Annotated in this window: 46 protein-coding genes and 7 pseudogenes (2 of these 53 cut by a window edge); 20 read left to right on the top strand and 33 right to left on the bottom strand. The window is 59.1% G+C overall.

Annotated elements, in window-relative coordinates; genetic code table 11:
- On the bottom strand, window positions 1-1,518 hold the 5' end (the start) of the coding sequence (locus KW848_RS02985; RefSeq protein WP_218535623.1) for an NEL-type E3 ubiquitin ligase domain-containing protein. The gene continues 3,411 nt to the left of window position 1, outside the view; the window shows 1,518 of its 4,929 coding nt (coding positions 1-1,518); the start codon lies at window positions 1,516-1,518; the stop codon falls past the left edge of the window.
- A 393-nt stretch (window positions 1,519-1,911) separates the two neighbouring features.
- On the opposite strand from KW848_RS02985, the gene KW848_RS02980 reads away from it, so the two are divergent.
- Entirely contained in the window at window positions 1,912-2,352 is a 441-nt protein-coding gene (locus KW848_RS02980; protein ID WP_008148332.1) for a CBS domain-containing protein, read from the top strand.
- Window position 2,353: 1 nt separating this feature from the next.
- Here the strand turns inward: KW848_RS02980 and KW848_RS02975 are convergent, their stop codons facing one another.
- Window positions 2,354-2,977 (bottom strand): glutathione S-transferase family protein, encoded by a 624-nt coding sequence (locus tag KW848_RS02975; RefSeq protein ID WP_218535621.1) that lies wholly within the window; start codon window positions 2,975-2,977, stop codon window positions 2,354-2,356.
- Between the two features lie 331 nt (window positions 2,978-3,308).
- Between KW848_RS02975 and KW848_RS02970 the strand changes: the two genes are divergently transcribed.
- A complete protein-coding gene (locus KW848_RS02970) occupies window positions 3,309-3,710 on the top strand; it encodes a hypothetical protein (protein WP_218535619.1) in 402 nt (133 codons plus the stop codon).
- A gap of 78 nt (window positions 3,711-3,788) precedes the next feature.
- Here KW848_RS02970 and KW848_RS02965 read toward each other — a convergent pair whose 3' ends face one another.
- Complete coding sequence (locus tag KW848_RS02965; protein WP_218535617.1) at window positions 3,789-4,883, bottom strand: DUF1615 domain-containing protein; 1,095 nt, start codon at window positions 4,881-4,883, stop codon at window positions 3,789-3,791.
- Window positions 4,884-5,077: 194 nt separating this feature from the next.
- Between KW848_RS02965 and KW848_RS02960 the strand changes: the two genes are divergently transcribed.
- A complete protein-coding gene (locus KW848_RS02960) occupies window positions 5,078-6,613 on the top strand; it encodes an FAD-dependent oxidoreductase (RefSeq protein ID WP_218535615.1) in 1,536 nt (511 codons plus the stop codon).
- A gap of 124 nt (window positions 6,614-6,737) precedes the next feature.
- Here KW848_RS02960 and hemB read toward each other — a convergent pair whose 3' ends face one another.
- The 3 genes from hemB to KW848_RS02945 all read right to left on the bottom strand — a co-directional run bounded on the left by hemB (window position 6,738) and on the right by KW848_RS02945 (window position 9,441).
- On the bottom strand, window positions 6,738-7,712 hold the full coding sequence (gene hemB / locus KW848_RS02955) for a porphobilinogen synthase (protein WP_046047616.1): 975 nt from the start codon (window positions 7,710-7,712) through the stop codon (window positions 6,738-6,740).
- 152 nt (window positions 7,713-7,864) lie between these two features.
- Window positions 7,865-8,707 carry a PhzF family phenazine biosynthesis protein gene (locus KW848_RS02950; protein WP_218535613.1) on the bottom strand — a complete coding sequence of 281 codons (843 nt, stop codon included), beginning with the start codon at window positions 8,705-8,707 and terminating at the stop codon, window positions 7,865-7,867.
- A gap of 20 nt (window positions 8,708-8,727) precedes the next feature.
- Complete coding sequence (locus KW848_RS02945; RefSeq protein ID WP_111452427.1) at window positions 8,728-9,441, bottom strand: glutathione binding-like protein; 714 nt, start codon at window positions 9,439-9,441, stop codon at window positions 8,728-8,730.
- A gap of 370 nt (window positions 9,442-9,811) precedes the next feature.
- Here KW848_RS02945 and KW848_RS02940 point away from each other — a divergent pair, with 370 nt between their 5' ends.
- Window positions 9,812-10,486 (top strand): histidine phosphatase family protein, encoded by a 675-nt coding sequence (locus tag KW848_RS02940; RefSeq protein ID WP_218535610.1) that lies wholly within the window; start codon window positions 9,812-9,814, stop codon window positions 10,484-10,486.
- Between the two features lie 155 nt (window positions 10,487-10,641).
- Here KW848_RS02940 and mnmH read toward each other — a convergent pair whose 3' ends face one another.
- Entirely contained in the window at window positions 10,642-11,745 is a 1,104-nt protein-coding gene (mnmH, locus tag KW848_RS02935; protein ID WP_218535608.1) for a tRNA 2-selenouridine(34) synthase MnmH, read from the bottom strand.
- A complete protein-coding gene (gene selD, locus KW848_RS02930) occupies window positions 11,745-12,779 on the bottom strand; it encodes a selenide, water dikinase SelD (RefSeq protein WP_218535606.1) in 1,035 nt (344 codons plus the stop codon). The genes mnmH and selD overlap by 1 nt, the downstream gene beginning before the upstream one ends.
- A 265-nt stretch (window positions 12,780-13,044) precedes the next feature.
- Here selD and KW848_RS02925 point away from each other — a divergent pair, with 265 nt between their 5' ends.
- Both KW848_RS02925 and KW848_RS02920 read left to right on the top strand, forming a co-directional pair.
- Complete coding sequence (locus KW848_RS02925) at window positions 13,045-14,001, top strand: nucleoside-specific channel-forming protein Tsx (RefSeq protein ID WP_218535585.1); 957 nt, start codon at window positions 13,045-13,047, stop codon at window positions 13,999-14,001.
- 24 nt (window positions 14,002-14,025) lie between these two features.
- Complete coding sequence (locus KW848_RS02920) at window positions 14,026-15,048, top strand: purine nucleoside permease (RefSeq protein ID WP_218535583.1); 1,023 nt, start codon at window positions 14,026-14,028, stop codon at window positions 15,046-15,048.
- A gap of 134 nt (window positions 15,049-15,182) precedes the next feature.
- Here KW848_RS02920 and KW848_RS02915 read toward each other — a convergent pair whose 3' ends face one another.
- From KW848_RS02915 to KW848_RS02905, 3 genes are all read right to left on the bottom strand, one after another.
- Window positions 15,183-16,139 carry a zinc-binding alcohol dehydrogenase family protein gene (locus KW848_RS02915; protein WP_218535580.1) on the bottom strand — a complete coding sequence of 319 codons (957 nt, stop codon included), beginning with the start codon at window positions 16,137-16,139 and terminating at the stop codon, window positions 15,183-15,185.
- A 29-nt stretch (window positions 16,140-16,168) separates the two neighbouring features.
- Window positions 16,169-16,342 (bottom strand): DUF1427 family protein, encoded by a 174-nt coding sequence (locus KW848_RS02910; protein ID WP_111452434.1) that lies wholly within the window; start codon window positions 16,340-16,342, stop codon window positions 16,169-16,171.
- Window positions 16,343-16,437: 95 nt separating this feature from the next.
- A complete protein-coding gene (locus tag KW848_RS02905) occupies window positions 16,438-17,217 on the bottom strand; it encodes a helix-turn-helix domain-containing protein (protein WP_218535577.1) in 780 nt (259 codons plus the stop codon).
- 145 nt (window positions 17,218-17,362) lie between these two features.
- Between KW848_RS02905 and KW848_RS02900 the strand changes: the two genes are divergently transcribed.
- Window positions 17,363-17,590 carry a DUF6555 family protein gene (locus KW848_RS02900; protein WP_008152143.1) on the top strand — a complete coding sequence of 76 codons (228 nt, stop codon included), beginning with the start codon at window positions 17,363-17,365 and terminating at the stop codon, window positions 17,588-17,590.
- 47 nt (window positions 17,591-17,637) lie between these two features.
- On the opposite strand, the gene KW848_RS02895 is transcribed toward KW848_RS02900, so the two are convergent.
- Window positions 17,638-17,802 carry a metallothionein gene (locus KW848_RS02895; protein ID WP_192410428.1) on the bottom strand — a complete coding sequence of 55 codons (165 nt, stop codon included), beginning with the start codon at window positions 17,800-17,802 and terminating at the stop codon, window positions 17,638-17,640.
- 83 nt (window positions 17,803-17,885) lie between these two features.
- Between KW848_RS02895 and KW848_RS02890 the strand changes: the two are divergent.
- Window positions 17,886-18,152: pseudogene (locus KW848_RS02890) on the top strand (LysR substrate-binding domain-containing protein); the annotation flags it as partial.
- A 32-nt stretch (window positions 18,153-18,184) separates the two neighbouring features.
- On the opposite strand, the pseudogene KW848_RS32390 reads toward KW848_RS02890, so the two are convergent.
- From KW848_RS32390 to KW848_RS02880, 3 genes and pseudogenes are all read right to left on the bottom strand, one after another.
- Window positions 18,185-18,772 (bottom strand): annotated as a pseudogene (locus KW848_RS32390) (methyl-accepting chemotaxis protein); the annotation flags it as partial.
- A 318-nt stretch (window positions 18,773-19,090) separates the two neighbouring features.
- Window positions 19,091-19,861, bottom strand: a pseudogene (locus KW848_RS32385) (cache domain-containing protein); the annotation flags it as partial.
- Window positions 19,862-20,046: 185 nt separating this feature from the next.
- Window positions 20,047-21,363, bottom strand: a complete 1,317-nt coding sequence (locus KW848_RS02880; RefSeq protein WP_218536258.1) for a Na+/H+ antiporter family protein — start codon at window positions 21,361-21,363, stop codon at window positions 20,047-20,049.
- A 426-nt stretch (window positions 21,364-21,789) separates the two neighbouring features.
- Here KW848_RS02880 and KW848_RS32380 point away from each other — a divergent pair.
- Window positions 21,790-23,079, top strand: a pseudogene (locus KW848_RS32380) (HAMP domain-containing protein); the annotation flags it as partial.
- A gap of 102 nt (window positions 23,080-23,181) precedes the next feature.
- Window positions 23,182-23,937 (top strand): methyl-accepting chemotaxis protein, encoded by a 756-nt coding sequence (locus KW848_RS32375; protein ID WP_375154705.1) that lies wholly within the window; start codon window positions 23,182-23,184, stop codon window positions 23,935-23,937.
- A 163-nt stretch (window positions 23,938-24,100) separates the two neighbouring features.
- Here KW848_RS32375 and KW848_RS02870 read toward each other — a convergent pair whose 3' ends face one another.
- From KW848_RS02870 to KW848_RS02855, 4 genes are read right to left on the bottom strand one after another with little or no spacing between them, the layout of a single operon-like run.
- The gene (locus tag KW848_RS02870) at window positions 24,101-25,420 is read right to left on the bottom strand and encodes a sensor histidine kinase (protein WP_218535566.1); all 1,320 of its coding nucleotides are present in this window, start codon (window positions 25,418-25,420) and stop codon (window positions 24,101-24,103) included.
- A complete protein-coding gene (locus KW848_RS02865) occupies window positions 25,417-26,085 on the bottom strand; it encodes a response regulator transcription factor (RefSeq protein ID WP_008152159.1) in 669 nt (222 codons plus the stop codon). The genes KW848_RS02870 and KW848_RS02865 overlap by 4 nt, the downstream gene beginning before the upstream one ends.
- A 3-nt stretch (window positions 26,086-26,088) precedes the next feature.
- On the bottom strand, window positions 26,089-26,412 hold the full coding sequence (locus KW848_RS02860; RefSeq protein WP_218535564.1) for a PepSY domain-containing protein: 324 nt from the start codon (window positions 26,410-26,412) through the stop codon (window positions 26,089-26,091).
- The gene (locus KW848_RS02855; protein ID WP_008152162.1) at window positions 26,412-26,720 is read right to left on the bottom strand and encodes a PepSY domain-containing protein; all 309 of its coding nucleotides are present in this window, start codon (window positions 26,718-26,720) and stop codon (window positions 26,412-26,414) included. The genes KW848_RS02860 and KW848_RS02855 overlap by 1 nt, the downstream gene beginning before the upstream one ends.
- Before the next feature lie 260 nt (window positions 26,721-26,980).
- On the opposite strand from KW848_RS02855, the gene KW848_RS02850 reads away from it, so the two are divergent.
- From KW848_RS02850 to codA, 5 genes are all read left to right on the top strand, one after another.
- Entirely contained in the window at window positions 26,981-28,060 is a 1,080-nt protein-coding gene (locus tag KW848_RS02850) for a patatin-like phospholipase family protein (RefSeq protein WP_218535562.1), read from the top strand.
- 94 nt (window positions 28,061-28,154) lie between these two features.
- Window positions 28,155-28,511, top strand: a complete 357-nt coding sequence (gene queD, locus KW848_RS02845; RefSeq protein WP_008152165.1) for a 6-carboxytetrahydropterin synthase QueD — start codon at window positions 28,155-28,157, stop codon at window positions 28,509-28,511.
- Window positions 28,512-28,743: 232 nt separating this feature from the next.
- Window positions 28,744-29,574 (top strand): alpha/beta fold hydrolase, encoded by an 831-nt coding sequence (locus KW848_RS02840; RefSeq protein ID WP_111452447.1) that lies wholly within the window; start codon window positions 28,744-28,746, stop codon window positions 29,572-29,574.
- A gap of 250 nt (window positions 29,575-29,824) precedes the next feature.
- The gene (gene codB, locus KW848_RS02835) at window positions 29,825-31,096 is read left to right on the top strand and encodes a cytosine permease (protein WP_218535561.1); all 1,272 of its coding nucleotides are present in this window, start codon (window positions 29,825-29,827) and stop codon (window positions 31,094-31,096) included.
- A gap of 13 nt (window positions 31,097-31,109) precedes the next feature.
- Window positions 31,110-32,357 carry a cytosine deaminase gene (codA, locus tag KW848_RS02830; protein WP_123368400.1) on the top strand — a complete coding sequence of 416 codons (1,248 nt, stop codon included), beginning with the start codon at window positions 31,110-31,112 and terminating at the stop codon, window positions 32,355-32,357.
- Between the two features lie 131 nt (window positions 32,358-32,488).
- On the opposite strand, the gene KW848_RS02825 is transcribed toward codA, so the two are convergent.
- Window positions 32,489-33,481 (bottom strand): diaminopimelate epimerase, encoded by a 993-nt coding sequence (locus KW848_RS02825; protein ID WP_218535559.1) that lies wholly within the window; start codon window positions 33,479-33,481, stop codon window positions 32,489-32,491.
- Window positions 33,482-33,706: 225 nt separating this feature from the next.
- Between KW848_RS02825 and KW848_RS02820 the strand changes: the two genes are divergently transcribed.
- A complete protein-coding gene (locus tag KW848_RS02820; RefSeq protein ID WP_218535557.1) occupies window positions 33,707-34,363 on the top strand; it encodes a carboxymuconolactone decarboxylase family protein in 657 nt (218 codons plus the stop codon).
- 44 nt (window positions 34,364-34,407) lie between these two features.
- Here the strand turns inward: KW848_RS02820 and KW848_RS02815 are convergent, their stop codons facing one another.
- A complete protein-coding gene (locus KW848_RS02815; protein ID WP_218535546.1) occupies window positions 34,408-35,565 on the bottom strand; it encodes an SRPBCC family protein in 1,158 nt (385 codons plus the stop codon).
- Between the two features lie 271 nt (window positions 35,566-35,836).
- Here KW848_RS02815 and KW848_RS02810 point away from each other — a divergent pair, with 271 nt between their 5' ends.
- Entirely contained in the window at window positions 35,837-36,988 is a 1,152-nt protein-coding gene (locus tag KW848_RS02810) for an MFS transporter (RefSeq protein ID WP_218535535.1), read from the top strand.
- A 227-nt stretch (window positions 36,989-37,215) separates the two neighbouring features.
- On the opposite strand, the gene KW848_RS02805 is transcribed toward KW848_RS02810, so the two are convergent.
- The 9 genes and pseudogenes from KW848_RS02805 to KW848_RS02765 all read right to left on the bottom strand — a co-directional run.
- Window positions 37,216-39,639 (bottom strand): TonB-dependent receptor, encoded by a 2,424-nt coding sequence (locus KW848_RS02805; protein WP_218535534.1) that lies wholly within the window; start codon window positions 39,637-39,639, stop codon window positions 37,216-37,218.
- A 97-nt stretch (window positions 39,640-39,736) separates the two neighbouring features.
- A complete protein-coding gene (locus tag KW848_RS02800; protein WP_218535533.1) occupies window positions 39,737-40,720 on the bottom strand; it encodes a FecR family protein in 984 nt (327 codons plus the stop codon).
- 40 nt (window positions 40,721-40,760) lie between these two features.
- Window positions 40,761-41,261, bottom strand: coding sequence for a sigma-70 family RNA polymerase sigma factor (locus KW848_RS02795; protein ID WP_218535530.1), 501 nt, complete (start codon window positions 41,259-41,261; stop codon window positions 40,761-40,763).
- Window positions 41,262-41,513: 252 nt separating this feature from the next.
- On the bottom strand, window positions 41,514-47,549 hold the full coding sequence (locus KW848_RS02790; RefSeq protein WP_256365014.1) for a S8 family serine peptidase: 6,036 nt from the start codon (window positions 47,547-47,549) through the stop codon (window positions 41,514-41,516).
- Window positions 47,550-48,180: 631 nt separating this feature from the next.
- On the bottom strand, window positions 48,181-48,783 hold the full coding sequence (locus KW848_RS02785) for a hypothetical protein (protein WP_218535528.1): 603 nt from the start codon (window positions 48,781-48,783) through the stop codon (window positions 48,181-48,183).
- A gap of 134 nt (window positions 48,784-48,917) precedes the next feature.
- Window positions 48,918-50,333, bottom strand: a complete 1,416-nt coding sequence (locus KW848_RS02780) for an HlyD family type I secretion periplasmic adaptor subunit (RefSeq protein ID WP_218535526.1) — start codon at window positions 50,331-50,333, stop codon at window positions 48,918-48,920.
- Between the two features lie 96 nt (window positions 50,334-50,429).
- Window positions 50,430-52,568, bottom strand: coding sequence for a type I secretion system permease/ATPase (locus tag KW848_RS02775; RefSeq protein WP_218535523.1), 2,139 nt, complete (start codon window positions 52,566-52,568; stop codon window positions 50,430-50,432).
- Between the two features lie 132 nt (window positions 52,569-52,700).
- Entirely contained in the window at window positions 52,701-54,065 is a 1,365-nt protein-coding gene (locus KW848_RS02770; RefSeq protein WP_256365031.1) for a TolC family outer membrane protein, read from the bottom strand.
- Between the two features lie 216 nt (window positions 54,066-54,281).
- Window positions 54,282-54,374, bottom strand: a pseudogene (locus tag KW848_RS02765) (aldehyde dehydrogenase family protein); the annotation flags it as partial.
- Between KW848_RS02765 and KW848_RS02760 the strand changes: the two are divergent.
- Window positions 54,363-54,820 (top strand): annotated as a pseudogene (locus KW848_RS02760) (methyl-accepting chemotaxis protein); the annotation flags it as partial. The pseudogenes KW848_RS02765 and KW848_RS02760 sit on opposite strands and share 12 nt — an antisense overlap.
- A 7-nt stretch (window positions 54,821-54,827) precedes the next feature.
- Here the strand turns inward: KW848_RS02760 and KW848_RS32370 are convergent.
- From KW848_RS32370 to KW848_RS02750, 3 genes and pseudogenes are all read right to left on the bottom strand, one after another.
- A pseudogene (locus KW848_RS32370) lies at window positions 54,828-54,953 on the bottom strand (RNA polymerase subunit sigma-24); the annotation flags it as partial.
- 186 nt (window positions 54,954-55,139) lie between these two features.
- The gene (locus KW848_RS02755) at window positions 55,140-55,394 is read right to left on the bottom strand and encodes a hypothetical protein (protein WP_033061103.1); all 255 of its coding nucleotides are present in this window, start codon (window positions 55,392-55,394) and stop codon (window positions 55,140-55,142) included.
- Between the two features lie 33 nt (window positions 55,395-55,427).
- The gene (locus tag KW848_RS02750; RefSeq protein ID WP_218535513.1) at window positions 55,428-55,814 is read right to left on the bottom strand and encodes a DUF6124 family protein; all 387 of its coding nucleotides are present in this window, start codon (window positions 55,812-55,814) and stop codon (window positions 55,428-55,430) included.
- 459 nt (window positions 55,815-56,273) lie between these two features.
- Here KW848_RS02750 and KW848_RS02745 point away from each other — a divergent pair, with 459 nt between their 5' ends.
- Both KW848_RS02745 and KW848_RS02740 read left to right on the top strand, forming a co-directional pair.
- The gene (locus KW848_RS02745) at window positions 56,274-56,870 is read left to right on the top strand and encodes a helix-turn-helix transcriptional regulator (protein WP_218535511.1); all 597 of its coding nucleotides are present in this window, start codon (window positions 56,274-56,276) and stop codon (window positions 56,868-56,870) included.
- Window positions 56,863-57,671, top strand: partial view of a queuosine precursor transporter gene (locus tag KW848_RS02740; RefSeq protein ID WP_218535509.1) — the 5' portion only. The gene runs 70 nt beyond the window's last position; the window shows 809 of its 879 coding nt (coding positions 1-809); the start codon lies at window positions 56,863-56,865; its stop codon lies off the right edge, out of view. Before KW848_RS02745 ends, KW848_RS02740 begins: the two co-directional genes overlap by 8 nt.

Raw genomic sequence — 57,671 nt, 5'->3', positions numbered from 1 at the left:
TGCTGCGAATGTCCCCAACTGGATGAGGCTTTCAACCACGCCAATCAAATGCTCGGTGGCTTCGGTTCGCTGCCCTTCTGACCATTCGATAATTCCTTCGAATGTTTCATCGAGCAGTTGATAGGCGGTATAAGCCAGCATCAGCTCGCCAAGAAAAGGCACAAAGGGGGTGGCCACAAAAGCAACTACTTCAAGAACGGTTAACGCAATTTTCTGAAAGCTGTCCCATCGCGCCCAACGGGATTTTTCATCCTCATCGTCAGTGGGAACCGCCCTCGCCCTCGCGTCATTGAGAATCTTATTCAGCTTCTGGTGGAAATCATGGGTCCAGAAGTCACCACGGACTCGCTCATATGTCATCCCCAAACGTGGATTCTGAACGGGCTCGGCCCGCCATGGCGGGGTTTGTTCAAACGGAATCGGTTTGTGCCATCGAACCTTCGACAGTTTGTCATTGAGCTGGAAAAAGAAAGTTCCCCGCTGTTGGTGCGGGACAAACCGGCTGAAAAACCTTTGATACTCAGGTGCACGAAGTTGCGCGGTTAGCTCGGCGGCGAAACGGGAGATGGACGAATACTGTTTGACCGGGTGCAGGGGATCGTGGGGCACATAAGCGATGATGGGCTCGGTCGTACCACTCCGGTCAATGTCCGCAGCAAACAGGACGATGTCCGAAAGCCCAACATCCATCATCGTCAACCCGAAGCAATGCATCTGTTTACCGCGAAACATCAGCGCACGACGCCCCTCTGCCAACTTGAGAAGCATATGGTGAGACTCGCGATCGATATCCTGCTTCATGAGAGCCATCACACTGGCGGCACGCAACGCGTCCTTGTGGCTGGTCTGGACTTTGATTTTTAACACTGCCCTCGCCACCGGGTTGTCGAATCCCATAAATGTCTTCAGGTAAGCCTGATATCGAGCGCCAATATCCAGCTCACGACACAGCGCTGCGAAGGCCTCGACAGACAGTTTGGATTTAATCGGCACGACCTCAAATTGCCCGGTGTCAGAAGGTTTGCTAATGAAGTCGCTCGCCCTGTCGAAATACCCCGTTCGGGTTTCTTTAACTTCGAAGTTATGCAGCGAGGCCTCAAGCAGCGACAGTGTCCGCACATCAAACCCTGTAACAATACCTTTTGGACAATACAGCCGCAGGTAGGTCGCTTTGACATCCAGAGCAATGTTGTACCTTTCTTTCAATGCGGTGGTTAATAGTGCTTCCGCGAACGTTTCGACTCCTTGAAGTCTTTTCAGGGTTTTATCCAGTTCATTGTGGGAAACCCAACTGTCTTCAAACACCCTGTTCATTTCACCACGCAGTGGCGCCGACGCCCTGTCATACCAAGGCATCGCAGGCCCAACAGCCTGTTTTAAAGCCGCGCGGTTTTCTGAGCTAGTGTTTGCAAGCCAGTCAGGGGTCGCCTTGACAATGAAGTTTACGTGCCGACTCTGATTAACAGGATCGGCAAATGAACGCTGTTTATATTGAGCGAACGCTAGCGCATTAAACATTATGATTCGTCATCCATGAACGATAGAAAACACGAGCCTATTCGAATTACCGGTTTTCATTTTCCTCTATCTGTTTCAAGTTATTAACTAACAAAGCTATAACCGTCCGCCGTCCAACATTAGTTAACCCACGGGTCCAGGGCTGCATCGGTGAGTTTTCTATCGCCAAAGAGATCGTCAGAGCGAGGCAGTTGATTAGGGGGCCGCAAAAAAACTGGGCGCTGACCTACCCCGGACTCGCGGTTACGGGCGTTTATCGACCGGACACGAGAGGTTTACCAAAGAAAAACCGCTGAATGGCGTTTTTTGCGCGTTATCTGCCGCTTTCTGCCTTGCCCTCAGCGCCCGTGTCTACGATTCTTCAAGGACAACGACAACACCTGAGAAACTGCCATGAAAACCGTCGCCCAACTGCTGAAGTTAAAGGCTGAACAGAATCATGAGGTCCACACCATTGCACCGCATCAAATGGTGCTGGAAGCGCTGATGGTCATGGCCGCCAAAAACGTCGGCGCCTTGCCGGTCTTGAGGAATGGCGAGGTCGTCGGCATCATCAGCGAGCGTGACTATGCGCGCAAACTCGTGCTCAAGGGACGCTCCTCCGTCGGTACACCGGTCGAAGACATCATGGTGTCGCCGGTGATCACCGTGGACACCCATCAAACCGTCGAAACCTGCATGGGCATCATGTCCGACAAACGCCTGCGCCACTTGCCGGTGGTGGAAAACGGCCAGTTGATCGGTTTGCTGTCGATCGGCGACCTGGTCAAGGAAGCCATCGCCGAACAGGCTGAATTGATTCGCCAGTTGGAGCAGTACATCCGCGGCGAATAGATCAATCCGGCCAATGCCGCGCGAAGACCGGTGCCAATGTCGGGTGCCGGTCAATGCGCGTAAGCCAGGCGAAAAACCCGGGCCTTGCACTGCGTAAATACTCGCGGCTACCCGCCCATCTGGAAACCACCGCCGCCAGCACATCCAGCGCCCCCGGCGTCTCGTCACCCAGATACAAATCGCCCGAAAACTGATCGGCAAACACCTCCCAACTCCTGTGCAGTCGCGCGCGGGCGCCGGCCATGAGGTTTTGCCTGGACGATTCATCCGCCTCGGCCAACCAGCGCTCGGGGTAGTCGATGATGCCAATCGCCGAATAGCAATTGCTGACGATGTACACCAGGCCGCGAATGGCCTGATCCCGCGCGGCGGCGTTTTTCGGCAACAGGTTTGATTGGGGGAACGTGAGCCCCAGGTGAATCAGAATCGCCGCGCTCTCGGTGAGAACGCTGCCATCGGGCAATTGCAGGGTCGGGACCTGCTTGAGCGGATTGAGTTTCTCCAGCCCGTGGGTCGCCTCGGGAGAGGCTTCAACATCGATGAAGCGGTAAGGAATTTCGCAAAGTTCCAGTGCCGCTTCTATCGCGGCAGCGCCGGAGTTCTGGTGTCCGTATAGCTGGTACATATCGCGCGCTCCTGGCGAAACGAAAATAGCGTCAGCCGACGAGCGAACACTCGTCAACGGCCAGTCTAGCCGGTGAACGCCTGGATGAATTGGCGACCCGCAAAGACATCAGCCTTCGCGCTGTTCATGCTGTGGGTCGGGTTGTGGCGCAAGTTTGTTCGCCGTCGCACCTGAGTAGTTGAACGCAACCATCATGCTCGCGTGGGGGGGGGGCATTGTCCTTCCTATCATTGCCGTCGATGTTCACCATCATGGCAATGAAGTTCTCATAAAAAATCCGCGGCGTAACATCAGCTCCAGACCCAACAACTACACCCCGGAGCACACCATCATGAAACGCCAAATCTTCCTCAGCATCGCTTTCTCGGTTTTTGCAGTTAACGCTTTCGCCGCTACCTCTGTTCACCCGGTTGTCGCTGAAGGCGGCTCGGATCGACTGATTGAAAGTCGTGTGGCGGAAGGTGGTTCCGACCGTCTGATCGAGAATCGCGTCGCTGAAGGTGGCTCCGATCGTCTGATCGAAAACCGCGTCGCTGAAGGTGGCTCCGATCGTCTGATCGAAAACCGCGTCGCTGAAGGTGGCTCCGATCGTCTGATCGAAAATCGCGTCGCTGAAGGTGGCTCCGATCGTCTGATCGAGAATCGCGTCGCTGAAGGTGGCTCCGATCGTCTGATCGAAAACCGGGTCGCTGAAGGTGGCTCGGACCGTCTGATCGAAAGCCGCGCCGTATAAATGAATGGTTTTACCGCAGTACTCAATGAAAACCCGGCCTTATCAGCCGGGTTTTTTACGCCTGTTTTTTGCGTTCGGTCACTTGCCGGCCCGCGCCATGCAACGCTGATAACGCTCATCGACCCGTTTGGCAAACCACGCCGTGGTGAGTTTGCGGGTGATTTTCGGGCTTTGTAGCTCAATCCCCGGCAACACCGCACGCGGTAATGGCCGACCTTCCGCCTGTTCGGCCAGGGCAAAAACCCGTGCATAGAGCTGGGTGTCCTCGAATTCGAAGTTTTTGCCTTCCTCCAATTGGTCCCGAATGGTCGGATTGCGCATGCCCAGTTGCTTGCCGAGCGTTCGCACCGCCAATTCCGTGGTGCCAGGCATGATCGAATCGTAGCGGACCAGGTCACCATCCAGCGCCAGCGGTATGCCCGACGCGCGACTCACCGCGTTCTGAAACGCGGCATTGCGACTGGCGTACCAACCGGCATTGAAATCGGCAAAGCGATACAGCGGTTGTTTGTAGCTCACCGGATAACCGAGCAAGTGGGCGATACCGAAGTACATCCCGCCGCGACGACTGAACACTTCATGACGGATCGAGCCGGCCACCGGGTACGGATACGCCTTCGCCTGTTGCTCGGCGAAATCGATGCTGACCTGCATCGGCCCACCGGTATGCACCGGGTTGAACCCACCGAACAGCGTCCGGCCCATGGGCACCATGCCGATGAAATCATCGAAGATCGCGCTGAGCTCTTTCTCGCTGCGCGCCGCATTGAGTCGGTCGCTGTAGCTTTTGCCGTTGGATGAACTCACCTGCAGCGCACCGCTCACCAGCAGGCCGGGAATGTGGGCTTTGTCGGCGCGGCGGTCGATCTCCTCGCGGGCGATTTTGCCCAGGCCCGGTACCGGTGGGTCCGCCTGAAAGGTCGATTCCTGCTCGGTGACCGCCAGTACCGAGCACAGGTTTTGGGTGGAGGGATAAATGTTCTGGGCAGCCAATGCTGCGTAAATATCGGTAGCCCAGCCCTGGCGATCGGCGGTTTGGGCCGGCAGCAGGCGCACGATCTCGGCCTTGACCTCGGCAGGCTTGCGCGCAGGGAGCTCTTGCGTGCGCTGAGTGCCGCAACCCGCCAGCACCAGCAGCGCGGCGACGCTCATCATCAATCGATTGGCTTGCATGTTGCTCCATCAAATCCGTTGAGCCGGGGTAACCATACGATCAATGGCATGGCGCAGGCTATGACTCTCGCCGCCGCGCCCTGTTCCGCGTTTTGGCTTAACTGGTCGCGGGGGCCTTTTTCCGTTTGGCAGACAACCTGCCCGTCCGTCGCGGCTGAACCATACTTGAGCCACACACCGAGGAGGACAGTCTCATGAACCGTAGCGACGTTCTGATCATCGGCGCCGGCCCGACCGGACTGGTGTTGGCGCTGTGGCTGAGCAAGCTTGGCGTGCAAGTGCGCATCATCGACAAGACGTCGGCACCCGGAACCACCTCGCGGGCGCTGGCCGTCCAGGCGCGGACGCTGGAGCTGTATCGCCAGCTCGACCTCAGCAATGCGGTGGTGCAGAACGGTCATCGAGTGGCCGCCGCCAATTTCTGGGTCAAGGGCGAACCCGTGGCGCGCATGCCGCTGAGCCGCATTGGCGAAGGTCTGACGCCTTATGCGTTCCTCGAAATCTTTCCTCAGGACGAACACGAACGGCTGCTGATAGACCGCCTTGAAGCCTTTGGCATCAAGGTGGAGCGCAACACAGAACTTGAGAGTTTCGTGGAAACCGGTGACGGCATCACCGCCTATTTGCGCTTGGCCGATGGTCAGGAGGAAACCTGCCAGGCCTGCTATCTTGCGGGTTGCGACGGTGCCCGGTCGATCGTGCGCAAGACCCTGGACACCGGATTTCCCGGTGGCACGTACCAGCAGATTTTCTACGTCGCCGACGTGCAAGCCAGCGGGCCGACGTTCAACGGCGAACTGCATGTGGATCTTGATGAAGCGGATTTTCTCGCGGTGTTCCCCTTGGGCGGAACGGGCCGCGCCCGTCTGATCGGGACCGTACGCGACGAGCGCGCCGAGCAAGCCGAAACCCTGCAATTTGAAGACGTCAGCAGTCGGGCCATCGAGCATATGAAAGTAAAGATCGAGCAACTGAACTGGTTCTCGACCTACCGGGTGCATCATCGGGTGGCGGATCATTTTAGTACCGGGCGCGCGTTTCTATTGGGCGACGCCGCGCACGTCCACAGCCCTGCCGGTGGCCAGGGCATGAACACCGGCATTGGCGACGCCATCAACCTTGCCTGGAAACTCGCGGCGGTGTTGAGCGGCGGCGCTGAGGCCAAACTCCTCGACACGTACGAAACCGAGCGCATCGCGTTTGCCCGCAAACTGGTCGCCACCACGGACAGAGTGTTCACTTTCGTCACGGCCGAAGGGCGCATCGCCGATGTGCTGCGCACGCGTCTGGCGCCGTTCGTGATTCCGAAAATGGCATCGTTTGAGGCGTCCCGCGAGTTCCTGTTTCGCACGGTGTCGCAGATCACCCTGAACTATCGCGGGATGCCGTTGAGCACGGGTGTTGCCGGTCATGTTCACGGCGGCGACCGTCTGCCCTGGGCTCACGACGGTGAGGGGGACAATTTCGAATCGCTGAAGTGTCTGACCTGGCAGGTGCATGTGTATGGCGACACCAGCGATGAAATGATCGCCTGGTGCCACGAACATCATTTGCCGTTGCATGTGTTTGACTGGCGGCCGGCGTTTGAAGCGGCTGGCCTGGGGCGTAACGGGTTTTACCTGTTGCGGCCGGATACGTATGTGGCGATTGCCGACAATTCTGCCGATCCCAAGGTGATCGAGCGGTACTTCCGGGATCACGGGATCCGGCCGTTTTTCGGCGCCCGCTGATTCAACACCGTAGACATGTGGGAGCGGGCTTGCTCGCGAAGGCGGTGTGTCAGTTAATTCAAGTGTTGACTGACACACCGCCTTCGCGAGCAAGCCCGCTCCCACAGTGGTTTTGTGGTGGGGTTTAGATCCCGGCCAGCGCCAGGTCCATCGCGAAGTAAGTGAAGATCAGATCAGCGCCCGCCCGCTTGATTGCGCCAAGGCTCTCACGCACCACGCGATCCTCATCGATCGCCCCGGCCTGGGCGGCGAATTTGATCATCGCGTACTCGCCGCTCACCTGATACGCCGACAGCGGCAAACGCGAGGCTTCACGGATGTCGCGGATGATGTCCAGGTACGCGCCGGCCGGTTTGACCATCAGCGCGTCAGCGCCTTCCTGCTCGTCCATCAGTGATTCGCGCACGGCTTCGCGGCGGTTCATCGGGTTCATCTGATAGCTTTTGCGGTCGCCCTTGAGTGCGCTGCCGCCGGCTTCACGGAACGGACCGTAGAGCGCCGAGGCAAACTTGGTCGAATAGGCCATGATCGCGGTCTGGTTGAAACCCGCTTCATCGAGCGCCCGGCGAATGGCCTGCACCTGCCCGTCCATGGCGGCCGACGGGGCGATCACATCGGCGCCGGCACGGGCCGCGGCCACCGCTTGTTTGCCGAGATTGATCAGGGTCTGGTCGTTGTCGACCTCATGGTTGTGCAGCACGCCGCAATGACCATGGTCGGTGTACTCACAGAAGCAGGTGTCGGACATCACGATCATGTCCGGCACCGCATCCTTGGCGATGCGCGACATGCGCGACACCAGACCGTTGTCGCTCCAGGTGTCGCTGCCGTTGCCGTCCAAATGGTGCGACACGCCGAACGTCATCACCGACTTGATCCCGGCCCGGGCATAACGCTCGATTTCACCCGCCAGTTTCGACTCCGGAATACGCATCACGCCGGGCATGCTTTTGATCGGTACGAAGTCGTCGATCTCTTCCTCGACGAAAATCGGCAGCACCAGATCGTTCAAGCTGAACTCGGTTTCCTGGAACAGGCTGCGCAGGCTCGCATTGCGGCGCAGACGGCGTGGACGTGCTTCGGGGAACTGACTGGACATGTGGATTTCCTGAAAAACGAAGGACGAGACGAAAGTCGTAGGGGGCGAAGCTTATGCCTTGCAAGGCGCGGGGCACAAACCTCGATCACTCAAGACTGCGTTACCGCGACAGCAACAATCGCGCGCAATTAACGCAAGCCCGCTCCCACAGGTTACAGATTCAAGGTTCCGCTGATGCAGGTCACCACAGAACCGCCGATCCAGATCTCGTCGCCCACCTGCTCGACCTGAATGCGTCCGGCGCGGCCCATGGTCAGGCCCTGGCTGACCACATAGGACGCCGGCGCCAGTCCTTCGCTGAGCAACCATTGAGCAATTCCGGCGTTCAGGCTTCCGGTGGCGGGGTCTTCCGGCATGCCGTCGCCGGAGATGAACGCCCGCACTTCGAACTGTGCGTCATCACCCTCGCGCTCGGGATGCCATGGCGCGATGACACCGACGGCCAGGCCAAGCATTTGCGAATGATCCGGTTGCAGGTCCAGCACCTGCTGGCGATCCTCGACCATCACGGCCAGCCATCCGGCACCGTTGTCGACCCACTGAGTGCGCACAATCGCCCCCGATTCCAGCCCGAGCCCCCGCCGCACCCGTTCAACCACATCCGCCTCCACCGGCCCGGTCCTGAGCAATGGCGGTGCGAGAAAGGCCAGCTCTGCGCCTTGTCGACGAACCCGCACCAGCCCCACACCGCACTCCTGAATAATCTCTTCGCCCTTGGGCACGCCACCGGCCTCCAGCCACGCATGGCAGGTGCCCAGTGTCGGATGACCGGCGAACGGCAATTCGTTCAGGGTGGTGAAAATCCGCACGCGATAATCGGCGCGAGGATCGCGCGGTTCGAGTATGAATGTGGTTTCGCTGAGATTGGTCCAGCTGGCGAACGCCGCCATGCGCTCATCACTGAGCTCATCGGCGCCGAACACCACCGCCAACGGATTGCCCTTGAGCGCAACACGGCTGAAGACATCTACTTGCTTGAAATCGAATGAGTGCATGGCCTTCCTTGGTTTCTTGATCAAATCGAAGCGTTTTGCTTGGGAATTTCCAGCCCGCGCATCACCGCCGGCCGCGCCAGAAAGCGCTCCAGCACCCGCGTGACGTTGGTGAAGTCCTTTATGCCCACCAGCTCGCCGGCCTCATAGAAGCCGATCAGGTTGCGCACCCAGGGGAAGGTCGCGATGTCCGCGATGGTGTAGCGCTCGCCCATGATCCAGTCGCGCCCTTCCAGGCGGTTATTGAGCACATTAAGCAGGCGCTTGCTTTCATCGACGTAGCGGTCGCGGGGACGCTTGTCCTCATAGTCTTTGCCGGCAAATTTGTTGAAAAAGCCGAGCTGGCCAAACATCGGCCCGATACCGCCCATCTGAAACATCAGCCACTGAAGGGTCTCGTATCGCGCCGCCGATTCCTGGGCCAGCAATTGCCCGCTCTTGTCGGCCAGGTAAATCAGAATCGCCCCGGACTCGAACAGCGCCAGGGGTTGGTCCCCCGGACCGTGGGGGTCGAGGATGGCCGGGATCTTGTTGTTGGGGTTCAGTGAAAGAAATTCGGGGGACATCTGGTCATTGGTTTCGAAGCCCACACGATGCGGTTCGTAGGGCAGTCCGATCTCTTCGAGCATGATCGACACCTTGACGCCGTTGGGGGTCGGCAAGGAGTAAAGCTGGATCCACTCGGGGTATTGAGCCGGCCATTTTCGGGTAATCGGGAACGCGGACAGATCGGTCATGGGAAGCATCCACACGGAAAAAGTAGACGCTGATCATAATGTATGGGTTGCCGATGGCTGCGATCTTTTGGCGTTATCAATATTGCTGATGAGCATGATCAGAAGATTGCAGCCTGTGAATGGCGCCAACACGTGTACTGTGTCCATAAATCGGCAACATCCTGTCGATAACCTCTGCTCCACCCATCTCAGGTTGCCGCTACAGTGCTGCGCACTTGCTCGGATCGAACCAAATGGGCCTCAGAGGACTCTGAGCATCGCCCTTTCGGAAACGGGCCGGCCCAACGACATGGAAAACACCCGACGCAGGGAGCTCGCGGTGTAAAGGTTTGTCAGCCTTAACCGAATGCGCTGAAGATCACCTATTCAAATGATGAACCTTTTGAAATTCGCCAAACGCTTCAAGTATCGCGCGTACGTGGTCCTGCCCTCCCTGTTGGCGGTCTGCGCGCTGTTCCTGTTCCTTGAATCCAGCGAAAGTCGCGCCCAACCGATGGACGGCACCCAGACGCTGGTGTTCCTGCGCCACGCGGAAAAACCCGAAGGCGGCCTCGGCCAGCTCAACTGCCAGGGCCTGAACCGTGCCATCGACCTGGCCACCTTGCTGCCGGAAAAATTCGGCAAGGCCAACTATGTATTTGCCGCCAACCCGACGCGCAATGTCGAAGAAGGCGAACTGGACAATTCCTACAGTTACATCCGTCCCCTGATGACCATCAGCCCCAGCGCGATCAAGCTTGGTTTGCCGGTGAACATCAACTTCTCGGCCAACGACACCAGTGATCTGGCCGATGAATTGCTCCTCGACAAATATCACAACTCGGTCATCTACACCGCCTGGTCCCACGGCTACCTGCCGGAGCTGATCAACAAGGTCGCAGGGGAAGCCATCGGCAAGAAACAGAACATCATCGACGACTGGGAATCCAACGACTACGACTCGCTGTACGTGCTCACCCTGACCTGGCACAACGGCAAGGCCAGCGTGGTGAGCCACGCCTACAAGCAAGGTCTGAATAATGGGCAGGAGACCTGTCCGACATAAGGGGCGGCAGTGCTTTAAGTTTTATAGCGTCTGCAAGGGCCTCTTCGCGAGCAAGCCCGCTCCCACATTTGATCTTTGTCGTACACAAATATTGTGTTCACTGAGAATCTAATGTGGGAGCGGGCTTGCTCGCGAAGGGGCCGAAAAAAACACCATCAACTTCGTTGACTGACCCGCTCTCGCAGATACTCAAGGACGGCAGCCCGCTCTCCAGCGAATTCAATGCGCCCCCCTTTCTTCTCCCGCTGAAACGCATACATCGGGTCGTAATACTCACGAAGCAACCCTTCGATCCAGCCCCGGTGCAAGTCCACTGCCCCGCTGCTCGCCTGCTCCGCCAGCGCGTCTTCCATCAACATCAACAGCCGCCGATGGCGCTCACCGCCCAGACGTTTCTGCACATTGTTCAGGCTCTCCAGCAAACGCTCGGAAAACAGCGCGAAACCTTCATCGCCATGCACGCCGATGAACTCGGCACACAAGTCCACCACGTAATCGCGCAGGATCCGTTCGACCCGCCCTTCCAGGCTGTCTTCCAGCCAGACCATCGGAAACTGCTGCATGCCCTGGAACAGCGGCAACGGCAGCGCACAACTGCCGATCGCGCGGCTCTCGTCTTCCAGCACAAACTGCTCGATGCCGTGGGCGCGCTTCTTCAGCACGTCCACCGCCAGGCGGTTTTCAAAATCGATGTTGGAGGGTTGGCCGGTGGCGCGTTTACCGAAACTGGAGCCGCGATGATGGGCGTGACCTTCAAGGTCCAGGCCGTTGCGCAACTGCGTGAGCACTTCGGTTTTGCCGGTGCCGGTCATGCCGCCCAGCAACACGAAATCACACTGGGCAACCGCCTGATCGAGCGTGTCGAGCAAGAAGGTGCGCATCGCCTTGTAGCCACCACCCACTCGCGGATAGTCGATGCCGGCCTCGTCCTTGAGCCATTGCTGGACGATCTGCGAACGCAAACCGCCGCGAAAACAATACAAATACCCATCAGGATGAGCCCGGGCAAAATCGGCCCAGGCCTGGACGCGCTCGGCTTTTATCTCACCAGACACCAACTGGTGCCCCAACGTAATGGCCGCTTGCTGACCGTGTTGCTTGTAACAAGTGCCGACCCGTTGCCGCTCATGGTCATTCATCAGCGGCAGGTTGATCACGCCGGGGAATGAGCCTTTGAGAAATTCGACCGGCGCACGGGCATCCATCATCGGTCGGTCGTTGAGAAAAATGTCGCGGTAATCGGTGAATTCGATGGACATCAAAACACCTCAACCGCGTTCGTCTGTCGCTCGATCAGTTCACCGATCGGCTCAAGGATCAGGCCTAGTTCGGCGGCCACTTTGAGGAAGTGTTCGTTGCCTTCGGGGGTGACCGCAACCAGCAGGCCACCGCTGGTCTGCGGATCGCAGAGCACGCGTTTGTGCATTTCCTGAAGACGCCCAAGCTTGCTGGCGTAGCTGTCGAAGTTGCGCAGCGTCCCGCCGGGCACACAGCCTTGGTCGAGGTAATACTCGACACCTGGCAGACGCGGTACGCGGTCGTACTCGATGCGAGCGGTCACGTTGCTGCCGTCGGCCATTTCCACCAAATGCCCCAGCAGACCAAAACCGGTGACGTCGGTCATGGCGGTGACGCCTTCAAGTTTGCCGAAACGGCTGCCGGGTTTGTTCAGGGTGCACATCCAGTCGCGGGCCAGGCCAATGTCGGCATGGCGCAATTTGCCCTTCTTCTCGGCGGTGGTAAGGATGCCGATGCCCAGCGGTTTGGTGAGGTAAAGCAGGCAACCGACGGTGGCGGTATCGTTGCGCTTCATATGGCGCTTTTCCACCAGACCGGTCACAGCGAGGCCGAAGATCGGCTCCGGCGCGTCGATGGAATGCCCACCAGCCAGCGGGATCCCCGCTTCATCGCAGACCGAACGCCCGCCGCGAATCACTTCCCGGGCAATCTCCGGCGCCAGTACGTTGACCGGCCAGCCGAGGATCGCAATCGCCATCAACGGATCGCCGCCCATGGCGTAGATGTCACTGATGGCGTTGGTGGCGGCGATGCGGCCGAAGTCGAACGGGTCGTCGACGATCGGCATAAAGAAGTCGGTGGTCGAGACCACGCCGCGTTCTTCATCAATGGCGTACACCGCCGCGTCATCGCGCGAGGCATTGCCGACCCAGAGTTTCGGGTCAAGGTTCTGCGCCCCGCTGCCGGCCAGAATCACTTCCAGCACCTGGGGAGAAATCTTGCAGCCACATCCGGCACCGTGGCTGTATTGGGTCAGACGAATCGGTTCGCTCATGGGGGGCACATCTCGTGAAGTCAGTGCCGAGGAGTTTACATCAACCCTATTTCGTAGGAGCTGATCGTTCCCTCGATCCCGCGTGGCAACGCTCTTCTGACCGAAAGGACAGTTAAACCAGCAATTCCCTAGGCTTTTCCGTGCCTTGAGCAAAACTGGTATGCCTTGTGCAAACGTTTGCGAGTCGCTGATACAAGCGTTTTCGCTACACAACCGCGCAAGCCCGAAGAACCGGGCTTTCGATCCGCACGAAAAGGGACTTTTAATGCACCGCACGTTCAGCCGCGTGACTTGCTCGCGCACTTTTGCTGTTTCCTTGCTGCTGGCCAGCGTTACAGGACTACTCAGCAGCACCGTTTTGGCGCAGCCCGCTCCCGCCGAAGAATCCGCCCAAGGCGAAAGCCTCAGCCCCGAAGCCAGCCCACCGAAAAAAGGTGTGTACCTCTCGGACTGGTTCAATCAGGACCTGACCGTCATCGGCAGCAAAGACATCAGTTTCGGCCCGCAACCGGCCGACGATATCTACCTGGAATACGAGTACTTCGGGCGCAAGGGGCCGTTCGAATTGTACGGTTACATCGACATTCCGAAGATCTTCGACATCGGCAACAGCCATGACAAAGGCGTGTGGGACCACGGCTCGCCGGTGTTCATGGAGCACGAACCGCGGATCTCCATCGATTACCTCGCCGGCCGCAGCCTGGCCATCGGGCCGTTCAAGGAATGGTACGTGGCCTTTGACTGGATCTACGACCACGGCAGTAACAGCGCCAACCGCGCCAATACGCTGTACAGCGGTTTGGGCACCGACATCGACACCCATTCGCGGGTCAACCTGTCGGCCAACTTCTATGGGCGCTACCAGTGGGAAAACTACGGCGCCAGCAACGAATATTCGTGGGACGGCTATCGCGCCCAACTCAAATACATCGTGCCGATCAGCAGCTTCAGCAACGGCGCGTCACTGACCTACATCGGGTTCACCAACTTCGACTTCGGCTCGGACCTGCACAAGGACAACCCGGCTCGTACTGCCAACGCTACGGTGGCCACCAACGTCTTGCTGTACTCGTTCACCCATTTGCGGTTCACCCTGGTCGGCCGTTATTTCCACAACGGCGGCAACTGGGAGGATGGCAGCGAATTGAATTTTGGCGACGGTAACTTCCGCGCCCGTTCCGACGGTTGGGGTTACTACGCCGGCATCGGTTATCAGTTTTAAGACTTGTTTGAATCAGGAGGTTTTATGCATGCAATGACGCGTCTTTCCCTGGCCTGTGCCGCCCTGCTCTCCGCAACGGCATGGGCGACTGAAGCGCCGATCCAGCCGAAGGTGATGCTGATCACCATGTTCGCTCCCGAGGCGCAAAACTGGATTGATCGGTTGGAACTCAAGCGGCAAGTGCGGGTGCCGGGGCTGTCCGCCGAGTACCCGACCGTTCGCTGCAACAGTCAACAGGTATGCCTGATGGTCACCGGCATGGGCCAGACCAACGCCGCGGCGTCGACGCTGGCCCTGGCGCTGTCGTCGAAATTCGACCTGCGCAAAAGTTACTTCCTGGTCGCCGGGATTGCCGGCATCAGCCCAAAACACGGGACCATCGGCACCACGGCGTGGGCGCATTATCTGGTGGAGTTCGGCACCCAATGGGAGCTGGATTCCCGGGACGCGCCGTCAGACTGGCCGACCGGTTATATCGGCATCAATACCAAAGGCCCGAACGAGAAACCGCCGCTGGATTACAAGACCGAAGTCTTCGAACTCAACCCGAAGTTGCAGGCCAGGGCCTTTGCTCTCAGCCACAAAGTCCAATTGAGCGAGAGCAAGGAATCGGCCGCGTGGCGCATGAAGTATCCGTCGGCCCCGGCCAATCAGCCGCCGGTGGTGACGCAGTGCGACACGCTGGCGGGCAATACCTGGTTTTCCGGGACGCGGTTGAGTGAGCGGGCTGAGGTCTGGACCCGGCTGCTGACCGATAACAACGGTGAGTACTGCACGACGCAGCAGGAAGACAACTCCACCTATGAGGCGCTGCTGCGGGCCAGCCGTGAAGGGTTGGTGGATGTGCAGCGTTTGGCGGTGGTGCGTGCGGGTTCCGATTTTGATCGGCCGGCGCCGGGTCAGAGCGAGGTGGAAAATCTGCTCAAGTATGCGGATCAAGGTGGGTTTGTGCCGGCGCTGGAGAACCTGTACCGGACGGGAAATCCGCTGGTGCAGGAGATTTTGAAGAACTGGTCGGCGTGGGAGAACGGTGTTCCCGAGGCTTGATCTGACAATACAAAACCTTTGTGGGAGCGGGCTTGCTCGCGAAAGCGGTGTGTCAGGCACATCAATATTGACTGTGCCGCCGCCTTCGCGAGCAAGTCGGATCGCCGCACCGCCGCTCCCACATTTGATTAGGGTTACGGCAACAAAATCACTTTGTCGCCGGCACCTTGGCTCACCTCGGCATACCGCTCCAGCCCTTCTGCCAACGGCGATTCAAACAAACCCTCAGGCAACGGCAACAAGCCCTGATCGAAGAACGTGCCGAACTGATCAAGCATCGCCGCACACGCCTGGACGCCATACAGCAACGAGTTGATCCCCACCACCGAACCGCCCTTGCGATACAGCGCCAGGGCCGGCAATTGCACCATGCCGTCCACCGGTGCGGCGATGATCGCGATGCGACCGAACGCGGCCAGCGCCGGGACCGAGGCCGGGAGCCAGAAACCGGTGGTGTCGAAAATCACATCAGCGCCGCCGGCATACACGGCATTCACCTGAGCGCCGAGATCCTCGGGTTTATCCAGTTGCAGCGTCTGATACCCCTGGGCCTGCAAATCCTTGATCTGTTCCGGCCGCCGCGCCGCGGCCAGTACTTGAGCGCCACGCACCTTGCCCAGCGCCAGCGCCGCAGTGCCAACCGCCCCGCCACCGATCACCAGCAAGCGGGTTTCGGCCGTCACCCCACTGCGCTCCAACGCATCCCACGCCGTGGTGTACGGCACGCCGAGGCTGGCAGCCTGGGCAAAGCTCAGATGGGTCGGCTTTTTCGCTACACCATTGGCCGGCAGTTTGACGAATTGTGCGTGCGAGCCATCGGCGAAAAAGCCCAGTTCACGACCGGTGCCCCAGACTTCCTGACCGATCAGCGCCTGCGGGCCTTCAACGACTACACCGGCGAAATCACGACCGGGAATCCGCGGCAGTGTGGTGTAGGGAAAGCGCCCCAGCACGTTCTTCACATCGCTGGGGTTGAGGCCGGCCGCCTTGATCTGGACCAGCACTTCATCGGCGCCGGGGACGGGGGTGGGAAGTTCAACGTAGCGCAGGGCCGAGAGCTCACCGGTCTTGTCGAATTGCAGTGCTTTCATGAGTGTTTCCCTCGAATGAAATAAACGGTTCAGGCGATCCAGCCAGCCACCAACTGCCGGCCCATTGGCCACAACTTCTCACCGGCCAACATGCCGAGCAGCCCTACCAGCGCGATGGCCGGCGGTGCGGGGGAACGAAAATCCAGAGCGCCGTAGAGCAAACCGACGCCCAGACCGATGACCAATGAGATGAGGTAGCTCATGGCAGACTCCGTGGCTGATTAAGGTATGCCCGGAGTCTAAAGATCGGTAGCGACGAGCACCGGCCAAGTGCTTCTGAATATCGGCCAAAGCGCTTTCAATCCTGACGCTGGATTGCCGAAAACTGCGAAGGCGCGACACCCAGTTCCCGCCGAAACATGTCGCTGAAGCTGCTCGGTGAGTAACCCAACTCCCGGGCAATCGCACTGACCGGCACGCCCTGGATCAACTCCGCCACCGCCGTTGCCAATTGCACCTGGCGCCGCCATTCGGCGAAGCCCATGCCCAGACCGTCCTTGAACAGCCGCGCCAGGGTACGCACGCTGGCACCGGCGTTTTCGGCGTGTTGTTCGAAGGCAATGTCCAGCGATGGCGCGGCCATGACCGCCTGGCACAGGTTCATCAGCCGTCGGTCGGAATCATCCGGCAAGGGGATTTTCAGCAACGAGCGCCGGGCTCGCCTAAGCTCCAGCAGCGCCAGGCCGACCAGCGCTTCGTAATACTCGGGCGCGCCATCGTCGCCCTGCTCCACCAGCCCGACGATCAGCTCACGCAGCAGTCCGCCGACTTCGATCACCTGGACCGTGTCGTCCAGCGTCGCCGCCAATGAGGGCCGCAAGTAGATGTTGCGCATCTGTAAATCCGACACCACGCGAATCCCGTGGGGCACACCCGGCGGCAGCCACACCGCTCGTTGCGGCGGCACCACCAGCGCTTCATGGGGCGTCTCGACCCACATCACCCCGCTCATCGCATACAGCAACTGCCCCCAGACATGTTCATGCGGCTCGATGTACAGGCCGCGCGGATAGGTGCGCGCCAGCGGTTGCACGGGCACATCGGTGTCACTCAGGTCGGGAGGGGCGGCAAGGGCCATGGGCAGCAATCATTGGGGATTTCAGAGATTGCATGGTAACGAGCCACGGGGCTTGTCGCTACGGGCGGCCTCCATCTGACAATTCGACTGAATTTTCCGTAACCCCAACGATCCTTGTAATACCACAGGGAGGAATATGGGCTTTATGAACAACGCAAAACTTTTCGTCATTGAATACACCCTTCATGGCGCGCCCAAGTCTTTCATCATCCGCCTGGACAAGATGGATAACGCGGAAGCCTGGCATTGGGCAAGTTGCGACGCGGGGGTCGGAAGAATCCCCCGCTTCGGCCGAGAGAAGGTGCAAAAAACCAGCAAGCCGATGGCGGAGAAATTCGGCGTGGAAAACGTCAAGTGGCGGCCGGCGAATTGAAATGAAAGTGGAGCCCGATCAGGCTCCACCTTTTTTTGGATGAGTGGTCAGCGTTGGGCGCACTTGCAGCCCTTGCTGGCACATTCTTCACCATGTTCGTGGTGCTTGGCGCAGGCTTCACAGCAATAGTGCTTGCCGTGGCGCGCGATCGGATGTTCGCCCAGTTTGCAGGAGCATTTGGGGCAGTCGCATTTACTGTCACTGCTGATCATGTGTCTGACTCCATTGGTTGTGGTCGTCCGGGTCTGGCAAATGCGACCCGTACCACCAGTGTAGGAGCTTGTAGCAGCTGTCGATCACCGGTAACCACGCCGACACCCTGACCCAAGCCGCCGAACAAGGCTTGGGGCGGGTGATGTTTCCGTCGTGGCTGATTGGTGAAGCGGTGCGCAACGGCACGCTGGTGCCGGTGCTGGGGGCGTATCAGGTGTCCAACAGCCTTGAGCCGCAGCAGATTGCGGTGCTGTGGCCTGGGAGCCGACGGTTGTCGGTGAAAGTCAGGACGGTGATTGATTTTTTCGTGGAATGCTTTGGCGCGGTGCCCTACTGGGACAGACCGTAATATCTGCCAGCTCCCACAGGTTCTTCGGGATGTCAGATACGGAACTGGCCCACCAGTTTGCCCAGGCGCTGACCGAGGTCGGCCAGGCTGCGGGAGGTCTGGGCGCCGAGTTGGGTTTCGTCGGCGACACTGTCTACGGCCACAGCGATCTGGTGCACGCTGCGGTTGATCTCTTCGGCCACGGCGGTCTGCTCTTCGGCAGCGCTGGCGATCTGCGCGTTCATCGAGTTGATGGTGCCGATCAGTTGGGCCATGGTGTCCAGCGATGCACCCGCTTCGTTGGCCTGAGCCGACGTGCCGTCGCCGGCCTCGCTGGAACGGCGCATCGCTTCCACCGCAGACTGAGTGCCGGCCTGCAAGCGATCAATCATGCCCTGGATTTCCTGGGTGCTGATTTGCGTGCGGCTGGCCAGCGCTCGAACCTCGTCGGCCACCACCGCAAAACCACGACCGGCCTCACCGGCACGGGCGGCTTCGATGGCGGCGTTGAGCGCCAGCAGGTTGGTCTGCTCGGCAATCGAACGGATCACCCCAAGCACGCTGACAATCGATGACACGTCTTTTTGCAGGCTGTCCAGAGACACGCCGCTGCTGCGAATATCGTCCACCAACGCATGAATCTTCACGATGCTGCCGGCCACCACACGCTTGGCAGCCTGCCCTTCTTCGTCGGTCTGCTGGGCAGCCACCGCGGCGTTTTGTGCACTTTTCGCCACTTCCTGAGCGGCGGCGGACATTTGGTTGATCGCCGTGGCGACCTGATCGGTCTCGTGACGCTGACGCTCCATGGCCTGATCCGAGCGCTGCGCCTGATCGGAGACCTGATTCACCAGCCCGGTCAGTTGCGAGGTCATTTCGGTGATCTGACGCACCAGGCCGTGGATCTTGTCGACGAAGCGGTTGAACGAGCCGGCCAGCTCGCCGAGTTCGTCCTGGCTGGTGATGGTCAGGCGACGCGTCAGGTCGCCCTCACCCGCCGCGATGTCATCGAGGTTGGCTTTCATCAGGTTCAGCGGACGCAGGATGGTGTTGGCCAGCAGCATCCCGGCGGCGGCGATCACCAACAGCACCACGGCGGCAATTCCGACGATGCTCAGCACCACGCCTTGCATGCGCTCCTGGACCTTGATTTCGACCAGCGCCACTTGCGCTTCGATGCCGTCGAGGTTGACCGAGGTGCCGACCGCCATGTCCCACTTGGGCAAGTATTCGGTGTAGCCCAGTTTCGGCACCAGCACTTGGCTGTTGCCGGGCAGCGGCGAGCTGTATTGCAGGTAGTGGGTGCCGTCCTTGGCGACTTTCACCAGGTCGCGGTTGACGTAGACGCCGTTCGGATCGCGGTTGTCCTTGAAGCTCTGGCCCACGCCTTCAGGGCTGTTGGCCTTGAACAGGCGCACGGTATTGGAGTCGTAGCCGAAGAAGTAGCCGTCCTTGCCGTAGGTGATGCTCGACAGCAACTTGACCACCTGGGCCCGCGCCGCGTCATCACCGGGGGCAGCTGCGTCGTAGAGTGGTTTGATCGTGGTCATGGCCACGGCGACGTAGCTTTGCAGGGTTGCCTTGGCATCGCTGAGCAGGCGCTGGCGAGTTTCCTCGACTTCCTTGCGGGCCTGCTCCTGCAGAATGAACAACGTGGTCAGGCTGATGACCAGCGCAAAGAGCAACACCGGGAGGACGGCAAGGGACAGGACTTTAGCCTTCAGGCTCATGCGCATGACGGTTCACTCTTTTGATTTTATTGGCGCGGTTAAAGGCTTTAACGGCAGGCCAATTCAAAAGTTGAACGCGGTTAATGTGGGAGCGGGCTTGCTCGCGAAGACGGCGGCACATCCATCATTGACGTGACTGACCCACCGCCTTCGCGAGCAAGCCCGCTCCCACAGGGGGAATGTGTTTAGAGGACCATCGCCGCCACCCAGCCGAACGCCAGCAACGGGAGGTTGTAGTGCAGGAAGGTCGGGACCACGGTGTCCCAGATGTGGTGATGCTGGCCGTCGATGTTCAGGCCCGAGGTCGGGCCGAGGGTCGAGTCCGACGCTGGCGAACCGGCATCGCCCAGCGCACCGGCAGTGCCGACAATGCACACGATCGCGATCGGACTGAAGCCCAGTTGTACGCACAACGGCACAAAAATCGCGGCCAGGATCGGTACAGTGGAAAACGACGAACCGATGCCCATGGTCACCAACAGTCCGACCAACAACATCAGCAACGCGCCAATGCCTTTGCTGTGGCCGATCCACGAAGCCGAGGCTTCGACCAGTGTCTGCACCTCACCGGTGGCTTTCATCACCTCGGCAAAACCGGAGGCGGCGATCATGATGAAACCGATCATCGCCATCATTTTCATGCCTTCGGTGAACAGGTCGTCGGTTTCACGCCACTTCACGATCCCCGACACCGAAAAAATCAGAAAGCCTGCCAGCGCACCGATGATCATCGAGTCCAGCAACAGCTGAATAATGAACGCCACCGCGATGGCCAGACCGGCGACCATCAGGCTCAGCGGGTTGTACTGCACCGCGACCTGTTCGACTTGCTCGATCTTTTCCAGATCGTAGACGCGCTTCTTGCGATAGCTGACAAACGCTGCCGCGAGCCCGACGACCATGCCCAAGGCTGGAATCCCCATGGCATGGGTGACGTTGATGCCGCTAATGTCCACCCCGCTACGGGCGACGTTGGCCAGCAGGATTTCATTAAGGAAGATGTTGCCGAAGCCCACGGGCAAGAACATGTACGGCGTAATCAGGCCGAAGGTCATGACGCAGGCAATCAACCGGCGATCCAGTTGCAGCTTGGTCAGCACATATAACAGTGGCGGCACCAGCAGCGGAATAAAGGCGATATGTATCGGCAGAATGTTCTGCGAAGCGATGGCCACCACCCACAGCAAACCGATCAACAGCCATTTGACCTGACCGCCACCGCTGGCGTGCTGGCGGTCGACCATCAGCAAGGCTTTGTCTGCCAGGGCGTGTGCCAGGCCGGACTTGGCAATGGCCACTGCGAAAGCGCCGAGCAAGGCGTAGGACAATGCGACCGTCGCACCGCCACCGAGGCCGCTGTTGAAGGCTTTGAGTGTCGCGTCGATGCCCAGGCCACCGGTCAAACCACCCACCAGAGCGCCCACGATCAGCGCGATTACGACGTGCACGCGGGACAGGCTGAGGATCAGCATGACGCCGACCGCGGCAATTACAGCATTAATCATCGTTACCTCAAGGCAAACGGAAAGAGTCCGGCCGGCAGTCTGCAAAGAGCCGCCAGCGGATTGAATGAGAGGGTTTTATTAGAGGGCGCGCACTGTGCCGCAGAGTCGGCCCGGTGTCAAAGCGCATGGGCCTGGGGGATGTAAACGGTTGTGATGAACCCTGTGGCGAGGGGATTTATCGGAATGCCGCACCACCCCGTTGGGTCGCGAAGCGGCCCCCTGCAATTCCGTCAGTCACACCGAATTGTCAGGTTTTGCGACTGCTTCGCAGCCGAACGGGGTGGTGCGGCATTCCGATAAATCCCCTCGCCACAAAGGCAGCCGACCAACGGAGTTTCATCATTCAGGAACTGCCATAAAGAAAGCCGAATCGCGGCCGCTACAGTGCAAAGTCTCAGATATTTATCGAATAAGGACGTCTCCATGTCGCTCAGACAACTTTCCATTCAATGGAAAATCACCCTGCTGGCCGGGCTGTGCCTGGCCGGCATCGTGACCCTGCTGGTGGGTCTTTCGCTGTATCGCATGGAGCACAGCTCCGAGATGGTGAAAGCCTCCAGCATGGAGATGCTCACCGAAGCGGCCCAGGCCCGGATCGAATCCCAAGGTGAAAACCAGGCGCTGGGGATTCGCCAGCAGTTCATGGATGCCTATCAATATGGCCATGGCTTTTCGCGTCAGGTGCTGTTCCTGCGCGAGCAGGCCGAGAAGCGCTTTCTCGATGCCTTTGACCTGCGTGAAGACCTGACCCGTCAAGTCAAGTCAGCCCTGCAAGCCAACCCGGAACTGCTCGGCCTCTCGCTGGTGTTCGAAGCCAATGCGCTGGACGGCAAGGACGATCTGTTCGCCGGCCAGGCCGAGCTGGGTAGCAACGACAAGGGCCGTTTCGCGCTCTATTGGTCGCAGCCGACACCCGGCAAGGTGACGTCGATGGCGCTACCGGAAAGCGACATGGCCGACACCAGCACCGGCCCGAGCGGCGAACCGGCCAACGCCTGGTTCACCTGCCCGCGCACGACCCTCAAACCCTGCGTGATCGAACCCTACTTCTACGTGATCGACGGCCAGAACGTGCTGATGACCAGCATCGTTTTCCCGCTGATGGTCAACGGCAAGGTCATCGCTTCGCTGTCAGTGGACATCAACCTCAACAGTCTGCAAGCCGTCAGCCAGGGTGCGAGCAAGAAGCTCTATGACGGCCAGACCAACGTCAGCATCATCAGCCCGGTCGGTTTGCTGGCCGGTTACAGCCCGGACGCCAGCAAGCTCAGCCAGCGCCTGGACACCGTGGACAAGACCAACGGTGCCGAGCTGATCCGCATGCTCGCCGCCAGCAGCAAGACCGAAAGCCTGCACAACAATCAACAGCTCAAAGTGCTGTCGCCATTCCAGCCGATTCCCGGTGGCAAGTCCTGGGGCGTGTTGCTCGAGGTGCCGGAGAAAGTCCTGGTCGGCCCCGCCGAAGCGTTGAAAAAGCAACTCGATGAAAGCAACACCGTCGGCACCCTGGTCGAACTCAGCCTCGGTGTGCTGGCCGCGTTGATTGGCCTGTTGCTGGTGTGGCTGATGGCCCGCAGCGTGACCAAACCGATTCTGGGTGTGGCGCACATGCTCGAAGACATTGCCAGCGGCGAAGGCGACCTGACCCGCCGTCTGGCCTACGACAAAAAGGACGAACTCGGCCAATTGGCTGGCTGGTTCAACCGCTTCCTCGACAAGTTGCAACCGATCATCGCCGAGGTCAAACGCTCGGTGCAGGACGCACGCAGCACGGCGGATCAGTCGTCCGCCATCGCCACCCAGACCAGCGCCGGCATGGAGCAGCAATACCGTCAGGTGGATCAAGTCGCTACCGCGTCACACGAAATGAGCGCCACCGCCCAGGACGTCGCTCGCAGTGCAGCGCAAGCAGCACAGGCCGCGCGGGATGCGGATCAGGCCACCCGTCGCGGTCTGAGCGTGATCGACCGCACCACCGCCAGCATCGACAACCTCGCCGCCGACATGAGCGCGGCGATGGTTCAAGTCGAAGGCCTGGCAGCCAACAGCGAGAAGATCGGTTCGGTGCTGGAAGTGATCCGGGCCATTGCCGAACAGACCAACCTGCTGGCGCTGAACGCCGCCATCGAGGCTGCTCGTGCCGGTGAAGCCGGGCGCGGTTTTGCCGTGGTGGCCGATGAGGTGCGCAACCTGGCACGCCGGACCCAGGAGTCTGTCGAAGAAACCCGCCTGGTGATCGAGCAGTTGCAGAGCGGCACTCAGGACGTGGTCGGTTCGATGAACAACAGCCATCGCCAGGCTCAGGGCAGTGTCGAACAAGTGGGTCAGGCGGTGACGGCGTTGCGTCAGATTGGTGAGGCGGTGACGGTGATCAGCGACATGAACTTGCAGATCGCCAGTGCCGCGGAAGAGCAAAGCGCCGTGGCCGAGGAGATCAACAACAACGTGGCGACGATTCGGGATGTGACGGAGTCGCTGTCGGGGCAGGCCAATGAATCGGCGCGGGTGAGTCAGTCACTCAATAGCCTGGCGAATCAGCAGCAGAGTTTGATGGATCAGTTTCGGGTCTGAGAACCACCCCTCACCCTAACCCTCTCCCCAGAGGGTAGAGGGGACTGACCGAGTTGGTTTTTAGATATTCTGCGACCGAGAAAATAGAGTCGAACTCGGCATTAGAAGCCAATGGAGATCAGCTCCCTTTCCCCCTCTCCCCACTGGGGTGAGGGGGTGGCTTTCAGCCTGAACGCTTAGGCAACTCAATCACCACTTTCAACCCGCCCCACTCACTCTCCTCCAGCCGCAACACCCCACCCCACGTATCGACGATGTCCCGCACAATCCCCAATCCCAACCCATGCCCATCCGTTTGTTCATCAAGCCGAGTACCCCGGCTGAACACCTGATCGCGCTGGTTTTCGGGAATCCCCGGTCCATCGTCTTGCACGCTTAACTCAAACCCTTCGGCCGTCTCGACCACGCTCAACCGAACCTCGGCATCCGCCCATTTGCAGGCGTTGTCCAGCAGGTTACCGAGCAGTTCGAGCAAATCCTCACGATCCCAAGGCAGTTGCAACCCCTTCGGCGCCACATAGCTGAGGTGAAGATGCTCGCCATGAATCATGTTCAACGTCGCCAGTAATCCAGGCAATTCAGCATCGCAATCAAACAACGCCCCCGGCAACGCATCGCCGGATAACCGTGCGCGATTGAGTTCGCGATTGAGTCGCTGCTGAACCTGTTCCAGTTGCGCCTGCATCACTTTGCGCAGCTCCGGATGCGCATCGAGCTTCTCGCTTGAGGCCAGGCTCAACAACACCGCCAGCGGGGTTTTCAAGGCGTGGCCGAGGTTGCCCAGCGCATTGCGCGAACGCTTGAGGCTGTCTTCGGTGTGCGCCAGCAAATGGTTGATCTGCGCCACCAGCGGTTCAAGCTCTACCGGCACCTGATCATCGAGTTGCGAGCGCTGGCCTTGCTGCAACTGGGCGATCTGCTCGCGGGCCTTTTCCAGCGGGCGCAAGGCCCGGCGCACGGTGATCCGTTGCAGCAGCAGAATCAGCAGCAGCCCCGTCAGCCCAAGGCCCAATCCGACCTGACGCATGCGCTGGAAACTCTCGCGCACCGGCGTGTAATCCTGGGCCACGCTGATGGAGATCGATTGGCCGAGCCGTCGATAGTCTGAACGCAGCACCAGCAATTGCTGGCCTTCCGGCCCCAATTGCAGGTTGCTGTGCAGGCCTGCATGGTCGAGGCGCGGCAGTTCCTGATCCCATAGCGAACGGGAGCGCCAATGGCTGTCGGCGAAATCGATGCGGAAGTAATGCCCGGAAAACGGTCGCTGATAGGCCGGCGACAGGTGTCGCTCATCCAGCTGCAAACCCTGCGGCCCACGCACCAGCGCCACCAGCAGGTTTTCACTGTCGTCGCGCAGCCCGGCTTCGAGGTAGCGCTGCAAACCCATTTCGAACAGCCACAGGCTGGTCTGCGCCAGCACCAGGCCGACGATCACCATCACGCTGATCAGTCCCAGGCTCAAGCGGCGCTGGATCGACCTCACTGGGCTTGCCCGCCGAACAGGTAACCCTGGCCGCGACGGGTTTCGATGACGCTGCGCCCGAGTTTGCGCCGCAGGTGGTTGACGTGGACTTCGAGTACGTTGGAATCGCGCTCGGTTTCACCGTCGTAGAGGTGTTCGGCGAGGTGGCTTTTGGACAGAATCTGCTCGGGGTGCAGCATGAAATAACGCAGCAGGCGGAATTCAGCGGCAGTGAGCTGGATGTCGGCGCCGTCGCGGGTCACGCATTGGCGGCCTTCGTCCAGGTGCAGCCCGGCAGCCTTGAGCGTCGGCTGGTTGGCATGGCCGTGGGAACGGCGCAACAGCGCCTGGACGCGCAAGTGCAGCTCTTCGGGGTGGAAAGGCTTGGTCAGGTAATCGTCGGCGCCGGCCTTGAGGCCTTCGATTCGTTCGGCCCAGGAATCACGGGCGGTGAGGATCAGCACGGGCGTCGACAGGCCAGCGGCCCGCCATTGCGTCAGCACGTCGAGCCCAGGCAAACCCGGCAGGCCGAGGTCGAGGATGATCAGGTCATAAGGCTCGCTGCTGCCCTGATACACCGCGTCGCGACCGTCGGCCAGCCAGTCCACGGCGTAACCCTGCCGGTTGAGGCCCGCCATCAGTTCGTCGGCCAGCGGCACATGGTCTTCCACCAGAAGCAAACGCATCGATCAATCTTCCTTGTCTTTCAGTAACTGGCCGGTGGTGGCGTCAAGGTCCAGTTCGCGGACCACACCTTCACGGGTCAGCAACTCGACTTCATAAACGTAGACGTCGTGTTTCTCTTCAAGCTCGGCTTCCAGCAATTTGGCCCCGGGGTAGCGGTCCAGCGCTTGCTGCACGAGCTGCTCCAGCGGCAGGATCACGCCATGTTGACGCAGGCGCAGGGCTTCGTCCTGATCCAGGTCGCGAGCCATGGCCACCGAGCAAAAAGCCAGAAGCGCCAGAGCCATTCGACCTCTCGTGCACCGCTGTGAAAAAGAAAACACCTTCATTACGTATCCTGATGATCCTTGAGAATCTGCCCGCTGACGGCGTCCAGTTCCAGGTCCCACTCAATGCCCTGAGGGTCGCGCATTTCCACCTGATAGATGTACTTGCCGTACTCTTCTTCCAGCTCGGTTTCGGTGATTTTGGCGCCGGGATGTTTGGCCAGAGCGGTGGCGTTGAGCTTCTCGAAAGACACAATGGTACCAGCGTCGCGCAGCCTCAGGGCTTCGTCGGGACCGAGGTCGCGAGCGTGGGCGATGCTGGCGGTCATGCCGATGATGGACGCGGTGAACAGGGCAGTCAGGGTTTTCATGGGGTGTCTCCGTATTTTTTTATGTGTTGCCGAGGGAGTGCACCTTAACGGGGCGAACTTAATTGAAACTGAATTGCCATCATTGAAGATGGCAACACGACATCACCGCCCTGCACAAAACCCTGTGGGAGCGGGCTTGCTCGCGAAAGCGGTGTTTCAGTTGGTATTAATGCTGCTGACTCACCGCTTTCGCGAGCAAGCCCGCTCCCACAGGGATTCATGCGTTTATAATCCCCCGCTTGCCTGCATTCGAGACCGGTATGACCGCTTTCCACATCAAGTTCCCCTCCCTGACCCTCAAGGCCGGCCCTCGTGCCTTGGCGCGCATCCGTGAAAACGGTTTGAGCGCCGCCGATGTCGGCACACTGCCGGGTGCCGCTGGGGGTCCCAAGGCGTTGGGGATTCAAGGTCTGGACCTGGCGTTGTTCGGCGAATGGCTGCCGACGGCACCGCGGGAGCGCTCGTTAATCGGTGCGTCGGTGGGTTCCTGGCGCTTCGCCAGCGCGTGTCTGCCGGATGCCGCCGAAGGTATCCGCCGCCTCGGTCACCTCTACACCGGGCAGAACTTCGCCAAGGGCGTGACCATGGCGCAGATCAGCCAGAGCTCCCGGCGCATGCTCGATGAGCTGCTCGACGGCCGCGATGCCTCGATTCTGGACAACGCTCATTACCGACTGAACATCATGGTGGTCAAAAGCCACGGCCTGCTGGCGGACGATCATCGCGGCCGACTGGGGCTGGGCCTGTCATCGGTGATCGCCGACAACCTGCGCGGCCGGCCGCGCCTGTCGCGGCATTTCGAGCGGCTGATCATTCACGATCCGCGCCTGGCCCCGCCGGTCAATGCACTCAACGATTTCCCCTCGCGCTTCGTTGCGCTGAATGCCGGCAACCTGCGCCAGGCCTTGCTCGCCTCAGGCTCGATCCCGATGGTGATGGAAGGCGTGCGTAATCTGCCGGGTGCCGGTGCCGGGACGTTTCGCGATGGCGGTCTGCTGGACTATCACCTCGACCTGCCCTACAGCGGCAACGACATCGTGCTCTATCCGCATTTCACCGACCGGGTGATTCCCGGCTGGTTCGACAAGACCCTGCCATGGCGCCGCGCGTGTCCTGCGCGCTTGCAGGATGTCCTGTTGCTGGCGCCGTCAAAGGATTACCTGGCGCGCCTGCCCTACGGCAAACTCCCGGACCGCAACGACTTCAAACGCTTCATGGGCGATGCCCCGAGCCGACAGAAATACTGGCGCACGACGATGGATGAAAGCCGTCGCATGGGCGATGAGTTCCTCGAACTGGCTGCCAGCGGTCGCCTCGGGGAGCGCTTGCTGACCCTTTAGTCAGTGTTTTCCCGCAACGCCAAACGCAAACTGTTAAACTCGCCGCCTGCCCACATCGCCGCGGCGATCGCCACCTGACAGAGCTGAAATCACTGTGGAAATCTTCAAAGAATTTACCTTCGAATCCGCCCACCGCCTGCCCCACGTACCGGAAGGCCACAAGTGCGGCCGCCTGCACGGTCACTCGTTCAAAGTGGCGATCCACCTGAGCGGCGACCTCGATCCGCACACGGGCTGGATCCGTGATTTCTCGGAAATCAAGGCGATCTTCAAGCCGCTCTATGAGCGCCTCGACCATAACTACCTGAACGACATTCCCGGCCTGGAAAACCCGACCAGTGAAGTGCTGGCCAAATTCATCTGGAAGGAATTGAAGCCGCTGCTGCCGGAACTCAGCGCGATCCGCATTCACGAGACGTGCACCAGCGGTTGCATCTATCACGGTGAATAAGCCGATCTAAACGCCGATAAAAATCACTGTGGGAGCGGGCTTGCTCGCGAAGGCGGTGTATCAGCAGGCATATGCATTGACTGGGACACCGCCTTCGCGAGCAAGTCGGATCGCCGCACCGCCGCTCCCACAGGGGGTAATGCGTTTCGTCAGTGAATATAAAAACAGCCTTCAATGGCTGTTTTTTTATGCCTATGCTTTTTGGCTCCCCCACGCCAAGAGGACACCCCCAATGACTGACTGGCCGCTGCCTCAGACCTATCGCTTCAACGGGCGCTCCGTTCGTTACGCCGTACGGGGCGACGGTCCGCCGTTGGTGTTCGTGCATGGCACGCCCTTCTCTTCTTACGTGTGGCACCGGATTGCACCGCACTTCATCACCACCCATCGGGTGCATTACTTTGACCTGCTGGGTTATGGGCTATCGGAGAAAATCGAGGGCGATGTGTCGCTGGGTGTACAGAACGACCTGCTGGCTCACTTGCTCGATCACTGGGGTCTGGCGCGACCAGACGTCGTCGCTCACGACTTCGGCGGCGCCACCGCTCTGCGTACTCATCTGCTGAATGGCAAGGACTACCGCAGCCTGACGCTGATCGATCCCGTGGCGCTGACGCCCTGGGGTTCGCCGTTTGTACAGCATGTGCGCCAGCATGAGGCGGCATTCAGGGGCCTGCCCGATTACATTCAGCGGGCGATTGTGCCGGCGTATATTCGCGGGGCGATCAAGCGCGAAATTCCTGATCATCAACTCGCACCTTACGTGCAGCCGTGGCTCGGCGATCCGGGGCAAGCGGCGTTCTATCGGCAGATCGCGCAGATGGACGAGCGTTATACCCGTGAGGCCGAAGGGCTGTACCCGACGATTCGGTGTCCGGTGCAGATTCTGTGGGGGGAAGACGATCAGTGGATTCCCATTGAACGTGGGCAGGCATTGCATCAGATGATTCCCGGGTCGCGGTTTCAGGCGATTGCGAATGCCGGGCATCTGGTCCAGGAAGATGCGCCGGAAGCGATCGTCGCGGCGCTCCTGCGGTTCCTCCCACAACAAAAATCCCCCTGAAAAAACCGAATAAAATGTGGGAGCGGGCTTGCTCGCGAAAGCGGTGTATCAGTCGACATCTGCTGTGACTGACACACCGCTTTCGCGAGCAAGCCCGCTCCCACATGGTTCTGTGTTCCTTCAGGTGCACCGCTTTTGTGCCCTCCCCGCGCCAAACCCGTCGGCTCGGCTATAAATAACTACGCCACCCCACGCTTGGCACGACCACTGCAACACGCCCCCGCGTCACTCATTCAGCAAGGAACGCCCCATGACGCAGAACGATCCCGGCAACGATTACCCCCTCAGCGAAGTCCCGATGCATGCCCGCAAAGGCCTGGCCTCAACGGCCATGGTGCTGCTGGGTTTCACCTTTTTTACCGCGACCATGTTTGCCGGCGGCAAGCTCGGTGTGGCGTTCAGTTTCGGCGAGATGATGGCGGTGATTATCGTCGGCAATCTGCTGCTGGGGATCTACGCTGCCGGCCTGGGTTACATCGCCTTCAAGAGCGGTCTGAACTCGGTGCTGATGGGACGCTTTTGCTTCGGTGAAGTGGGCAGCAAGCTCAGCGACCTGATCCTCGGCTTTACCCAGATCGGCTGGTACGCTTGGGGCACAGCCACTGCCGCCGTGGTGCTGGGCAAGTATTTCGAATTGAGCGAGGGCACCGTTCTCGGGCTGATGGTGCTGTTCGGTCTGGTGTTTTGCGCGACCGCGTATGTCGGTTATCGCGGCCTGGAGATTCTGTCGTACATCGCCGTACCGGCGATGATGTTGCTGCTGATGCTGTCGATGTGGGTGGCCACGGTGAAGGTCGGCGGCCTCGACGGTTTGCTCGCGGTAGTCCCGACGGGAACACTGGATTGGTCGACCGCAATCACCTTGGTGTTCGGCACCTTTGTCAGCGGCGCAACCCAGGCGACCAACTGGACGCGTTTCTCCCGTTCAGCACGCGTCGCGGTGCTGGCGAGCCTGATCGGCTTCTTCATCGGCAACGGCCTGATGGTGTTGATCGGGGCCTATGGCGCCATCGTCTACCAGCAACCGGACGTGGTCGAAGTGTTGCTGTTGCAAGGCTTCGCCATGGCGGCGATGGCGATGTTGCTGCTCAATATCTGGAGTACCCAGGACAACACCATCTACAACTTCGCCGTCGCCGGTTGCAACCTGCTGCGCACTGGCCGTCGCAAAACCGTGACCCTGGCAGGCGCGGTGATCGGCACGCTGCTGGCACTGCTGGGCATGTACGACATGCTGGTGCCCTACCTGATTCTGCTGGGCACTGTGATTCCGCCGATTGGCGGCGTGATCATGGCGGACTTCTTCTACCGCTATCGTGGTCAATATCCACGTCTGGCCGATGCCCGTTTGCCGGCGTTCAATTGGCCCGGTTTGGCCGCCTACGCAGTCGGCACCGTGACCGCGTTCAGTTCACCGTGGGTCGCGCCGCTGGTAGGAATTGCCGCTGCCGCGTTAACGTATGTGGTACTGACCGGCGTGCTGGGTGCCCGTACTGCCAACGCACCATTACAAGATCTATAAAAGGATTCGCCTGATGCACATCATCAATGCCCGCCTGCGCAACCAAGATGGCCTGCATGAGTTGCACCTGGAAAACGGCCTGATCAGCAACATCGCCCGACAGACCGAAGCCCCGACCCTGGGCCCCGATGATCTGGACGCCGGCGGCAACCTGGTGGTGCCACCCTTCGTCGAGCCACACATCCACCTCGACGCCACGCTCACCGCCGGTGAACCGCGCTGGAACATGAGCGGCACGCTGTTCGAAGGCATCGAGTGCTGGGGCGAGCGCAAGGTGACCATCACCGAAGAGGACACCAAAACCCGCGCCAAGAAAACCATCCAGACCCTCGCCGCCCACGGCATCCAGCACGTGCGTACCCACGTCGACGTCACCGACCCGCAGCTCACCGCGCTCAAGGCGATGCTCGAAGTGCGTGAGGAAAGCCGTCATCTGATCGACATGCAGATCGTTGCGTTCCCACAGGAAGGCATCGAGTCGTACCGCAACGGTCGCGAGTTGATGGAAGAAGCGATCCGCATGGGCGCCGATGTGGTCGGCGGTATTCCGCATTTCGAGTACACCCGCGATCAAGGCGTGAGTTCAGTCAAATTCCTGATGGACCTGGCCGAGCGCACCGGTTGCCTGGTGGATGTGCATTGCGATGAAACCGACGACCCACACTCGCGCTTTCTTGAGGTGCTGGCTGAAGAAGCCCGCAGCCGCGACATGGGCTCACGGGTCACCGCCAGCCACACCACGGCGATGGGCTCTTACGACAACGCTTACTGCGCCAAACTGTTTCGCCTGCTCGGGCATTCGGGGATCAGTTTTGTCTCCTGCCCCACCGAAAGCATTCACCTGCAAGGGCGCTTCGACAACTTCCCGAAACGCCGTGGCGTGACCCGAGTGAATGAGTTGCTGGAAGCGGGGATGAACGTGTGTTTTGGTCAGGACTCGATCGTCGATCCGTGGTATCCGCTGGGCAACGGCAATATCTTGCGAGTGCTCGAAGCCGGCCTGCACATCTGCCACATGCTCGGTTACCGCAACCTGCAAAGCGCGCTGGACCTGGTCACCGACAACAGCGCCAAGGCCATGAACCTGGGTGATCGTTATGGACTGGAACGCGGGCGGCCAGCGAATTTGCTGATTCTGTCGGCGGACAGCGATTACGAGGTGATCCGCAGCCAAGGCCTGCCGCTGTATTCGGTGCGCGATGGCAAGGTGTTGATGAAGCGGCAGATGCCGGTGGTCGAGTTCTTCGGTGATCAGAGCTGAGATTTGCGTTGGCTGGGCTGACGCCTTCGCGAGCAAGCCCGCTCCCACATTGGATCTTCTGTGGACACAAGTAGTGTGCAACACACAGATCAACTGTGGGAGCGGGCTTGCTCGCGAAGGCGATCTAACAATCAACTCATCAACCGCGCCGTACCAAACAACCTGACCCGACTCAACTCACCCTGCTCCTCCTCCAGAAGAATCGGTGCAGTACCCCCAGGCATGACCACCTTCACCTCCCCGGCACTGACCCAACCCACCCGCCACGCCGCGCAAGCCACCGCACTGGCGCTGGTGCCCGACGACGCCGTCGGTCCTTCTCCGCGCTCGAATACCCGCGCGACGACTCGCCCTTCAGGCTCAAGCATCGCCCATTGCAGATTCACCCCAGCAGCACACAGCGCCCCCGCCCCGGTCGGTGTGGCGTAAGCGATACGCGTCAGCCCTTCGGACAACCCCGGCTCGCGCATCTGCTCATTGCTCGGCAATGCATCGGCGTTGTCTAAAAGCGTCACACAATGCGGATTGCCGATACGCACGAACTGGCTTCGAGACCAGGCACGATCGAGCGCCGACAACAGCTGCACATGGCTGACATCGCGACCGTTGAACAGCACACTTTCAACCCCTTTTGCCCCCACCGCGTCAGGCCCGAACGAGGGTCTGCCCAGATCCAGCCAAAACCCTTTCACACCCTCGACCTCGGCCGGTTTCACCGACGTGCCCACCGGTGAAACCGCATCAGCCTTGTCGTGATGAACCCTGAGCAAACAAACCTCGTCCCCCGGCAGCAGCCCTTGTTCACTCAGAGCTTGAGAGAAAATCGTCAATCCATTGCCACTGCGCTCGGCAAGAGTGCCGTCGGTGTTGACGATCAGCAGGTCAAACGGTGGCGAGTCTTGAAACGGCCCGATCAGCAAACCATCGCAACGATGATCCTTGCTGCCTGGCGGTTGTGTACCGGGTGCCCAGCCGCAGAAGGCCTCGATAGCCGAAACCGTCCATGCCGCACGAATTTGCGCAGCGCGACTGGCCTGCTCGGGCAGATCGATACCGCCCCGGCGCACGGCGTCAGGCGCCACAACCGCATAGATATTGCCTCGAGCATCGTAGAACGGCGTCATGGATCGGTCCTGAAGTCAGCCAGAAAATGCCTGTACTTTAGGCGTCAATGTCCGGCGATGAAATACCGCCCGGGCGTAAACGCGCAAGGCGTTCCGCAAGCATTTCCGTTATAGACCGATCACCTCTTATTGCAAACAAATCTGCTGAACCTGTCACTTATGACAGCAGACAATCTTTCTGACCGGGCCCAAAGTGAAATTCTTTATACATGCTCGGAACACCCCATGAGCAGCAAACACCCAGACGCTCCCATACCCACGCTGTACCGCGAGGGCCGAAAAACCTTTATCGACCTGGTGCCAGACGGAGGCGCCCGACTGGACGCACTCTTTCGAACGGTTCCGGCCCTGGGTGAGCTGGCGGTCGGCGTTGTTTACGGTTACTTGCATGGCCGTCCGGACTTGGACCCACGTCTGCGCGAAGCGGTATCGTTCGCCGCAATTGTCGCGGCCGGCATGGTGGGGCCACCCTTGAGTGTGCATTTCAAGACGGGGTTGGCTTCGGGGCTCGCACCGGGAGAGATGACAGGGATATTGCTGCAAGCTTCAGCATTCGCCGGTTTCCCGAGAGCCGTGTCCGCGGCCGACCAGCTCAACCGACTGTTTGATGAAGCAGGAATGGTTTCGCCGCCCCCGCCTGCACCGCGCGAGGTGGCGCTGGCGTTTTGCGAGCAAGTTCGCAAGGGCCATTCGCCCATTCCCCTGAGTGCCGCGATCAAACGCCTGTTGCGCCAATCACACCCTCTTTCGGTGCAGGCGACAGCGGCCAAAACCGTGATTATTGAGTGTTTCGACGGTGAGCATTCCCTTCCAGCGGCGCTTTTGCATGTTCAGGTGGAAGGGACTCAGGTCGTCGAGGTGAGGCGTTTTGTTGCTCGTTGACGTCTCGTTACTACGGGAAAAATGCATCGACGTTTTTTTTACCGTCAATTTTCCCCTTCATCGATCGCTGCCCGGATCGCACGATGGAAATGTTGAAGCGCCGGCTCATTTCTGCCGAATGTCAGGTATTGCTGAGCGTGGGATGCGTAGCCTTTTTGTAAATATTTTGCCAATTGAAAGTCTTCGCCATCGACTGTGTCCATAAGAAGGATCATGTTTTTATCCCAATGGGTTTTCTCTTTTGCCGACGTTGGTGCCGCAGGAACGTGCAAAGACACTTCGATCAAGCATTGATCGACACAGCGAGGGCCTGCCGCAAACACCCGCCACACCTCCAGATGATCGCCCTGCCAGACCAGAAGTGTGTTGGGGAACAGCACGTACATAATTGCCGAATGCCGGAGCAAGTCCCATTGCTCTTCGGGCTGATCGAACAGTTCGACGATAGAGCGACGCGGCATGATCAACCGCAGATGCTGCCCACAGCCTTCGAAATGGCTGATGCCCGGTAAAAAGATCGGTAGCACCGTTTGCCGATGCAGAGTTGAAAAATGCCAGTTCTCCAGAAACGTATCGACAACGACCTTCCAATTAAAGCGCCTGCGTAAACGCCTCGTTTGGTAGTGCGAGTAATGCTGAAAACCAAAACACTGGACCTCATGGGTCAACAGGCCAAGTGTTTGAGCTTCATCGATCTGCCCTCCCGGCGTCGGATGCACCCAGATCAGCCCATGCTGTTCCAGAACACTCAGGCGCGTCAGATTACGCTCGGTGCAACTTAATCCCTCAAAGCTGCCAGGCGGATTCAGTCGCTGCAACTGACCATCCAGACCATAGGCCCAACCGTGATAGGGACAGATCATCGCACCCGCGATGTTCCCCGATCCGTTCAACAGCCTCGCCCCGCGATGTCGGCAAACATTGATAAACGCATTCAATGATCCGTTGTTGTCGCGCACAACCAGAACAGGCACACCGCTTAAATCGTCAGTCAGAAAGTCACCGGGGTAAGCCAATTGACCACCAAGGCCTATCATCAATGGTCGCGAGCCAAACACGTGCTGTTGTTCCCGACGCTGCTGATCGAGGCTCGTATAGGACTCGACAGGATTCAAAAAAATGTCATTGGCCATGCTTGTCTGGCGCTGTTCAATCATCGCCAGCAACGTCCTTGATAGTGAAACCTGAGTGGGATGGTCCATATCGCCTCCAAACTGTCCTGGCAGCAACGTCGTCGATGCATCGAACGCCAACCTTCGTTTTACTCGCAAAAAAAACACGCCGTAACTGTCAGAAGTATCAGGTAGCTCGGGCAGACCAACCGGACAATGTCGGCACTTGCGCTCGCGGCAGAGGGTCACGCTGTGCAACGATGGCGCCCTGCCTGACTGCCAATCCCGCGGACTGAATATCGAACCCTCGCAGGTCGATCACTGTCCCTTGGGTACGCGACGTTTTTTGCCAAGGATTGATATGACCAACCTCAACACTCAAACCGCATTTGTTCCCGGACGCCTGGAACAGATGTCCACGCGCATCGCCTTTTTCATTGCCGGTTTCGGCATCGCCGCGTGGGCGCCGTTGGTGCCTTATGCCAAGGCTCGGGCCGGGCTGGATGAAGGGACGCTCGGTTTGCTGCTGTTGTGCCTGGGGGTGGGGTCGATTCTGGCGATGCCGATGGCGGGGCTTTTGGCCACGCGTTTCGGCTGTCGCCGGGTGGTGAGCGCCGGGGTGTTGCTGATCTGCGCGGCCCTGCCGCTGTTGGCGACGGTGACGTCGATTCCGGCGTTGATTGCTGCGTTGTTCATGTTCGGCGCGGGGCTGGGCACGGTGGATTCGACGGTGAACCTGCAAGCGGTGATCGTCGAACGGGCCAGCGGCAAGACCATGATGTCGGGCTTCCATGGGCTGTTCAGCCTCGGCGGGATTGTCGGTGCGGCGGGCGTCAGCGCCCTGCTCGGCTTCGGGGTTTCACCGCTGGGGGCGACGCTGGTGGTGATCGTGATGCTGCTGATCGCCCTGGCCAAGGCCGCGCCGCACCTCTTGCCTTACGGCAGCGAAAGTTCGGGGCCGGCGTTTGCCGTTCCCCATGGCATCGTGCTGTTCATCGGCGGGATGTGTTTCATCGTGTTCCTCGCCGAAGGCGCGGCGCTCGACTGGAGCGCGGTGTTCCTGGCGCAGGAACGCGGGATCGACACCGCGTATGCGGGACTGGGTTACGCGGCGTTTGCGTTGACCATGACCGTCGGGCGTTTGACCGGTGATTCGATCGTGCGTCGTCTCGGCGCCACGCGGGTGATTGTGCTCGGTGGGTTGACGGCCGCAACGGGCCTGTTTGTGGCGACCTTCGCCCCGAGCTGGGAAGCGGCGCTGGTGGGTTATGCATTGTTGGGGGCGGGTTGTTCGAACATTGTGCCGGTGCTGTACACCGCAGTGGGCAAACAGACGGTGATGCCCGAAAGCGTCGCCGTGCCAGCCATTACCACGTTGGGCTACGCCGGCATTCTCGCGGGGCCTGCGTTGATCGGGTTTATCGCCCATGGCAGCAGTTTGAGTTTTGCCTTCGGGTTGATGGCGGTGTTGCTGGTAGCGGTGGCCATTGGCGGAAAGGTGTTGAAGGTCTAAAAGCATCGCGGGCAAGCCTTGCTCCCACAGGGGATCTTCTGTGAACACAAAATTTGTGTACGGCATGGATCAAATGTGGGAGCGGGCTTGCTCGCGAAAGCGGTGTGTCAGGCGACGTCTTTATCAACTGGACGGCCGCCTTCGCGAGCAAGCCCGCTCCCACAGTGGATCTTCAATGAACACAAAACTTGTGTTCGGCATGGATCAAGTGTGGGCAGCCGGGTCTATCAGAACCCGACGCTGGCCTGCACAAAGAACGTGCGCGGTGCGCCAACGTACATCCCCGAGTTGTTGTCGCTGGAACGCGTGAAGTACTGCTTGTCGAAAATGTTCTTCACCCCGGCACCGACTTTCAAATTCGACAGCTGCGCGCCGAAGTCATAACCGCCGCGCACGTTCCAGGTGACGTAACCCGGGATGTCGCCGTACTGGCCGTCCGCGGTGCCTTCGGTGATGTAGTTGTTGGTGAAACTGCCATCAGCGTTCACAGCCACGCCCGGCGAACGCTGCTTGGACTGGGCAAAGGCATCGAGGTTGTAGGTCCAGCGATTGATGTCGTAACGCAGGCCGGCAGTCGCCACCTGACGCGAGTAGAACGGCAGGTCACGGCCCTTGAAGCCCGGGATCTCGCCTTCATAAACAGCACGCGTGTAGGTGAAACCAGCGTTGGCGGTCAGGCCGTCGAGCCGTGGGTCCAGTGCCGCCATGTCGTAGTGCACCGAGGCTTCGAGGCCCTGGTGCGTGGTCGCGCCGAGGTTGGTCCAGCCCGCATCGTTGCTGATGTATTGCAGCTCTTTATCGAAGTCGATGTAGAACAGCGTCACTTCCCCGCCCCACACATCATTGTTGTAGCGCGTGCCGACCTCGTAGGTCTTGGCCTTTTCCGGTTCCAGGCCATTGGCGGTGTTGTCACCCGCGCCACCCTGGCCCAGCTGGAAATACTGCAGGCTGCCGAACGAGGTTTCGTAGTTGGCGAACAGCTTCCACTCTTCCGAGACGTGATACATCACGCTCAGGGCCGGCAGTGGCTCGTTGCTTTCGATGCTGCGGTTCTTTTCCAGCACCGGTTTGCCGGCGGTGTCGAGCACCGGGCGGTCGTGCCAGTCGGTGCTGATGTGTTCAAAGCGGATGCCGGGGGTGATGGTCCAGTTGCCGACGTCGATTTTGTTATCGACGTACACCGAGTTGGCTTCAGTGCCACCGGTGCGGTCCTGATACACATGACCGTCCGAGCTCTTGGTCACGACCGGCTCGTTGTTGACCAGCGCCAGGCGGCTCGCCTCTTCGTGCATGCCTTCCTTGAGGTAGCGATAACCGACACTGACTTCCTGGGTGGTCGGGCCGACGTCAAACACACGGGAGACCCGCGGTTCAATCCCGAAGGTGTAGTAAGTACGCGGGAACGAGCCGAGGGTTTTCTGATCGCGAGCGGCGATGTTGCTGCCACGGAAGCTGTCGGAATAGTAGGTCAGCACTTCGGCCTGGGTGCGGTCGTCGATCTGTCGTGCCCACTTGAACGAGACGTCCTTGCGGCGGCCACTGAAGTTGTCGTTGTTGCGGTCGGACTGGAACGGATCGGCGTCGTACTGCGCCTGGGTCAGGCCGCCGGGCATGTCGGCGCTGGCGTCGTAGTAGTGAAAGTTGAGGCTGAAATCGTCCACATCGGTGGGTGCCCAGTGGGTCTTGAGGATCACGTCGTCGATGTCGTTGCCGTTGTTGCGTTCACGGTGACCGTTGCCGTTCACGCCCGAGTACAGCAGCGCCATGCCGATGCCGTTGTCCGCGGTGCCGCCGAGAAACGCCGTGTCGATGTGCTTCCAGCCACCGTGCCGGGAGGTTTCCAGGGTCGAGCCGATTTCACCGGTGGCTTTTTCCGGAATCGCGCGAGTGACGAAGTTGATCACGCCACCGACGTTCTGCGGCCCGTAACGTACGGAGCCGGCGCCGCGAACCACGTCGATGCTGTCAAGGTTGCCGGAGGAAATCGGCGCCATGGACAATTGCGGTTGGCCGTACGGGGCGAACGCTGCCGGCACGCCGTCAATCAGCACGGTGGAGCGTGGCGACAGGCGTGAAGTCAGGCCGCGCACGCCGACGTTCAAGGAAATGTCGCTGCCGCCGGTGCCGTTGGCGTCCTGCACTTGCACACCGGGCACGCGCTTCAGCACGTCGCCGACGTTCATCGCGCCCTGCTCGACCATTGCTTCACGGCGAATCACCGTACGGGCGCCGGGGTGGTTCTGCACCACGGCGGCATCGGCGTCGCCGAGCCAATTGCCGACCACCTTGATGTCGGTCACGCCCAGTTCCAAAGGGCCGTTGGCAGCCGAAATCGGAGCCGGCATCAACGTGACCGAACCTTCGTCGATCTGGTATTGCAGACCGCTGCCTTGCAGCAGTTGGCGCAGCGCGTCTTCCGGCGAAAGGTTGCCGTCCACCGCCGGAGCCTGTTTGCCGGCGACCAGCTCAGGGCTGAAGAACACCTGCAGCGAGGTTTGCTGGCCCAGTTCACTCAGGGCCTGACCCAGGGGTTGCGCCGGAATGTGAATCGCGTCGGCGGCAAAAGCCTGGGGCAACGCCGCGGCGACAGCCAGGGCGAGAGCGAGGCGCAACCAAGGTGATTTGTTGTTTTTAGTGGTGGATTTTTTCACGTCGAACGTAGTCCTGTGGATCGCAAGAGTGTGCGCTTGTTAATGCAAACCAGTTGCAGTTGGACAGGAAGACGATCAACTCGAAAAAAACCTGAATTTATTTTGAAATTATTTCCTGACTGCCGTCATCGAGGGTGCGTACGGCCACCGGCAGAATGCTCGGCAAGGCCTTGAGCAGTGCGTCGGTGTTGTCGGATTTGAACACGCTGGTCAGGCGCAGATTGCCCACTTTGTCGTTGTCGACGGTGAGCGGTTTCTCGCGATAGCGCGAGACTTCCTCGGCGACGTCGCTGAGTCTGGCGTTGGTGAACACCAGTTTGCCGCTGCGCCAGGCGGTCAGCTCGACAGGATTGACCGCGTAGGCAGCGGCCACTTTGCCCTGGGCATCGATGTGCGTGCCGAGGCCGGCCGTGAGGCTGATGAAATCGCTGTCCGCCGCTGTGCGACCCTGAACCTTGACGGTGCCCTGCTCCACCACGACCCGGGTTTGGGCGGTGTCGCGGCGCACATCAAAACGGGTGCCGGTAACCGTGACCTTGCCGCTGCCCGCCTCGACCACGAAGGGCCGGCGGGTGTCGTGCTCGACGCTGAACATCGCTTCGCCCTGCGTCAGCTCGATGCTGCGGCGGTCGTTTTCATAGCGCACCTGAACGCGACTGCGGCTGTTCAGGTCGATCACCGAACCGTCCGGCAACGCCACATGACGTCGCTCGCCCAGGGCAGTGGAAAATTCGGCGGTGTAGATCGCCGGGTGATTCAAACCGCTGAACAACCCCAAGCCGAGCGCGACGGCCAACACACTGGCGGCCACTGCATAACGCACTACCGGACGGCGCTTGTTGCGCGCCGGCGGGGTTTCACACAAGGCTTGCAGACGCGCCGCCGGCAGCAAATCCGCCGCCGACCACAAGCCCTGGAGCAACTGGAACTCGTCGCGATGCTGAGGGTGTTCGTCCAGCCAGGCTTCGAAATGCCGGGCCTCTTCGACATTGATCGCAGGTTCCTGCAAACGCACAAACCATCGCGCCGCCCCGTCGCGAACCATTGTTTGCCCGCACGCACAATCACGAGTATCCATCATGGAAGTTCCTGTTTGGCTGGGGATAAGAAGGCACCGCCGATCATGGCTGCAATCCGTCAAGGCGGTCGCGCAGATGCCGCAGCGTGCGGATCATATACTTTTCCACCATGTTCTTGGACAGACCCAGGCGTTCGGCGATTTCGGCCTGGGTCAGGCCTTCGATCTTCTGCCAGACAAACACCTTGCGGCAGTTGACCGGCAACTCGGTGAGCGCCCGTTCGATGGAGTCAGCCAACTGGATCGCCTGCATGAAATGCTCCGGGTCGCCGGACGACGACACCCTGTGATCAATCGCCTCCGACTCCATGGCGCCCCGACGATCCTCCCGCCGATAACCATCCACCGCGATGTTGCGCGCGGTCTGGTGCAAATACGCCCGAGGTTGTGCAACCGTCGCCGAATCGGACTCAAGCACCCTCACGAAGGTGTCATGGGCCAGGTCCTCGGCCTGCTGACGATTTCTCAGGCGACGGGTCCAGGTCCCGACCAACTCTTCGTAATGCTCGAAAAAGCCGTGTCTGCGGGGCAGCTTGGGGGTCATTGCGGTGTGCTGTGAAGACGGGGCGTGAATAGTAATGCTTCCTATTAACAGGAAGCAATGGGATTAACGGACCGTAGTAGCTGTCGTCCTTCAGAAGAAATGACGAATCCTGCAAATAGATGATTCACCGGGTCTGGCGTTGAGGGCTCCGGGGCCACAAAGGGGGTCTCATGAGGCCATGACCGGTCTCGAACGATACGGTCGAAGGCCCGCGATAACCATCGCGGGCCGTGTTACCGGGTTAACGTGAAGCTACATCCAGTTGGCCGCCAGCACAGGCTGCAATACCTGTTGTTCGGCAGCACCGAAGGTCATGTTTGCAGGTGCCGCCGGCGCGAACGACGCCATGGCCTGGACCAGGTGCTCGACATCACTGCCCAACAACCGATGGCGATCTCCAGTCATGATGTCGCGTGGACGTTCTGGGGTATCGGCATACCAGTTATGCAGCGTGACCTCCTGCTTGCTGCCAATGACCGAGATCTGCAGGTCCCGCCCTTCGTGCTGGAACCACAGACGATCAGGGCTGATGTCCTTACCGAACACCAACTGCCCCATCCCCCCGCTGAACTCAAGGTCGTTGACCCCGTGCCCGACTTCCACCGTCGGCATGTTGCCGCTCACCAGGACCTTGTTATTGCCATCCCCCAGTTTCACCGCCGTGAAGTACCCGGTGTTGGTAATGGTGTTGTTGCCATGGCCGACCGTGAGTTTGCTGACGTCCCCTGCAATCACGTTGTTGCCATTACCCAGCGTGATCTCGGCCCGACCGCCCGTCACATTCACCTTATTGTCACCGTTGCCGGCAACCACCTTGGCACTGGACGCCTCCACATTGATGGTCTTGCTCTCGTCCCCCACGGTGACATTGGCGAAGAACCCTTTGACCGTCATGACGTTGGGGTCGGTGGCGACCGGCAGAGGGTCCGCTGTCGAAGGTGTTGAACCGCCACGGATTCTGTCCCGGATCGACGCAAACGTGGTGTCCGCCGTTTGCCCGGCGCCCCAGATGTCATCGATCTTCAGGCGCGGATCTTGCAAACTCACGAGGTCTGGAACGGTGACTGGTCGACGCGCCGGGATATCAAGGTCGCGATGAGCGATATCGATCGTCGGGATATCCGGAATGACAATCGGCCGTGGTCTCGGAATATCAACCGGCTCACGCCCGCCCACATCCCGCCCGACCGGACCGATGTCCGGCAGCTTCGACGGCACCAGCGAACCGACACCGCGCTCGGCGAGAATCTGCTCGATGGTTTTGCGTTCCGGGACGGGGACCGTGGTCGCTCCGCGATTCGCATCACGTTCGGCAAGGATCTGCTCGATGGTTTTATGCTCCGGCACTGTCGGGTTCAGGTTGACACCGCGCTCTGCCAGGATCTGCTCAATCGTCTTGGTTTCCGGAAGCTTGAAATCCGGAATCGTGACCGAAGGTCGCAGCACCGGATCAATGGTCGGGACGCTGATGGTCGGGTGCAGGTCAATGGGAGGCAGCGGCGCGACTACCGAAGGTTTGTCGACGCCAGGGCGCTCGACAATCGGCGTCAGCGTTCCTGGTACGGTGACCGTCGGCTGCTCGATCACCGGTGGCACTGGTCCGACCGTTGGCACCACAGCCGGTGCAGGGTCGGCAAAGAGGAAATCCGTCGCACTGATCTGCGCCACATCCAGCGCATCCAGATACAGCAGGTTGGTATTCGAATCGCTGCCCTGGGCACCGATGCGCGTCACATACACCCCGTGAATCTGCGTCAGGCCATTGAAGGTCGCGCGGTTCTTGTGCTCGATGATCAACTGACTGAAATCGGTGACGCCGGTCTGGCGCAAGTCGATCTTGTCGATGCCGTGACGGAACCCGCGCAAGGCGTTGTTGTAATCCTTGACGCCAGACTGGGCCGCCACCACGAACACATCCGAAGTCGCGCTGTCATGGCTGTAGATCGTACCGTTGAGCGAAGCCAACGGTTTGCCCTGGGCATCGCTGCTGTACATCACGCCTTTGCTGCCACCGTTAAGCACCACGGTGCCCAGCCCCTCTTGCGGCTTGACCGCCGAAGCGTCGCTGTTGACGTAAGCCGTCGGCGCGACAAAGGTGTCCTGGAACTTGAAGTTCGCTGCACTGAGGCCGGCAAGCGCCTGGTTCTTCAGGATGAGGCTCTGGCCCTTGCCCAGGTCCACCTTGACGTCCGCGCCCTGCTGCGTCAGCACCAGATCCGCGAACGTCTTCCCTGCAAAGCCCACCAGATCGACGATTTCACCGCGAGCGGCCTCGAAGTTGCCGAGGGTATCGCTGCCCGCCTCACGGCGATGGACCACAAAGATGTCCTTGCCCGCACCGCCCGTCAGCGTGTTGTTGCCACGCCCGCCGTCGAGCAAGGCATCGGAATTGCCGGCCACCAGTGTGTCGTTGCCATCGCCAGTGACGATGTTCTGAATGCCCGACGGATTTTTCACTGTCAACGCCGCGCCGCCGATGCTGGCGACACCGGTCAGCAGGTTGACCGAGCTATCCCCCGAAACAGCCGCCGCATTGAGAGTATTGCGCCCGCCCGCCAGACCATTGACCGCGTCATCCAGCACCGCGCGATCAGCCTGCCCGACCACCGACTTGAGGTATTCATCGGTGTAGAAATAGGTGTCGTCCGCCGTGGTTTTGCTGCCGTACAAACGCAGCGACCAGGCGTTGAGCGTCACCGGCAGACCGGATGCCGAATCGGTTACTTGCAGCGTCCAGTTACCCGCCGAACGCTCACCGAAGTCATGGGTCGACATGAAGGTGTACTTGAACGACCCGGACTGCGTGCTGCCGACGTCGGAGGCACTGGCGCCCGACATGCCATCCGGGGCTTTGCCCTGACGATTGAGCAACACGCTTTGGGTTCCATCGGGGGAGATCAGCTTGAGCGTCAGATCGCCCAGACGCCCGACCTGGGCATCAAAGTCGATTTCGACGTGCTCGACATTCAAACCGGCCTGCATCGCGATGGACGATGTCAGCGTCGCGCCCGCGGCCAACGGCTTGCCGAGCGCACCGCTGGAGGCACTGTAGACGAACTCGTTGGCGCTGGTGCTCTGGGTCATCCAGGCTTCGGACAAGCGCACGGCGGCCCGTGCATCGACTTCACCAAAACCGTAGTCGTTGCTGGTGTGCATGCCGCCACCGTTCCAGCCGTGGGCAGCGTTATCGCGCCATTGGGTGGACGAGTCGTTGATCTTGCGCGCCGACAACGCCAGGATCTGCTGCACATCGCGATAACCCAGATTCGGGTTGGCTTCGAGCATCAACGCAACAATGCCGGAGACAATCGGCGCGGCAAAACTGGTGCCTTGCATGCTGGAGTAATCGTTGCCGAACGTGGAGCCGCGTTCGGTTTCCAGCATGTGGCTGGTGGACACGACATTGCTGCCCGGTGCCGACACCAGAAGGCTCGCACCCGGGTTGGAAAATGGCGAGGAGCCAATCTGCAAGGTCGACAGATCGCCCTGTGCGTTGATCGCACCCACTTCTACCGAGAAGCGATTGTTGTTGGTCAGCGAACCCTGGGCATTGCCACCGGTAGCACGGCTGTTGCCGCCCGCTGCAACGATGATCGTACCCAGGCCGCCACGACCGTTACTCGCCGCGTACTGCGCATTCATGCTCAGCGCAGTGGCGGTGGTGAAGTGGCCGTCCTGATAACTGCTGAGGGCGAAGTCATTGCTGAAGCCCCAGCTGTTGTTGGCAATGTCGAAGCTGACCATGTGCCCCAGTCCCGCCAGGTCATCGCCCTTGCCGGCCAGGTAGTAACCACCGAGTTTCGCGTCGTAGGCCACGCCCACGCCGCCGATGCCATTCTTCGCGCCGACCATCACGCCCGCCACCATCGTCGCGTGGTTGGATACCAGCCCCGGCAAGGTGCCGTTGGTCTTTTGCGTTTGCAGCCAGGCCTGATCGATATTCGGTGCCAGGTCAGGGTGCGCGACATCAAAGATTTCCGGCGCGGTGGCGAACTGGCCACCCGGCTCGAATTGACCGATGCGCACGCCTTTGCCGGTGTAGTCCTTCCAGACCGGCAGCACACGGGTGTCGCTCAAGTACCATTGCTGAGCCGCCAAAGGATCAAGCGGCACCTCTGGCGTCAGCAGGGTCACACCGGCACGCATCGGCGCCGTCTGGCCGCTGCCGAGGTCCACCACCGACGCCGAAAGATTACCCGCCGCATCGGCCACACCGTACTTGAAGCTGATCAGACCGGTGTAACGCGCGTCCGGGGTGAACAACACATCGCCCTGGGCGGTGAGGCTGACCGTGCCGCCGACCGCGTCACCGACGTTGGCAATATGCAGCGCGCCCTGACTGTTAAGGCGCTGATCGTTGGCCAACAGGCTTTCAGCACTGATCAGATGCGCCTGCGTGCGATCGAACGCCTTGCCGGCCTTGTCGAGCGTGAGCACATCCGCCACTGGCATCGCGTTGGGAGTCAGCAGGTCAACGGCGGAAATGTCCGAGAAGTTGAGCTTCTGGATGTTGCTCAGCGTCACCGTGCCGTCACGCCCGGCGACCTTGTCGGCCACTTCATAACCGGTCGCGGTGCGGGTGATACGGTAGTCGCCATGGGTACCGTGCAGCGTGACCAGGTTGATCCCGCCATCACCGTCGATGGTCGCGTTGCCGTGGCCGACTTCGATGATGTCGTTACCGGCACCGCCGTAGATTTTATCGGCGCCGCCACCGGCATGGATGATGCTGCCGCCTTCGGAGGCATAAATGGTGTCGCCCTGGGGCCCGGCATAAATCACCGCTTTGCCGCTGCCGCCGATGATGGTGTTGTGGCCGGTGCCGCCGACCAGCACGTCGTTGCCCGAGCCACCCACCAACGTCGAGTTGCCCGAACCGCCCTTGATGAAGGCACTGCCGGTACCACCGCTCATGATCGTGTCGTTGCCGCCACCGCCTTGGGCGATGGTCAGGCCAGCGCGGGCCATGTTCAGCACGACGCCTTTGTCACCGACGATAATCGCCGTGTCGTGACCGCCATTGCCATGGATGTTGGTCGGGTTGTCCGAGGCGCTGATGACAAACACATCATCGCCCACGCCGCCGTTGTAGGTGTTGCTGCCCACCCCGCCCACCAGCCAACCACCGGCCGGCGCCGCGATCAAGGTATCGTCGCCGCTGCCGCCATACAGGTTGTTCACGCCCAGTTGTGCCGCATCCAGGGTTTCACCGGTGGCGCTCTGGCTGGCATAAGCGCTGGTGGTGCGGCTGTTGCTGCCGCTGGTGGTCGAGGTCACCCGCGTACCGGTGCCTTGGCTGGTCACGACATTGCTGACCGGATCCCCCAGAAAATCCACCGCCAACGCTTCCTGGCTCTTGCCATTCATCGTGAACGAACCGGTGGCGAGCACCTTGTTACCGTCGCGCATCTCAGCTTGAGGAGATGCCACCGCACGGACGTTGATCTGGGTGATTCCCAGTTCGGCCAGCGTCTTGAGTTCACCGCCATCGACTTTGGCGTCATGCGTGCCGTCAACCCAGACGCGCAACTTGCTCCAGATCGGATCGCGCTGATCGATCACGCCATCCTTGTTCGCGTCTTCACTGGCCAACGCCGCGAAACCGTCCTTGAACTTTGCCTCGCCCGCCGCGCCGTTGACGCCGACCTTGCCGCCGTAATACTCGGAGAACATCTGGCTGACGTCTTTGACCTGGCCACTGCCATCGTCAATCACCAGCATGCCCGTGGTGCGATCCGCCCAGCCGCTGCGTTTGAGCGTGCCACTGTGGTCGGTATCAAACAGCACACCGTCGCGAATGTCGGTCATGTGCACGCCATTGCCGGTCAGGTCCAGCAACAGCGGGTCGACGTACGTGTTGAAGGTCGACATTGCCGACAAACCGTTCAGGGTGACCGCACTGCGCAGGCTGAAATCCGGCTTTGTTGCGCTCGGGGTCGGGTAGAACTGCGACAGGTAAGTGTTGGGGCGAGCGTTGGGGTCCAGCTGCATCTCACCAGGGCGGACACCGCCAGAGGCAAGACTGGCCATCTGGGTGGAGGTGAAATCGGTTTTATTGAGCATGCCGCCGACAGCGAAGACGCTGTGCGTCGCCGAGTTTTGAACGAAGCCGTTGGCGACGTCTTGCTGGACTTTGCTTTCACCCTGGATGTGTTGTTGGGGTTGGGGGGATGGGTTGATGTCGATGTTGATCAAGTTTGTAGATGCCGGGTTCAAGGGCACACTGACAGGCGCATCCGCCGAACCGTCAAAAAGACGGTAAAGAACATCTGGAAGTAACTTACCCATTTCGCGAGCGAGCTTCCACTTTGGATAAGAGTCGAGCGGCGTGTCTCTGTCCAGAAAGCGGTTGATACCGGCAGAGTTCTGCAGGACTGCGATAACAAGATGCTTGCTGTATTCGGCTTTGGAATCACCGGTTATCTGCACATAATCGTGCCCCAACCCGCCAAGCACTGGCCAAAGAACGTCACCGATAGTCCCAGCCCAGTTCCAGCGTTGGAGATCTAACCCCTGCACAGCCGAATTGACGTCTGCGTTAATAATCTCCTGAATGGGCGGCATCCCTCTAGCACCCAGCACATGCGTAGATACCTCTAACGCTAAGTCATCCGAGGCCTTTTGGAAATTGGCATCCGTTAAAAGCCGTCCTGTCGTCGCCACTGCAAACTTCATGGAGCCACGAACAACATCACTTTGAAACGTTCGGTCGTTTGAGTTAATCGATTTTGCAGCATCCAGCCATGTGGCGATGGACTTCATTTCCGCAAGAGCTGTTGGATCCTGCGAGGCCTTTATCTCTCGGGTCACAATTTCATGCATATACCCGTACACCGCCGGATAATTTTTCTGCTCCTGAAACTGTTTTAATTTTACTAGCTCTTCCAAACTGAAATTAACGACATTCATCCATAAACCCTTAGTTAACTATTACTTGCTTAAGAAAGCTCATAACAAACCTATCCATCGACCTTATATCTTCATACTTACGCGCATACTGATAAGACACCCGTAAATCTTTAAACAAACGCTTTGCCAGCCAGAAACGCTTATGATCTGTAGCGAATACAGTTTCGCCTTCACCTCCGTCAAAAGTTCTAGTAGTAAGCCCCCCATAGTCGTAAAACTTGACACCTTCAATTATTTTCGAAGGTATCTCGCCTTCTAAAAATGCACCTTCTTGAAAAGAAGAACGTAAAATCGGAAACATTCGAATCGTGACAACCGAGTTATCCACCCGCGGCCTTACCACTTTCATGCTGGGATACTCAATGGAAATGGTAAAAACATCACCACCATAATCAATCAACCGACAATCTTCAGGAGTCATATAAAACCGAAATACTCTTCCTGACTTTTCGCTATCTGAAAATCCACAACCGGGAAAATCATCGCCATTCGATGCCGAATAGATTTCCATATATGGATTGTCTTTAGGCTCCGGTATCAAGCAATACAAAAACAGCACGCTAGCTGCTCCAACCCCCAACCAAAATAGCAATCGCTTTACATAACCATTCATTATTGACCCTTAACAAATTTAACCTCAAAGAAACTTCAAAGGGGACAGATTTATTTTTCTGGAGTTGATCCAGACTTAAAATACATCTATCCCCTTTTAGCTTCTCCCTTTTTTGCGTATCGGAGATCCCCCAATTACCGTTCCCTCAAACTCTCATCCATATGCTGTTGCAACGGACTCAAAAAGTACTCGATCACCCGCCGCTGATCGGTCTTCACTTCCGCCGTCACCGACATCCCCGGCGACAGCGCCACGCGTTGGCCGTTGATCATCAAATGGTCGGTTTTCAGGCGGATGCGGCTGCTGTAGATCGGCCCGCGTTTTTCATCGTCGATGGCGTCGTTGGAGACGCTGAGGACTTCACCGGCGACGGTGCCGTATTTGGTGAAGGTGAACGTTTCGACCTTGACCGTGACTGGTTGGCCGGCGCGGACGAAGCCCACGTCCTTGTTTTCCAGCATGGCTTCCACTTCCACCGGTTGGTCGGCGGGCACGATGACCATCAGTGGCTGGGCCTGGGTGACGACGCCGCCGACGGTGTGGATCGCCAGTTGCTGGACGGTGCCGTCTACCGGGGCGTTGAGGCTGGTGAGGGTTTCCTGGTAGCGGGCCTTGGCCAGTTCCTCGACCAGGCTGGCAGCTTTTTGGTTGGCTTGCTGTTGCAGGTCGAGCATGGCGCGGCGATTTTGCGCGACGACGCCTTCGCGCCGACGCCGCGCTTCGCCTTGCGCGGCGGTGGATTGCAGGACGCTGGCCTGCTGCACGCTCAATTGGCGTTGCAGGTCGAGGCGCGCCTGTTCTTTTTCCAGGTATTCGTGGCGTGCGACGTATTGTTGCGCGAGCAGGCGCTGGTAGTCCTCGGCCAGTTGCGTGGCAATCGGCACGGTCTGCCGAAGGCTCGCTACCTGGGCCTGGGCGGACTGGATTTCGGCGTTGCGCTGGAGGATTTCCGCGTCGACCAGTTCCAGGCTGCTGCGGTATTCCTGGTACTGACCTTGCAGCCAGCGCTGGGCGCTGAGCACCTGCTGCGGATCGGCGTCGGCAATCGCCCCGATAAGTGATGCCGGCGATTTTTGCTGATTGATCGCGTCGAGCATCGCCGTACTGCGGGCACCGTCGATGCGGGCGGCGAGCAAGTCGCTTTGAATGCGTCTGACGTCGGCGTCGGCGGCCGTCGGGTCGAGTTCGACCAGCAATTCGCCGACTTTCACCGCCTGACCGTCGCTGACATGAATGGCCCTGACCACCGCTGTTTCACTGGACTGAATCAGCTTGGTCTTGCCACTTGGCACGATCTTGCCGGAGGCCACCGCCACCACTTCGATCTTGCCCACGCACGCCCACAGCAGCGCCAGCACGGCGAAGCCCATGATGCTCCAGACGAAGATCCGTGGCGCCGGGTGCACGGGGGTGTCCTGCAACTCCAGCGCGGCCGGGAGAAACTGTGCTTCATGGGGCAAGCGCTGCACGCTGTCCATCTGTTTGCGCTGGCGCCAGGATTCGCGCCAGGCGTGGCGGTAACGCTGCATTAACGAAGGCGTTGCGCTCATGGGAAATCGATCCTTGAATCCGGACTACAGTGAGTGCCGCCGCGCCCGATATCAGGCGCGGTCGACAAACCAATGACGAGTGATTGAAGGGCTGCTTCAGCCCTGTTGCATTCGGTGCAGGCGCGAATAGTGGCCAGCCTGATGGGTGAGCAATTCGGCATGACTGCCCTGCTCGACGATTTGCCCGCGATCGACCACCAGAATGCGATTCGCATCGCGTACCGCCGACAACCGGTGCGCGATGATGATCACCGTGCGACCCGCGCAGATGCTTTGCATGTTCTGCTGGATGATCCGCTCAGACTCGTAGTCCAGAGCGCTGGTGGCCTCGTCGAAAATCAGAATTCGCGGGTTGCCGATCAAGGCACGGGCGATGGCCACCCGCTGGCGCTGACCGCCGGACAGCGAAGTGCCGTGTTCGCCGACCATGGTGTCGTAGCCTTCGGGCAGTTCCAGAATGAACTCGTGAGCGCCGGCCATGCTCGCCGCGTGCATCACCGCTTCGAGCGGCGCGCCCGGATCGCTCAGGGCAATGTTTTCGCGGATGCTGCGGTTGAACAGCATGTTGTCCTGCAGCACCACGCCGATCTGCCGGCGCAGGGAGGAAACGTCCGCCAGGGCCAGGTCCATGCCATCGACCAACACCCGGCCGCGCTCGGGCACGTACAAACGCTGAAGCAGCCGCGTCAGGGTGCTTTTACCGGAGCCGGAACGCCCCACGACACCAATGACCTCACCGGCCGCGATCTGCAGGCTGACCCCACGCAGGACTTCCGAGCCATCGGCGCGATAACGGAAATGCACCTGGTCGAATTCAATCAGCCCCCGCAGCGGTGGCAACGCACTGCGCGTGGCCTGGGACAGTTCGGTGCGGGTGTTGAGGATGTCGCCCAGACGCTGCACTGAAACGCCGGTTTGCTGGAAGCTGGTCCACAACTGGGCCAGGCGCATGATCGGCCCGCTGACGCGACCGGCGAGCATGTTGAAGGCAATCAGTTCACCCACCGACAGTTGGCCGTCGATGACCAATCGAGCACCCAGCCACAGGGTCGCGACCGTGACCAGTTTGCCGATCAACGACACGCTTTCATTGGCGATGGTCGACAGAGTCTGGGTCTTGAAACCGGCGGCGACATAGGCCGCCATCTGGTTGTCCCACTTGCGGATGGCCTGAGGCTCGACCGCCATGGATTTCACGGTATCGATGCCGTTCACGGTCTCCACCAGAAACGCCTGATTCTCCGCGCCGCGGGTGAAGCTGTCCTGCAAGCGGGCACGCAACAGTGGCGTGACGAATAGCGAGACCAGCACGTACAACGGCAATGACATCAGCACGATCAGGGTCAGCCAACCGCTGTAATAGAACATCACCAGGACGAACACCACGGAGAACAGCACGTCCAGCAACAAGGTGATGGCATTGCCGGTAAGGAAGCTGCGAATGTTCTCCAGCTCACGCACCCGGGCCACCGAATCACCGACGCGCCGGGCCTGGAAATACGCCAAGGGCAGGTTGATCAGATGCCGGAACAACCGCGAGCCCAACTCAACGTCGATACGGCTGGCGGTATGGGCAAACACGTAGCTGCGCAACCCGCTCAGCGCGGACTCGAACAGCATGATGCCCAACAACCCGGCGGCGATCACGTCGAGGGTGGTCAGGCCGTGATGCACCAGCACCTTGTCCATCACCACCTGGAAAAACAACGGCGTGACCAGCGCAAACAGTTGCAAGGCAAAGGACACCAGCAACACTTCGCCGAGCAACTTGCGGTATTTGACGATGGCCGGAATGAACCAGGTGAAGTCGAACCGCGAGGTTTCACCCGGCAGGCCTGACTCGGAACGCACCAGCAAAAGTTCGCCGGTCCAGCGCGCCGCCAGGTCTTCGAAGGAGATGACTTCAGGGCGCTCCGCACGCGGATCCTGAATCAGCGCCTTGCCTTGATCCAGCTTGGCAATGATGAAAAACGTGCCGTCGCCATTGGCCGCAATCGCCGGCAGCGGCGTGCGGTCCAGACGGGCGATGGTGGTGTTGACCGACTTGGCCTTGAGCCCCAGCTTGCGTGCGGCGAGCAGCAGTTCCCGGGACGTGAACAACTGTTGCGCGGGGGCGAATTCGTGGGCCAATTGCTCGGCGGAGGCTGCCACCGAATGAAACCGGGCCAACATCACCAGACACACAAGACCTGTGTCTGCCATGGGCGACTCAGCGCCCCTTCCTACATTGCTCATAAGCTTCCATGCCTGCCGTGAACGGCAAAAAATTCCTCAATCTTTCAATAGGTTATATCAACCTCGAAACAATTAGTATCGTTGTGATATCACCGCGTGAGGTTTCTTTCACTCAGGTGTATGAGTCAGCAATCAGAGCGCCCTGCGCTCCTCGGGCGGCAGGAAATCGCGATCGGCGTCGTAGTCTTTGGTCAGGTACATCGCCAGATCCGTCAGGTCAGTGGGGCTCAATGTCCCCGCCGCCTGTTTGAGTTTGAGCGTGTCGATGATGTAGTCGTAGCGCGCGTTGTTGTATTCACGCACCGCGCTGTACAACTGACGCTGGGCGTTGAGCACATCAGCGGTGTTGCGCGAGCCCAGGTCACGGCCCACCTGGTTGGCCTTGACCGAGGCCTGGCCGGAGCGAATGGTCTGTCGGCGGGCCATCACCTGTTCGATATCGGAGTTGACCGCGCGGTAGAAATTGCGGGTGTTCTGCACCACTTCGCGGCGCCGGTCTTCGCGCTCGTCTTCACTTTGTGCCAGGCGCTCGGTCGCTTCGCGCACTTGCGAACGGGTCATGCCACCGCTGTACAACGGAATGTTCAACTCCACGCCGATGCTGCCCTGGGCCACATTGCCCCGGTAGCCATCGCGGCCGAAATCCGTCGGGTTGCTGTAGCCAAAGCTGTCATTGTCGCCCTTGCGCCACGACGCCACCGCGTCGACGGTCGGTGCATAACCGGCCTTGCGATGGCGATGGGTTTGCTCGGCGGCGATCACCGCATAATTGCTGGCTTGCAAGGCAAGGTTCTGCCGTACCGCATGACTCACCCACTCATTGGCATCGTTGGGGGCCGGAAGCTCCACCGGCAACTGGTGCGCAATGCCTTCGATTGACGAGTAATCCTGGCGTGTCAGACGGGCCAACCCTTCATACGCATCCTCAACCTTGCGCTCGGCGAGTTTTCGATTGGCACCGGCGTTGTCATAAGCGGCCTGGGCGTCGAGCACATCGGTGATGCTCGAGGCACCATTCTCCAGCCGCGCCTGGGCCTGTTGCTGCTGGCGCTTGAGCGCGACTTCCTCGGCTTTGGAAGCCGCCAGCAAATCCAGCGCACGCAAGGTTTCGAAATAGGCCTGGGCGGTTGTCAGCACCAGCCCTTGTTCCTTGGCCCCCAATTCCAGCTCGGCTTGTGCGGTACTGGCGTGAGCCGCTTCGAGTTGAAACCAGCGATCGGCCCGAAACAGCGGCTGGTTGAGACTGGCTTGAAATACCGCCGTACTGCGCGAGCGTGTCAGGCCTGGCTCATCACGTTGCAGGCGCACCGACTCCACCGTGCTACCCGCGTTGAGCGTTGGCAATAAACCGGCCCGGGCTTGCGGAACACTTTCGCGTTGGGCCTGGTAATCATGCCGCGCCGCCGAAAGCTGCGCGTCGTGTTCGACCGCCTGACGGTAAACCCCGAGCAAATCGGCGCGATCGGAACTGGCGTCGGCCAGCACCGAGAGAGTCATTAACGAGAGGGAGAACAGCGGAACAAAAAAACGGGTGGGGGCAGTCATAACAATCCGTGTCGAGTAGCGGTAAAACGATTCAGCCATGCTGACAGGGGCGCATCCTACGCTCGGCCTCTCGCCACAACAAGGCAGAAGTATAGCTACTAGTGTCCTCGCAAGATCAGTCAGTCAAGCCAACGGCCCCCGTTGCAGGGGCCGTCGTAAACGTCTGGGTCAGTGCGTGATGCACACCGACTTCAACTCGGTATACGCCTCGATCACGGCGCGACCAAACTCGCGACCCATGCCTGATTGCTTGACGCCGCCATCGGAGCCGCTCGCAGGTGAAGCAGGCCGTGGATTTGCCGTGGTTGCCGATGACGTGCGCAGCCTCGCCGGACGCACGCAAAACCTCGGCTGCCGAGATCCACCAGATGATCGAAGAACTGCAAATCGGCGCGCGCGAATCAGTGACCTCCATGACCGAAAGCCAGCAGCACAGCGAAGAAAGCGTCAGTATCGCCAACCTGGCCGGCAAACGGCTGAACAACGTGACGCAGCGCATTGGCGAGATCGACAACGTCAACCAGTCGGTGGCGGCGACGACTGAGGAGCAGACATCGGTGGTGGAGGCGTTGAACGTCGACATCACCGAGATCAACACCCTGAATCAGCAAGGGGTGGAGAATCTGCAATCGACGTTGCAGGCCTGTACCGAGCTGGAGCGGCAGGCTGGGCGGTTGAATCAGTTGGTGGGGAGTTTTCGGATCTAAAAGGCGTTCTGACGAAGGTATCGTGGGCCAGGTCCTCGGCCTGCTGACGATTTCTCAGGCGACGGGTCCAGGTCCCGACCAACTCTTCGTAATGCTCGAAAAAGCCGTGTCTGCGGGGCAGCTTGGGGGTCATTGCGGTGTGCTGTGAAGACGGGGCGTGAATAGTAATGCTTCCTATTAACCTGGAGCAATGGATTCCAGACCGGGCGCTACACAGGTTTTTGCACCCTTTCCAATTCGCGGGTGACCCTGTGCGTGGGTGGCGGGACAACGACCAGCCGACCTGTTTGTAACGGGGCGCCGAAAGGCGCCCTTTTTTCTACGCTGAAACCTGCCCCTGCAATCGTCGGCCGACGACATCCATCAAATCACAGCCATCGCGCAGTGAAGTCACCAACACCCGCGCCAGTTCACTGTGGACACCTTCGCCAAACGCAATGCTCTCCAGCAGTTGCGTTGCGGTACGAATGCGGTAGGCCGCGGTTTCATGCAACACGTCCAGGGGGGCTTCAGTGTCGATCAGCAATGATGGGATGTTGCAGTCGATGCCAGTGATAGGCATGTATCGATCCATGATGAAAAACCTCCATTGAGTAAAGGCACACGATTATTCAGCGCTGGCAGTTGGACGACCTTCAGACGATCCCCGGGGCGGCTCCAGGTTGTCCAGCGCTCGATTGACCAGCAATTCACCCAGCGCCGACAGTTGCTGAATACCCACAATGACATGGCGACGAGGGCCTTCCAGTTCACGGGCGAGATCGGTGGCCATGACACTGAGGGAGGCGAGGGTTTCAGAGGCGTGACAGAGCAAGGCTTCCGTGTCGACATCCGGAACGACGGCGAAGAAATAGCTGGCAGATGCGGGACGTGTGTGAGTGCGTAGGGGCACGCTGACGAGTTGTTCGGCGACTTTGGTGGGACGGGATGAATCGACGGTGTCGTTGGGGGAATCGTTTGGTGATTCTGCGGATTTGGTTGCGAATTTTTTCATAACAAAGCTCCTTGCAAAGTTGGAATATGCAAGTCCCACACTGCCAGCCGGGACAAGGATGCTTACTGTACGCATATTATTTGAGAGGTAAAAACATTAACAATAAATTTAACTTTGTTAATCAAACAAGTGAACATCTGTGCAAAAAAATGATAATAAGTGGTTAATATTTGTACATTCCAGCTAGATTCGATGGTTACAAAAAACAGATGGCTCTACCGCTTTAAACCGTGCCACACATAAAATCATTATTACCACCTTGTTTCTGTAAGAAAATTCCTTAATTTGCCCGTGCGCCCCGCCGCGAAACATTATCTAACGTTTGCCAACGTGCTTGCAGCATTATTTTGCACATAATTCAGGCATTCAAGATGCAAGGTTCTCTGAAAACAACACCAACATCGTTACTCAGCTGTATCGGGATATTTTTTTCTAGCAATAAACAAATGGTGATTTTTTATGCACAGAAAAGAAAAAACAGAAAACTTGAAAAATAACATTAAATATTTGATAAAAAGTCGCGGAGAAACACAACTATCACTATGCAACTCCGTTGGTTTAACCAGAACTACGATATACAACATATTGGAGGGTAAGGTTGTAAACGTTCAACAGTCCACAATTCGCAAGATTTCCGATTTTTTCGGAGTATCCTATCAAGAAATAGAAAGCATAGATTTTGAGAAGAAAGAGACAATAGAAAGTAGTATTTCCCTTCACGGAAATATGAATCCAGCAGCAGTCCCCATAATAAAAGAAAGCTTGCTTATTCAGAACCTGGACAAAAGAATCGGTGAGCTAGCGACACTTCACCCCTTGACTTATTATTTCGGTGCGGCGTGTAATTTAATCGGCGTTCTTCTGGAGAGCGAAATCAGTGGAGCCAATGAACCTGGAGATCTGCTAATAATAAACAAGGGACTTTTGAATAGCGATAGAGAAAAATTAATATATAACAAGACCACAAGAAAGTTATTTATAGCCAATGATTGCGCTCTTGCTTCTGATGTTTTCTGTGTAGTAGGGGAAATCGTTGAGGAAAGGTTTAATGGTTAACAAGGGCGAGATCGAGAACAGCAAGTACAAATTATTAGGATTTGAGAGCGATAAAAACCTAGCGATAATCATGATTCTCTCCACTGGCAAAGTTATAAAAATAACGCTTAGCGCGCTAGTAAAAAGCGAGATACTAGACAATTTAAACAAAGCAGAAATAAAAAGCGTGTATCGAAAGTTCTATTCTCGCGGAGCCGCACTGACCGCATACGAAGTAAATGATCGTCACGAAGGAGCATGGATTATTTTTGTTATATTAAATCTAATACTTTTTACGTTGTACATCTTTACAAACTTCGCCACGGCAAAATTGTTTTATCTAGAACAATTTAACGTCATTATCACCCCTGGCGTCTTCTTGTACCCATTGACATTTTTAATAGTCGACTTATTGAACGAATTTTATGGATTCAGGCTTGCAAGAAAAGCTATTTTATTTGCATTCTTAAGTAACGCTTTTATTTTTGCTCTGTTAAACGCCACTAGCTATCTCCCAGGACTGCCTAGTTGGAAGTTTGACACCTCCTACGGCGAACTCATCAACCATGTTTCATCCGCATTAGTGGCGTCTTCTGTCTCTTTTCTTTTTTCCGAGTACGTAAACTCTTATTTGCTATGTAAAATAAAAGAACTTACAAACTCCAGACTTCTTTTTCTGCGAGTATTTTTTAGTACATTCTTCGCAGTGATAATCGACAGCGTCCTTTTTTGCTTTATTGCGTTTTATGGAACCATGCAAAACAGCGAAATATTACATATAGTCTATGTTCAGATAGCTATAAAAATGTGTTTTGCTGTTTT

The sequence above is a fragment of the Pseudomonas sp. PDM25 genome (assembly GCF_019219045.1).
In the GTDB taxonomy this organism is placed as follows: Bacteria; Pseudomonadota; Gammaproteobacteria; order Pseudomonadales; family Pseudomonadaceae; genus Aquipseudomonas.
Note: the sequence above shows the minus strand (reverse complement) of the source record. Positions and strands in the feature narration are given on the sequence as shown.

What these genes read in the sequence shown, in the direction of transcription:
- KW848_RS02960 (WP_218535615.1), top strand. Translation starts at nt 5,078, where the DNA reads ATGAACCGTAGCGACGTTCTGATCATCGGCGCCGGCCCGACCGGACTG.
- KW848_RS02940 (WP_218535610.1), top strand. Translation starts at nt 9,812, where the DNA reads ATGATGAACCTTTTGAAATTCGCCAAACGCTTCAAGTATCGCGCGTAC.
- KW848_RS02755 (WP_033061103.1), bottom strand. Translation starts at nt 55,394, where the DNA reads ATGGATCGATACATGCCTATCACTGGCATCGACTGCAACATCCCATCA.
- KW848_RS02785 (WP_218535528.1), bottom strand. Translation starts at nt 48,783, where the DNA reads ATGAATGGTTATGTAAAGCGATTGCTATTTTGGTTGGGGGTTGGAGCA.
- KW848_RS02790 (WP_256365014.1), bottom strand. Translation starts at nt 47,549, where the DNA reads ATGGGTAAGTTACTTCCAGATGTTCTTTACCGTCTTTTTGACGGTTCG.
- mnmH (WP_218535608.1), bottom strand. Translation starts at nt 11,745, where the DNA reads ATGTCCATCGAATTCACCGATTACCGCGACATTTTTCTCAACGACCGA.
- KW848_RS02800 (WP_218535533.1), bottom strand. Translation starts at nt 40,720, where the DNA reads ATGATGGATACTCGTGATTGTGCGTGCGGGCAAACAATGGTTCGCGAC.
- KW848_RS02825 (WP_218535559.1), bottom strand. Translation starts at nt 33,481, where the DNA reads ATGACGCCGTTCTACGATGCTCGAGGCAATATCTATGCGGTTGTGGCG.
- KW848_RS02950 (WP_218535613.1), bottom strand. Translation starts at nt 8,707, where the DNA reads ATGCACTCATTCGATTTCAAGCAAGTAGATGTCTTCAGCCGTGTTGCG.
- KW848_RS02910 (WP_111452434.1), bottom strand. Translation starts at nt 16,342, where the DNA reads ATGAGCTACCTCATCTCATTGGTCATCGGTCTGGGCGTCGGTTTGCTC.
- KW848_RS02980 (WP_008148332.1), top strand. Translation starts at nt 1,912, where the DNA reads ATGAAAACCGTCGCCCAACTGCTGAAGTTAAAGGCTGAACAGAATCAT.
- KW848_RS02900 (WP_008152143.1), top strand. Translation starts at nt 17,363, where the DNA reads ATGAACAACGCAAAACTTTTCGTCATTGAATACACCCTTCATGGCGCG.
- KW848_RS02915 (WP_218535580.1), bottom strand. Translation starts at nt 16,139, where the DNA reads ATGAAAGCACTGCAATTCGACAAGACCGGTGAGCTCTCGGCCCTGCGC.
- KW848_RS02865 (WP_008152159.1), bottom strand. Translation starts at nt 26,085, where the DNA reads ATGCGTTTGCTTCTGGTGGAAGACCATGTGCCGCTGGCCGACGAACTG.
- KW848_RS02795 (WP_218535530.1), bottom strand. Translation starts at nt 41,261, where the DNA reads ATGACCCCCAAGCTGCCCCGCAGACACGGCTTTTTCGAGCATTACGAA.
- KW848_RS02820 (WP_218535557.1), top strand. Translation starts at nt 33,707, where the DNA reads ATGAGCAGCAAACACCCAGACGCTCCCATACCCACGCTGTACCGCGAG.
- KW848_RS02810 (WP_218535535.1), top strand. Translation starts at nt 35,837, where the DNA reads ATGACCAACCTCAACACTCAAACCGCATTTGTTCCCGGACGCCTGGAA.
- selD (WP_218535606.1), bottom strand. Translation starts at nt 12,779, where the DNA reads ATGAGCGAACCGATTCGTCTGACCCAATACAGCCACGGTGCCGGATGT.
- KW848_RS02745 (WP_218535511.1), top strand. Translation starts at nt 56,274, where the DNA reads ATGCACAGAAAAGAAAAAACAGAAAACTTGAAAAATAACATTAAATAT.
- KW848_RS02920 (WP_218535583.1), top strand. Translation starts at nt 14,026, where the DNA reads ATGCATGCAATGACGCGTCTTTCCCTGGCCTGTGCCGCCCTGCTCTCC.
- KW848_RS02815 (WP_218535546.1), bottom strand. Translation starts at nt 35,565, where the DNA reads ATGGACCATCCCACTCAGGTTTCACTATCAAGGACGTTGCTGGCGATG.
- KW848_RS02775 (WP_218535523.1), bottom strand. Translation starts at nt 52,568, where the DNA reads ATGAGCAATGTAGGAAGGGGCGCTGAGTCGCCCATGGCAGACACAGGT.
- KW848_RS02965 (WP_218535617.1), bottom strand. Translation starts at nt 4,883, where the DNA reads ATGCAAGCCAATCGATTGATGATGAGCGTCGCCGCGCTGCTGGTGCTG.
- KW848_RS02840 (WP_111452447.1), top strand. Translation starts at nt 28,744, where the DNA reads ATGACTGACTGGCCGCTGCCTCAGACCTATCGCTTCAACGGGCGCTCC.
- KW848_RS02850 (WP_218535562.1), top strand. Translation starts at nt 26,981, where the DNA reads ATGACCGCTTTCCACATCAAGTTCCCCTCCCTGACCCTCAAGGCCGGC.
- KW848_RS02770 (WP_256365031.1), bottom strand. Translation starts at nt 54,065, where the DNA reads ATGACTCTCTCGGTGCTGGCCGACGCCAGTTCCGATCGCGCCGATTTG.
- KW848_RS32375 (WP_375154705.1), top strand. Translation starts at nt 23,182, where the DNA reads ATGGAGCAGCAATACCGTCAGGTGGATCAAGTCGCTACCGCGTCACAC.
- codB (WP_218535561.1), top strand. Translation starts at nt 29,825, where the DNA reads ATGACGCAGAACGATCCCGGCAACGATTACCCCCTCAGCGAAGTCCCG.
- KW848_RS02750 (WP_218535513.1), bottom strand. Translation starts at nt 55,814, where the DNA reads ATGAAAAAATTCGCAACCAAATCCGCAGAATCACCAAACGATTCCCCC.
- KW848_RS02780 (WP_218535526.1), bottom strand. Translation starts at nt 50,333, where the DNA reads ATGAGCGCAACGCCTTCGTTAATGCAGCGTTACCGCCACGCCTGGCGC.
- KW848_RS02860 (WP_218535564.1), bottom strand. Translation starts at nt 26,412, where the DNA reads ATGAAGGTGTTTTCTTTTTCACAGCGGTGCACGAGAGGTCGAATGGCT.
- KW848_RS02975 (WP_218535621.1), bottom strand. Translation starts at nt 2,977, where the DNA reads ATGTACCAGCTATACGGACACCAGAACTCCGGCGCTGCCGCGATAGAA.
- KW848_RS02895 (WP_192410428.1), bottom strand. Translation starts at nt 17,802, where the DNA reads ATGATCAGCAGTGACAGTAAATGCGACTGCCCCAAATGCTCCTGCAAA.
- KW848_RS02970 (WP_218535619.1), top strand. Translation starts at nt 3,309, where the DNA reads ATGAAACGCCAAATCTTCCTCAGCATCGCTTTCTCGGTTTTTGCAGTT.
- KW848_RS02925 (WP_218535585.1), top strand. Translation starts at nt 13,045, where the DNA reads ATGCACCGCACGTTCAGCCGCGTGACTTGCTCGCGCACTTTTGCTGTT.
- codA (WP_123368400.1), top strand. Translation starts at nt 31,110, where the DNA reads ATGCACATCATCAATGCCCGCCTGCGCAACCAAGATGGCCTGCATGAG.
- KW848_RS02905 (WP_218535577.1), bottom strand. Translation starts at nt 17,217, where the DNA reads ATGGCCCTTGCCGCCCCTCCCGACCTGAGTGACACCGATGTGCCCGTG.
- KW848_RS02945 (WP_111452427.1), bottom strand. Translation starts at nt 9,441, where the DNA reads ATGACCGATCTGTCCGCGTTCCCGATTACCCGAAAATGGCCGGCTCAA.
- hemB (WP_046047616.1), bottom strand. Translation starts at nt 7,712, where the DNA reads ATGTCCAGTCAGTTCCCCGAAGCACGTCCACGCCGTCTGCGCCGCAAT.
- KW848_RS02855 (WP_008152162.1), bottom strand. Translation starts at nt 26,720, where the DNA reads ATGAAAACCCTGACTGCCCTGTTCACCGCGTCCATCATCGGCATGACC.